The 46,251-nt window shown below is 71.1% G+C and carries 39 protein-coding genes; 14 read left to right on the top strand and 25 right to left on the bottom strand.

Annotated elements, in window-relative coordinates; translation table 11 throughout:
• From Q9R08_RS20600 to Q9R08_RS20585, 4 genes are all read right to left on the bottom strand, one after another.
• The coding region (locus tag Q9R08_RS20600) for a translation initiation factor IF-2 N-terminal domain-containing protein (protein ID WP_308870129.1) at positions 1–323 on the bottom strand (323 nt) is incomplete at its 3' end.
• Positions 324–414: 91 nt separating this feature from the next.
• Positions 415–669 (bottom strand): YlxR family protein, encoded by a 255-nt coding sequence (locus tag Q9R08_RS20595; protein ID WP_308870127.1) that lies wholly within the window; start codon positions 667–669, stop codon positions 415–417.
• 71 nt (positions 670–740) lie between these two features.
• A complete protein-coding gene (gene nusA / locus Q9R08_RS20590; protein WP_308870125.1) occupies positions 741–1,730 on the bottom strand; it encodes a transcription termination factor NusA in 990 nt (329 codons plus the stop codon).
• Positions 1,731–1,900: 170 nt separating this feature from the next.
• Positions 1,901–3,868 (bottom strand): lipase family protein, encoded by a 1,968-nt coding sequence (locus Q9R08_RS20585; RefSeq protein ID WP_308870123.1) that lies wholly within the window; start codon positions 3,866–3,868, stop codon positions 1,901–1,903.
• A gap of 138 nt (positions 3,869–4,006) precedes the next feature.
• Here Q9R08_RS20585 and Q9R08_RS20580 point away from each other — a divergent pair, with 138 nt between their 5' ends.
• Both Q9R08_RS20580 and Q9R08_RS20575 read left to right on the top strand, forming a co-directional pair.
• Positions 4,007–4,825: a DUF1206 domain-containing protein gene (locus Q9R08_RS20580; RefSeq protein ID WP_308870121.1), complete on the top strand. Its 819-nt coding sequence runs from the start codon at positions 4,007–4,009 to the stop codon at positions 4,823–4,825.
• A 119-nt stretch (positions 4,826–4,944) separates the two neighbouring features.
• Positions 4,945–5,466 carry a pyridoxamine 5'-phosphate oxidase family protein gene (locus tag Q9R08_RS20575; protein ID WP_308870119.1) on the top strand — a complete coding sequence of 174 codons (522 nt, stop codon included), beginning with the start codon at positions 4,945–4,947 and terminating at the stop codon, positions 5,464–5,466.
• Between the two features lie 60 nt (positions 5,467–5,526).
• Here Q9R08_RS20575 and Q9R08_RS20570 read toward each other — a convergent pair whose 3' ends face one another.
• The 5 genes from Q9R08_RS20570 to Q9R08_RS20550 all read right to left on the bottom strand — a co-directional run bounded on the left by Q9R08_RS20570 (position 5,527) and on the right by Q9R08_RS20550 (position 12,626).
• Positions 5,527–7,611, bottom strand: a complete 2,085-nt coding sequence (locus Q9R08_RS20570; RefSeq protein WP_308870117.1) for a PhoX family protein — start codon at positions 7,609–7,611, stop codon at positions 5,527–5,529.
• Positions 7,612–7,814: 203 nt separating this feature from the next.
• On the bottom strand, positions 7,815–8,858 hold the full coding sequence (locus Q9R08_RS20565; protein ID WP_308870115.1) for an LOG family protein: 1,044 nt from the start codon (positions 8,856–8,858) through the stop codon (positions 7,815–7,817).
• A gap of 90 nt (positions 8,859–8,948) precedes the next feature.
• Positions 8,949–10,748: a proline--tRNA ligase gene (locus Q9R08_RS20560; RefSeq protein ID WP_308870113.1), complete on the bottom strand. Its 1,800-nt coding sequence runs from the start codon at positions 10,746–10,748 to the stop codon at positions 8,949–8,951.
• Positions 10,749–10,896: 148 nt separating this feature from the next.
• On the bottom strand, positions 10,897–12,093 hold the full coding sequence (locus Q9R08_RS20555) for a hypothetical protein (protein WP_308870110.1): 1,197 nt from the start codon (positions 12,091–12,093) through the stop codon (positions 10,897–10,899).
• On the bottom strand, positions 12,090–12,626 hold the full coding sequence (locus Q9R08_RS20550; protein WP_308870108.1) for an RNA polymerase sigma factor: 537 nt from the start codon (positions 12,624–12,626) through the stop codon (positions 12,090–12,092). Before Q9R08_RS20550 ends, Q9R08_RS20555 begins: the two co-directional genes overlap by 4 nt.
• Before the next feature lie 118 nt (positions 12,627–12,744).
• Between Q9R08_RS20550 and Q9R08_RS20545 the strand changes: the two genes are divergently transcribed.
• The 3 genes from Q9R08_RS20545 (at position 12,745) to Q9R08_RS20535 (ending at position 15,245) form a co-directional block, all read left to right on the top strand.
• Positions 12,745–14,187, top strand: coding sequence for an RNB domain-containing ribonuclease (locus Q9R08_RS20545; RefSeq protein WP_308870105.1), 1,443 nt, complete (start codon positions 12,745–12,747; stop codon positions 14,185–14,187).
• A gap of 9 nt (positions 14,188–14,196) precedes the next feature.
• Complete coding sequence (pcp, locus tag Q9R08_RS20540; protein ID WP_308870104.1) at positions 14,197–14,835, top strand: pyroglutamyl-peptidase I; 639 nt, start codon at positions 14,197–14,199, stop codon at positions 14,833–14,835.
• A 107-nt stretch (positions 14,836–14,942) separates the two neighbouring features.
• Positions 14,943–15,245 (top strand): putative antibiotic biosynthesis monooxygenase, encoded by a 303-nt coding sequence (locus Q9R08_RS20535; protein ID WP_308870102.1) that lies wholly within the window; start codon positions 14,943–14,945, stop codon positions 15,243–15,245.
• Positions 15,246–15,256: 11 nt separating this feature from the next.
• Here the strand turns inward: Q9R08_RS20535 and Q9R08_RS20530 are convergent, their stop codons facing one another.
• The 4 genes from Q9R08_RS20530 to ispG are packed head-to-tail and all read right to left on the bottom strand — an operon-like array spanning position 15,257 to position 19,277.
• On the bottom strand, positions 15,257–16,462 hold the full coding sequence (locus tag Q9R08_RS20530) for a benzoate/H(+) symporter BenE family transporter (RefSeq protein ID WP_308870100.1): 1,206 nt from the start codon (positions 16,460–16,462) through the stop codon (positions 15,257–15,259).
• Complete coding sequence (locus tag Q9R08_RS20525) at positions 16,459–17,205, bottom strand: metallophosphoesterase family protein (RefSeq protein ID WP_308870098.1); 747 nt, start codon at positions 17,203–17,205, stop codon at positions 16,459–16,461. The genes Q9R08_RS20530 and Q9R08_RS20525 overlap by 4 nt, the downstream gene beginning before the upstream one ends.
• A 39-nt stretch (positions 17,206–17,244) precedes the next feature.
• Entirely contained in the window at positions 17,245–18,126 is an 882-nt protein-coding gene (locus Q9R08_RS20520; protein ID WP_308870096.1) for an aminoglycoside phosphotransferase family protein, read from the bottom strand.
• Complete coding sequence (ispG, locus tag Q9R08_RS20515) at positions 18,126–19,277, bottom strand: flavodoxin-dependent (E)-4-hydroxy-3-methylbut-2-enyl-diphosphate synthase (RefSeq protein WP_308870094.1); 1,152 nt, start codon at positions 19,275–19,277, stop codon at positions 18,126–18,128. The genes Q9R08_RS20520 and ispG overlap by 1 nt, the downstream gene beginning before the upstream one ends.
• A gap of 73 nt (positions 19,278–19,350) precedes the next feature.
• Between ispG and Q9R08_RS20510 the strand changes: the two genes are divergently transcribed.
• On the top strand, positions 19,351–20,652 hold the full coding sequence (locus Q9R08_RS20510) for a low temperature requirement protein A (protein WP_308870093.1): 1,302 nt from the start codon (positions 19,351–19,353) through the stop codon (positions 20,650–20,652).
• 175 nt (positions 20,653–20,827) lie between these two features.
• Positions 20,828–22,771: an anthranilate synthase family protein gene (locus tag Q9R08_RS20505; protein WP_308870091.1), complete on the top strand. Its 1,944-nt coding sequence runs from the start codon at positions 20,828–20,830 to the stop codon at positions 22,769–22,771.
• 149 nt (positions 22,772–22,920) lie between these two features.
• On the opposite strand, the gene Q9R08_RS20500 is transcribed toward Q9R08_RS20505, so the two are convergent.
• The 3 genes from Q9R08_RS20500 to Q9R08_RS20490 form a co-directional block, all read right to left on the bottom strand.
• Positions 22,921–24,240 (bottom strand): RNA polymerase sigma factor, encoded by a 1,320-nt coding sequence (locus Q9R08_RS20500; RefSeq protein ID WP_308870089.1) that lies wholly within the window; start codon positions 24,238–24,240, stop codon positions 22,921–22,923.
• On the bottom strand, positions 24,240–24,605 hold the full coding sequence (locus tag Q9R08_RS20495) for a YciI family protein (protein ID WP_308870087.1): 366 nt from the start codon (positions 24,603–24,605) through the stop codon (positions 24,240–24,242). The genes Q9R08_RS20500 and Q9R08_RS20495 overlap by 1 nt, the downstream gene beginning before the upstream one ends.
• Positions 24,606–24,717: 112 nt before the next feature.
• A complete protein-coding gene (locus tag Q9R08_RS20490; RefSeq protein ID WP_308870085.1) occupies positions 24,718–26,061 on the bottom strand; it encodes a M50 family metallopeptidase in 1,344 nt (447 codons plus the stop codon).
• A gap of 94 nt (positions 26,062–26,155) precedes the next feature.
• Here Q9R08_RS20490 and Q9R08_RS20485 point away from each other — a divergent pair, with 94 nt between their 5' ends.
• The 3 genes from Q9R08_RS20485 (at position 26,156) to Q9R08_RS20475 (ending at position 29,393) form a co-directional block, all read left to right on the top strand.
• Entirely contained in the window at positions 26,156–26,719 is a 564-nt protein-coding gene (locus tag Q9R08_RS20485; protein WP_308870084.1) for a hypothetical protein, read from the top strand.
• Between the two features lie 135 nt (positions 26,720–26,854).
• A complete protein-coding gene (locus Q9R08_RS20480; RefSeq protein WP_308870082.1) occupies positions 26,855–27,568 on the top strand; it encodes a YcnI family protein in 714 nt (237 codons plus the stop codon).
• 160 nt (positions 27,569–27,728) lie between these two features.
• Entirely contained in the window at positions 27,729–29,393 is a 1,665-nt protein-coding gene (locus tag Q9R08_RS20475; RefSeq protein WP_308870080.1) for a Mur ligase family protein, read from the top strand.
• Between the two features lie 25 nt (positions 29,394–29,418).
• On the opposite strand, the gene dxr is transcribed toward Q9R08_RS20475, so the two are convergent.
• Both dxr and Q9R08_RS20465 read right to left on the bottom strand, forming a co-directional pair.
• Positions 29,419–30,510, bottom strand: a complete 1,092-nt coding sequence (dxr, locus tag Q9R08_RS20470; RefSeq protein WP_308870078.1) for a 1-deoxy-D-xylulose-5-phosphate reductoisomerase — start codon at positions 30,508–30,510, stop codon at positions 29,419–29,421.
• Positions 30,511–30,547: 37 nt separating this feature from the next.
• Positions 30,548–31,516, bottom strand: a complete 969-nt coding sequence (locus Q9R08_RS20465; protein ID WP_308870076.1) for an FKBP-type peptidyl-prolyl cis-trans isomerase — start codon at positions 31,514–31,516, stop codon at positions 30,548–30,550.
• A 201-nt stretch (positions 31,517–31,717) separates the two neighbouring features.
• On the opposite strand from Q9R08_RS20465, the gene Q9R08_RS20460 reads away from it, so the two are divergent.
• Positions 31,718–32,419: a lysophospholipid acyltransferase family protein gene (locus Q9R08_RS20460; RefSeq protein ID WP_308870131.1), complete on the top strand. Its 702-nt coding sequence runs from the start codon at positions 31,718–31,720 to the stop codon at positions 32,417–32,419.
• 92 nt (positions 32,420–32,511) lie between these two features.
• Here Q9R08_RS20460 and Q9R08_RS20455 read toward each other — a convergent pair whose 3' ends face one another.
• Positions 32,512–32,988 carry an OsmC family protein gene (locus Q9R08_RS20455; RefSeq protein WP_308870075.1) on the bottom strand — a complete coding sequence of 159 codons (477 nt, stop codon included), beginning with the start codon at positions 32,986–32,988 and terminating at the stop codon, positions 32,512–32,514.
• A gap of 52 nt (positions 32,989–33,040) precedes the next feature.
• On the opposite strand from Q9R08_RS20455, the gene Q9R08_RS20450 reads away from it, so the two are divergent.
• The 3 genes from Q9R08_RS20450 to Q9R08_RS20440 all read left to right on the top strand — a co-directional run bounded on the left by Q9R08_RS20450 (position 33,041) and on the right by Q9R08_RS20440 (position 35,674).
• Positions 33,041–34,030 carry an asparaginase gene (locus Q9R08_RS20450; protein WP_308870074.1) on the top strand — a complete coding sequence of 330 codons (990 nt, stop codon included), beginning with the start codon at positions 33,041–33,043 and terminating at the stop codon, positions 34,028–34,030.
• A gap of 56 nt (positions 34,031–34,086) precedes the next feature.
• Positions 34,087–35,202: an alanine dehydrogenase gene (ald, locus tag Q9R08_RS20445; RefSeq protein ID WP_308870073.1), complete on the top strand. Its 1,116-nt coding sequence runs from the start codon at positions 34,087–34,089 to the stop codon at positions 35,200–35,202.
• A 91-nt stretch (positions 35,203–35,293) separates the two neighbouring features.
• Positions 35,294–35,674, top strand: coding sequence for a DUF5655 domain-containing protein (locus Q9R08_RS20440; protein WP_308870072.1), 381 nt, complete (start codon positions 35,294–35,296; stop codon positions 35,672–35,674).
• A gap of 52 nt (positions 35,675–35,726) precedes the next feature.
• Here the strand turns inward: Q9R08_RS20440 and Q9R08_RS20435 are convergent, their stop codons facing one another.
• From Q9R08_RS20435 to Q9R08_RS20410, 6 genes are all read right to left on the bottom strand, one after another.
• The gene (locus Q9R08_RS20435; protein ID WP_308870071.1) at positions 35,727–37,292 is read right to left on the bottom strand and encodes an APC family permease; all 1,566 of its coding nucleotides are present in this window, start codon (positions 37,290–37,292) and stop codon (positions 35,727–35,729) included.
• A 9-nt stretch (positions 37,293–37,301) separates the two neighbouring features.
• Positions 37,302–40,169, bottom strand: coding sequence for an FtsK/SpoIIIE domain-containing protein (locus Q9R08_RS20430; RefSeq protein WP_308870069.1), 2,868 nt, complete (start codon positions 40,167–40,169; stop codon positions 37,302–37,304).
• Positions 40,170–40,235: 66 nt separating this feature from the next.
• Positions 40,236–41,060 carry a PP2C family protein-serine/threonine phosphatase gene (locus Q9R08_RS20425; protein ID WP_308870068.1) on the bottom strand — a complete coding sequence of 275 codons (825 nt, stop codon included), beginning with the start codon at positions 41,058–41,060 and terminating at the stop codon, positions 40,236–40,238.
• Between the two features lie 62 nt (positions 41,061–41,122).
• Complete coding sequence (locus Q9R08_RS20420; RefSeq protein WP_308870067.1) at positions 41,123–43,174, bottom strand: ABC transporter ATP-binding protein; 2,052 nt, start codon at positions 43,172–43,174, stop codon at positions 41,123–41,125.
• Complete coding sequence (locus Q9R08_RS20415) at positions 43,171–44,904, bottom strand: ABC transporter ATP-binding protein (protein ID WP_308870065.1); 1,734 nt, start codon at positions 44,902–44,904, stop codon at positions 43,171–43,173. Before Q9R08_RS20415 ends, Q9R08_RS20420 begins: the two co-directional genes overlap by 4 nt.
• Before the next feature lie 138 nt (positions 44,905–45,042).
• On the bottom strand, positions 45,043–46,026 hold the full coding sequence (locus Q9R08_RS20410) for an aldo/keto reductase (protein ID WP_308870064.1): 984 nt from the start codon (positions 46,024–46,026) through the stop codon (positions 45,043–45,045).
• Between the last annotated feature and the right edge of the window lie 225 nt (positions 46,027–46,251).

The raw sequence follows: 46,251 nt of genomic DNA, 5'->3' as shown, positions 1-46,251 counted from the left end.
GGGGCGGCGGGAGCCGCCGGTGCCGCAGCGGGACGCGCCGGACCAGGCTTCACGGCCGGACCGGGCTTGACCGCGGACGCGCCGGGCTTCGCCGCTGCGGGGGCGGGCGACGCGGCAGCGGGCTTTGCCGCGGGCGCGCCGTCAGTCGACTTGCCGACGCCGTCGGCCTCGAGCGCAGCGCGCAGCTTGCGCGCCACGGGGGGTTCGATGGTGGACGAGGGGCTCTTGACGTATTCGCCGAGCGCCTTCAGCTTCTCGAGCGCGACCTTGCTGTCGACGCCGAGCTCGGAAGCGATCTCGTGCACGCGTGGTTTGGCAGCCACAAATTCTCCTGTCTGGGTCCACCCAGGCAGGGCAGACCGTTAATCGCGGACGGGTCTCATTTCGAGCCGTTCACTTTGTTTCCATAGCCGTTCAGCCTTTTGTTCGCTGTAGGTACTGGTCGATGGTCTGCGTGTCAAGCGGGCCTGACACACGCAATGCGCGTACGAAGGCACGGCGCCGCAGGGCGGCATCCATGCACTCAGGTGTCTTGTGCACCCACGCGCCCCGTCCGGGCATCGATGCGCGCTCGTCGGGGACGAGGACGGAATCGATGGAGACCACCCTGAGGAGAGTGGACCGGGGAGCACGCGTGCGGCATCCGACACACGTTCGTACAGGTTCCATTCTACACCCCGGGGCGATATGCCCCGGACCCTTCCTCGCTCTGCGCGGCGCGGCGGAGCCGCCGGAGCGGCTCAGCCCTCCTCGAGAATGCTGTCGGGCTGGATGTCGATCTTGGCTCCGGTGAGCTTGGCGGCAAGGCGGGCGTTCTGCCCCTCCTTGCCGATGGCGAGCGACAGCTGATAGTCGGGCACGAGGGCCCGGACGGCCTTGTTCGAGGCATCCAGGACGAAGCTCGAGGTCACCTTCGCGGGCGAGAGCGCGTTGGCGACGAACTTCGCCAGCTCCGGGTCGTAGTCGACGATGTCGATCTTCTCGCCGCCGAGCTCCTCGGTCACCGCGCGCACGCGGCGGCCGAGCTCGCCGATGCAGGCACCCTTGGCGTTGATGGACGGGTCGTTCGCCTTGACGGCGATCTTGGTGCGGTGGCCGGCCTCGCGAGCGAGCGAGACGATCTCGACGAGTCCGGCGGGGATCTCGGGAACCTCGAGCGCGAACAGCTTGCGCACGAGACCCGGGTGGGTGCGCGAGACGGTGATCTGCGGCCCCTTGGTGCCCTTGGCCACCGACGTCACGTAGACGCGCAGGCGGGCGCCGTGCGCGTAGTCCTCGGTGGGCACCTGCTCCTCGGGCGGCAGGATGGCCTCGACCGAGCCCAGATCCACGTGCACCATGCGCGGGTTGGGGCCCTGCTGCACGATGCCGGCAACGATGTCGCCCTCCTTGCCGCGGAACTCGCCGAGCACGGCGTCGTCGGCGATGTCGCGCAGACGCTGGCTGATGACCTGCTTCGCAGCGAATGCGGCGATGCGTCCGAAGTCCTCGGGAGTCGACTCCTCCTCGCCGATGACGGCGCCTTCGTCGTCGAGGACGGGGATGAACACGGCTACGTGACCGGTCTTGCGGTCCAGTTCCGAGCGTGCGCCCTCGGGCAGTTCGCCGGTGGGCGACGTGTGCTTGGCGTAGGCGGTCAGGATCGCCTGTTCGATGATGCGCACGAGCTCGTCGAAGGGGATCTCCTTCTCGCGCTCGACAGTCCGCAGCAGTCCGAGATCGATGTCCACAGTGGCCTCCGTATTCAGCTCTCACCGGCGCGTCGACGCGCGCCGGAACCCTACAACGTTACCCGATGCCGCGGCGCGTGGATCTGGGAGTCCGATACACGGCTGCGCGGGGCCGTGGAGTCTCGAAGGAAGGCGCAACGAGCCGGCCCCGGGGCCAGGTTCTGAGGCGCCTACTCGGTGGGACAGTCGTCGACGTGCGTGTCGGCGTGACGGAACCGGGCGTCGGTCCACGCGATGAGAACGGGTACGAAATGCGAGCCCGGGAGCAGGGTGCGCAGGTGGTCGTAGCCGCGGTACTCGAGGCTGCGGACCTGGTCGCCCTGCGCGCACAGGCGCCCGACGAACTCGCGCTGCAGGTGGGGTGGGATGACCTCGTCCTCGTCGCCCCAGGCGATGAGGATCGGCTGCTCCCACGGCCCGGTGGGCGTGTTGTCCGCGAGGCGACGGCCGAGGGCACCGGTGGTGAGGTCGCCCACGAACAACGGGCGGTCCTCGGAGACGCCGAGCGCGGTCGCGACCGACACGATGACGCCGGGCTCGGAGGGACACCGCTGCGTCATCTCGCGGACGATGGCCTCCGAGCCCGGGGCGATGTAGTCGGTGAGGTCCACGTCGTCGTAGGTGTCGGCGTACGGCACGAGCACCCACGAGATGAGGATGGACAGCAGCGCGTTGGCGTCGCCGCTGGTCAGCTCCTCGGCCAGCTCGACGGGCTCGGCGGCCGGTGCGAGGAGCGCCGTGCCCCGGATGTCGAGGTCGGGGGCGTAGTCGCCGGCGATCTGCGACGTCCACAGCGCCGCGTGCCCGCCCTGCGAGTGTCCCCAGACGGCGGTGCGGCTCGACAGCGTGACACCGTCCAGCTCGCCTGCGGCGACCACCGCGTCGAGTGAGGATCGCGCCTCGCCGCGGCCGATGAGATAGGGGAAGACGCCGGGAGCGCCCTGCCCGGCGTAGTCGGACGCCACGACGACCCATCCGCGTGCAAGCGCCTCGTCGAGGCCGGGTATCGCCCACTTCGTGGCGGACGCGTCGCGCAGACTCGGCGCGCAGCCACGGGCGACGCCGGTCGTCCCGTGGTTCCAGACGACGACCGGTCGCGGACCCGGTGGCGCCTGCTGGGGCACGATCACGAGCGCGCTCGCCACCGCGGGCTGTCCGTTCGCGTCGCGGGTCGTGTAGAGGATGCGCCGGACGTCGGCGCCGGAGGGCTTCTGCCCCGAGAAGTCGTCCGTGCGGATCAGCCGCCCGTGCTCGTAGGGCACGACGGTCGGCGGGTCGTAGAAGGCGTCCACAACCTGCGCGCCGTCCTCGAACCACGCGTTCGCCCACCAGCCGCCGGCGGCGAGCGCCACCAGCAGTGCGGAGAGGGCGTACCGGCCGGCGGCCAGCCAGGCGGCGCGTGCACGAGCAGGTCTCGGCGGACCCGCAGATGCGGCGGAGTCGGATGCCGAGGCCTGAGGCGCCGCCTCCGCCGAAGCGGCGGCCGCATCCACGGCGTCGGGCACGTCTCGCGCAGACGTTCGCGTCTTCTCCGGGACCGGCCCGGCGGGCTCGCCGGTGGCGGGCACCGAGCGTCTGCCCTCGACGAACGCGCGCACGGCGCGGACCAGCATCGACGCGCCGAAGATCACCGTCCGCACCCCGAAGATCAGCGCGACGACGAGCACCGTCACGTCGGGCCAGGCATACGACAGGATGCCGAACGCGATCTGTGCCCCGCCCCAGACGCCGGCGAGCACGCGCTGGCTGACACTCCCCCGCCGCACCGCGTCGTAGATCGACGCCAGACCGCCGAGCACCAGGAGCACCGCGATGATCTCCGGGAGAAGCTCCAGAGTGCGGCCGAGGCCGAGGAGGATCGCCAGTCCCAGCGCGATCCACACGACGCCGAAGCCGACGCGGGACCACAGCGCTGTCTCGGGCGCCGCGACCAGCCGTGCCACCCCGGAGAAGATGGCACTCAATCCCACGTAGACGGTCAGGAGGACGAGAGAGGTGAGGGGCCGGGTCACGATGAGAAGTCCGACCAGCAGCGAGAGCGCGCCCACCACGACCAGCACCGCCGGAGGAGCTCCGCGCACAAGTCGCGGCACGACGCTCCATCCGGACGGGAGCGGTCGACGGTCCTCGCGGATCATCCGCCCCATGATAGGTCCGCCCGCCGATGGACCACTGAGGCCGCACCGCGGACGGCGAACCATCGCCGTTCCCCGGACATCCCGCATGATCCGCGTCAAGCCCCTCGTCCGGCGGAATCCCGGGTCTAGCGTGAGCACGTGAAAGCGAACGCGAAGCAGCTGGCCCGCGAAGCGGAGTCCAGCACCGCCTTCGAGGCCATGGCGCGGGCCGGATACGTCGCCAACGGCGTGATCCACGTCCTGATCGGCGTCATCGTGATCGTGCTCGCCGCGGGCGGGCGCGGCGAGGGCGATCAGGCCGGTGCGATGAAAGCGGTGGCGGGCGCTCCCGCCGGCTTCGTCATCCTGTGGCTCATCGCCCTCGGACTGTGGGCGCTGGGCGTGTGGCACGCGGCCGAAGGGCTCCTCGCGCGCGATCCGTCGGGCGACGCGAAGGGCGCCGCGCGCAAGTGGGGCCGACGGCTGGCCGAATGGGGGCAGGCCGCGGTCTTCATCGCGCTGGGCATCATCTCGGCGGCGGTGGCCATCGGTGCGCGACCCGACGGCGAGGAGGCCGCCGAGGACGCGAGCCGGGGACTGCTGGAGGTGCCCGGCGGAGCGATCCTGCTCGGGCTCATCGGGCTCGGGATAGGGATCGGCGGCATCGCGTTCATCGTGATGGGGGTCATGCGGAGCTTCCGCACACGCATGCGGATCCCGGACGGCAAGCGGGGGCGCACGCTCACGACGCTCGGAGTCGTCGGCTTCGTCGCGAAGGGCGTGGCCCTGACGATCGTCGGGGTTCTGCTCCTCATCGCCGCGGTGGCGACGGACGCCGAGACCGCCGGCGGGCTGGACGGTGCGGTCGACGCGCTCCTCGCCCTGCCGTTGGGTCCGGCTCTCGCCTGGACGGTCGGCGTGGGCTTCATCGCCTACGGGATCTTCACGGTGGTCCGCGCCCGCGTCGCGCGGATGTGAGTGCGGGCACAGGGGCCCTCGACCGCGGAGAGATGCGGGTGCCGCGGCCGACGTCGAGGCGCGGCATCCGTGCTGTCAATGCCCTGGAGGAGATCCGCGGCATCGCCGATCCTGAGGGCATGACACACACAGAGGAAGATCTCGTCACCGGCCCGGAGGCGATCGCCCGGGTCAAGGAGCTGGTCGAGGACATCGACTTCACGATGCTCACCACGCGGGATGCCGCGGGCAATCTCGTGAGCCGTCCGATGAGCACGCGGCAGATGGACGACGCGGGCGACATCTGGTTCTTCACCCTCGCGGGGACCGGCAAAGTGGCCGAGGCGCAGGCCGACCCGCAGCACGACGTCGGGCTGTCGTACCTCGACCCGAAGGGGCATCGCTACGTCTCGGTCGCCGGGCGCGCCGAGGTGGTGCGCGACGACGCGAAGATGAAGGAGCTCTACTCCCCCGACCTCGACATCTGGTTCGAGGACGGACTCGACACCCCCGGCCTGGTGCTGTTGCGCGTGACGCCCGTGGAGTGCGAGTTCTGGGAGCCACGGCACGGCAAGCTCGTCACGGCTGCGGGCATGCTCAAGTCGCTGGTCACGAAGGACACGCCCGACGACACGATGTCGCACGGCAAGGTCAGCTGCTGACCGGAGCCCGATGCCGCGCCGCCTGAGTCCAGGCGGCGCGGCATCTCTCGTCGGTGTCGCTCAGGCGCGGTAGACCTGTACAACCGACGGGCGCGGCGCGGTCGGCACGGCGCCTTGCAGGGTCGACCCGTAGTCGGGGAACAGTGACGTCGGCGCCGCGAACGTGCCGCCCTCACCGGGATGCTGCACCGCGACGAAGACGAGCCCCTCCTTGTCGTGGATCACCGGGCCGCAGGTCTCCGCCTCGCGCGGTACGGACAAGAACTGCTGCACGTGGCCGCGCTCGGCGCCCTCGAGCGGCACGAGGAAGAGGCCGTCGTTGTAGCCGATCGTGCTGGGCGCGCCGTCCGTGGAGATCCAGAGATTGCCCGCCGAGTCGAATGCGACGTTGTCGGGGCAGGAGATCGGTGACACGAGCTCCCTGGGGAAGCCGGCGAAATACGAGTTGGCGAAGGTGGCGGGGTCGCCGCAGAGCAGCAGGATGCTCCAGCCGAACGTGGTGCCGGACTGCCCCGCGGTCTCGGTGAGCTCCACCACATGCCCGTAGCGGTTGCCGGTGACCGGGTTGGTCTCGTCGATCGTCGCGGCGGAGCGGGCGGAGTTGTTGGTGAGCGCCAGGTACACCTTGCCCGTCTTCGGGCTGGGCTCGACGTCCTCAGGGCGGTCCATCTTCGTCGCGCCGACAGCGTCCGCGGCGAGACGCGTGTAGACGAGGACCTGCTCGGTGGTGAAGCCGGGCACGACGCTCTGACCGTTCTGCGTGAGCGCGATCCAGCTGCCGGAGCCGTCGAACAGCCCATCGCTCGGAAGCGCTCCGGTGCCGACGATCTCGCCTGCCGGGGAGTTGCCCCGGAACTGGGCGACATACAGGTCGCCCTCGCTCAGCAGCTGCATGTTCTTCTTGCGCGAGCCTGAGATCTTGTTCTTCGACACGAACTTGTACAGGTAGTCGTTGCGCTCGTCGTCGCCCATGTACGCGACCACGTGGCCGTCTTCGGCGACGATGACGTTGGCGCCCTCGTGCTTGAAGCGGCCCATCGCGGTGTGCTTGCGGGGCGTCGACGTCGGGTCCTGAGGGTCGATCTCGACGATGTAGCCGAACCGGTTGGGCTCGTTGACGTACTCGGCGTTGTGCGCGTCGAAGCGGCGGTCGTACTTCTCCCACCCGGTGGAGGTGGAAGTCGACGGCGTGGCCTGATAGCGCTTCTGGGCCGGGGTGTCGGCCGCCCACGCGAAGTAGCCGTTGAAGTTCTCCTCGCCCGACAGGATCGTGCCCCACGGGGTCGTGCCTCCTGCGCAGTTGCCCAGCGTGCCGTGCACCCACCGACCCTCGGGGTCGGCGGCGGTCTTCACCAGGTCGCTGCCGGCCGCGGGGCCGGTCAGCTCGAAGACGGTCTCGACCGTGATCCGGCGGTTGCGGGCACCGTCGACGACGTACGACCAGGGCTCACCCGTGCGCTTGCGGCGGATCTCGACGACCGACATGCCCTGCGCCGCCTTGAACACGTCGCCGCGGCGCTGCAGCTCTGCCGGGTCGGTCGACGGCGGGAACATGATCTCGGGGTTGACGTACTCGTGGTTGTTCACCAGGACGCCCGTCTTACCGCTGGGGTCGGCGACGATGTCGAGGTAGTCGCAGTTGTAGCCGAACTGCAGGGCCTGAGCCGCGGGCGACTGGCCGTTGATGTCGAAGGCGGGAGCGTTCGAGAACAGGGGGTCGCCCCACCGGATGATGGGCCGCCAGGTGTAGCCCGACGGAACCGTGAACTCGTCGACGAGCCGGTTCACCGGGGCGATCGGATCGAACGGCAGACTCCCACCCGCGGGACGCGCGAACGCCGCACCCGCGCCTCCGGCGCCCGCGGAACCGGGCGCCGACAGCGGCGTCTGGGACCGAAGACCCCCGACGGCGATCGCAAGGGCCCCTGCGGCGCCGAGACCGAGGAGCGCACGGCGCGACAGTGCAGCCGAGGCCACCTCCTGGAAGGTCTCGTTGTGCGAGGAATTGCACTCCGGCCCGAGGCACGCGTTCGCGCACTTGTACTGGCACGTCGCCGCGAGGCGCTTGCCGCGCGCGTGGTCGGCGAGGGGAAGGGAACGGCGGAATCCTTCGATGATGCTCACGAGGGCCCTCTCTGCAGGCATGGCGGCGTCGGCCGGGAATGCCGTCAGCCTCGTCCCGTGCGGCGACGCTCACCGGAACCGCAGGTGAACGGCGAACGACGGAAGCATGAGAACGGCCTCATCCAGACGACCCGTGCGGCGACCTCATACAGGAGACGGATGCCGCGGCTCGCGCGCCGGCTCAGACCCTGTCATTCGCGCTCGCCGCGTCCGCCCGCGTCGCATCAGGCCGGCGGCGCGGAGTCCAGCGCGTTGACCGCAGCGATCAGGCGGTACAGCTCGCCCACCCGGAACTGGTTGAGCCGCAGCACCAGGCGCGGCAGCTCCACGCGGTCGTCGTCCTCACGCTCGATCGGGAGCGGCCCGCGGCGCTCGATGCGCCCCTCGGTGAGCAGGGCGCCGAACTCGGCGTTCAACGCCGAGACCTCGGCATCCGTCGGCTCGCTCTTCAGACGCAGCACGAGGCGCTTGCCGACCCACCTCAGCGAGTCGTAGTTGCGATAGAAGCCGGTCAGCGCGGCCACCGCGGACTCGACCGAGTCCGTCACCACGACGCGATCGAAATCGCCCTCGGAGATGACTCCCGACGGCAGCAGGTGGTCGTCGACGAAGCGCCGGAGTCCCGACCAGAACGTTCCGCCCGGGGCGTCCAGGAGCACGATCGGCGTCGGGTCGGCCTTTCCGGTCTGCTGCAGCGTGAGCAGTTCGAACATCTCATCAAGCGTGCCGAACCCGCCGGGCACGCACACGAAGCCCTTCGACTCCTTCACGAGCATCAGCTTGCGCGTGAAGAAGTACTTCATGGTGACGTTCCGCGCGTTCTCGCCGACGATCGCGTTCGGCTTCTCCTCGAAGGGAAGCCGGATCGAGACGCCGAGGGAGTTGTGGGCACCGGCTCCCTCCGCCGCCGCCTGCATGATCCCGGGACCCGCGCCTGTCACGACCAGCCATCCGCTCTCGGCCAGTGCCGCGGCGACCTCCGAGGCCTGCCGGTACAGCGCGTCGTCGGGGAGGGTGCGAGCCGAGCCGAAGATCGTGGCCTTGGGCAGGTCCTCATACGGCGCGAACAGCTGGAACGCGGCGCGCATCTCGGTGAGGGCCGCGCTCGCGATCTTCAGGTCGAGCCGGTCTGCTCGGTCCATGCCCAGGCCGATCCCGGTCGCGACGATGCGGGCGACGAGATCGGCGTTGTCGGTGATCCCGGCATCCGCGAGCATCCCGCGCAGGTCCTCGGTCACCTCAGGGGGCACCGCAGCGCTGTGGTTCATGCCTCCACGTTGCCACGTCCCGCGCGTGCGCGGGCCGACGCGGGCGGAGCGTCCGGAGGACCAGCTCCGACCCCAGGGGTCAGACGAGGCTCAGCGTGCCGTGAGGCGCGCCACCGCGTCCGCGATGGACACGACCTCTCGTTCGCCGGTGCGGCGGTCCCAGAGCTCGACCTGCCCCTCGGCGGCGCCACGGCCGACGATGACGATCTTGGGGACGCCGACGAGCTCGGCGTCGCCGAACTTCACGCCCGGAGAGACCTTGGGACGGTCGTCGTAGAGCACGTCGAGGCCGGATGCCTCCAGATCGGCCGACAGCTTCTCGGCCACGTCGAACATGCCGGCCTCACGCCCCGCCGCGACGACGTGGACGTCGAACGGCGCCACCGAGGGCGGCCAGATCAGGCCCTTGTCGTCGTTGTTGAGCTCGGCGATGATCGCCAGGATGCGGGTGACGCCGATGCCGTACGAGCCCATCGTGACGGTGACGAGCTTGCCGTTCTCGTCGAGCACCTTGAGGCCCAGCGTCTCGGCGAAGAAGCGCCCGAGCTGGAAGACGTGTCCGATCTCCATACCGCGAGCGAGCTCGACCGGCCCGGAGCCGTCGGGCGCCGGGTCTCCGGCGCGCACGTTCGCGACCTCGACGAAACCGTCACCGGCGAAGTCGCGACCGGCGACGAGGGTGTGGACGTGCTTCTGGTCGATGTTGGCGCCGGTGATCCACGCCGTGCCGTCGGCGATACGCGGGTCGAGGAGGTAGCGGATGCCCGTCGCCGACTCCTCGCCGAGCACGGCCCCGGTCTCGGACCACGGACCGATGTACCCCTTCACGAGCAGCGGATGCTTCTCGAAGTCCTGCTCGGTCGCGGGCTCGACGGCCGCGGGCGCGAAGGCCACCTCGACGCGCTTGTCGTCGATGTCGCGGTCGCCGGGGACGCCGACGACGACCAGCTCGCGGGTGCCGTCGAGATGGGTGAGCGCGAGCACGACGTTCTTGAGCGTGTGCGCCGCCGTCCACTCCGCGGCACCGTCGGTCGCGGGGCCGGCGATCCCCGACGCGGGAGCGTCGAGGTGCGCGTTCGCGTGGTCGACCAGCGTCTGGATCGTCGGAGTGTTCGGAGAGTCGAAGATGACCGGCGCGCCGGTGCCGTCGAAGGGGATCGGCGCCGGTGCGGTGGTCGTGTACGCCTCGACGTTCGCGGCGTAGCCGCCCGCAGACCGGACGAACGTGTCCTCGCCGACGGGCGTCGGGTGCAGGAACTCCTCCGAGCGGGCGCCGCCCATCAGCCCGTTGTCGGCGGCGACGATGACGTATTCGAGTCCGAGCGCCTGGAAGATCCGCTCGTACGCGTCGCGCTGCGACTGGTACGACGTGTCCTGCCCCTCGTCGGTGTAGTCGAACGAGTACGCGTCCTTCATCGTGAACTCGCGCCCGCGCAGGAGGCCGGCACGCGGCCGGGCCTCGTCGCGGTACTTGTCCTGGATCTGATAAATCGTCAGCGGCAGGTCCTTGTACGACGAATACAGGTCCTTGACGAGCAGCGTGAACATCTCCTCGTGCGTCGGCGCGAGCAGATAGTCGGCGCCCTTGCGGTCCTGCAGGCGGAAGATGCCGTCGCCGTACGAGGTCCAGCGGCCGGACGCCTCATACGGGTCGCGCGGCAGCAGGGCGGGGAAGTGCACCTCGTACGCGCCCGCCCTGGTCATCTCGTCGCGGATGACCTTCTCGATCTTCGCCTTGACCTTGAGCCCGAGCGGCAGCCAGGTGAACACACCCGGCGCGGCACGCCGGATGTAACCGGCGCGCACGAGCAGCCGGTGGCTCGTCACCTCCGCGTCGGCGGGGTCTTCACGAAGCGTGCGGAGGAAGAAGTGCGACAGACGGGTGACCACGAGGGTCAAGTCTAGGACGCACGGATGCCGCGCTCTCTCCCGGCATCTTCCCAACCTCCCCCGCTCGGCGCCGGCGCGTCGGGCCGAGCGTCCATGCGCGTGGGCGCAGCCGCGCCGCCGGGTGGGTGAACCTGGCCGGGTGGCGGAGTCAGGGGTGCATGAGCGCGAGCACAGCCGCGGTGAGCGGAAGCGCGTCCGTCGTGCTGCGGATGAAGTCGGGCGTCACCATGAGGACGTTGACGCCATCGGTCGCGACGACCACGGAGCCGGATCCCTCGTAACGGTCGAGTCCGGGTGCGATCACTGCGGCCTCTGCCCCGTCGACCGTCACCGGCTGCGCGTCCGTCGCGTCGAGCGCCGTCTGGAACGCGATGGCGCCGCCAGGGACGACGTCGATGCGGACCACCTCGCCCGAGGTCGTATCTCCACTTCCCGATGTGAAATGCAGTTCGCACCAACTCGCGGCGCGCGCGTACAGCGCGACGCCCTCCAGCCGCTCGGTCGGCTCGCCGCGGCTGCTCTGGGCAAGCAGTGCCACGCGCTCGAAGCCGTACACGGCGGGGTCGATGGATGCGGCGATCGCAGCGCAGTCGGGCAGCGCCCACCACTCGGCCGTACGTGCCGCAGGGCTGGGAGCGGGGTGATCGGTCAGGCCGCGAGACGCCTCCGCGAAGAGGCCGGCGACACCGACCGCCGTCACGGAGTCCGTTTGGCCTGTGGCCCGGACCACCATCCATGTGCCGCTGACCACGCCCGCCTCCGTGCATTCGACCTGGGTCCCGTCCTCGGTGACGGGCGCGCACCCGGTCGCGGTGCCGGCCTGAAGAGCGTCGTCGACCACGGCCTCGGGATAGGCCATCAGATGTGCGGTGGCCGCGAGGTAGACGCCGTCCGACACCCAGACGCAGTCGATTCCCCCGAGCACCTCATTCGCGCCCGTCTTCCAGCGGTAGTCGGACAGCATCATGTCGATCTTCGCGACCGCCTCTACGCTCGCCTCGTCGAGCGCGTTCGCGCATTCGCCGCCGAAGGGTGTGACGCCCCCCGCTGATACGGCCGGAGTGGTAGGTGTCGGGGTCGGAGTCGGGGTCGTCTCGCGGGTCGGCGACGGAGACGGCGTGGGCAGGGTCTCGCTCGTCGTCGGCGCCGGCGCCGGCCGGGCGTCGGACCCGAGCAGCGCGGCGGTCGTGATCGCGCCGCCGCTCACCACGCCGATGAGCACGAGCGCGATCGCGCCGGCGGCGATGCGCACCTGGCGCTTGCCCGCGGGGCGGATGCGCTGCGCGCCGGCGAGGACGAGATCCCGCATCTCTGCCTGCTCGTGCGGGGTGAGGTCGTCGTTCATGCCCATGCTCCCTCGATCGAAGCCATCTCTTCGCGCAGCCTGGCCTTGGCGCGGGCGAGCCGCGACTTCACCGTGCCGACAGGGATACCGAGCGTCTCGGCCGCCGCCCGGTCGGGATAACCCTCCAGGACCGTCAGCACCACGACGCTCTGCTCGCGAGCAGGCAGCCTCTTGAGAGCGGCGAGCACACCGGTCTCGTCCGGGCCTTCTGGTGCTCCCGGGTTCGCGGCGGCCGGCGTTCGTGCGAGGAGCGTCCGGTAGCGGCGGCCGGAGCGCTCGAGATTGCGGGCGCAGTTCGAGACGGTGTTGAGCAGCCACGGGAGTGGCGAGCCGTCCACGAGGCGCACCGACTCCCGCTTGCGCCAGAGCTCGAAGAATCCGATCGTCACCGCATCCTTCGCATCCTCTCGCGCGGTCAGCAGACGGCGTGCGTGCCGGAAGAGACGAGCCTCGTGACGGTCGAACAGCAATGCCAGCGCGGCCTCGTCGCCGGCCAGGACCCGCTCCCAGAGGGAGGCGTCATCATCTTCCATACCCTGTAGTGTCCGGGTTCGCGCGGATGGTTCATATCCCACTGGGCGGCGGCCGGGAGCGGCGCGACGTCATTCCGCGCTCCGCGCGCTCGGCGGGCCGTCTGCCTACACTGAGCGGGTGCCCGCACGTCGCCCCCGAGTGGTCCCCGCGCGGGCCCACGACGACCTGATCGAGTCGCTTGCGCAGCTGCGGACGGACCTCGACCTTCCGGACGGCTTCCCGGCAGCGGTGGACGCCGAAGCACGGCAGGCGGCGCGCGACGTCCCGGCCGATCCGGCGGCGGCGCAGCTCGACGACCTGCGGGACATCGAGTTCCTCACGATCGACCCCGCAGGTTCGACGGATCTCGACCAGGCGCTGCACCTCGAGCGGATGCCGACGGGGGCGGTGCTCCACTACGCGATCGCCGATCTGCCGGCCTTCGTGATGCGGGGCGGCGCCATCGACGGCGAGGCGCGCGTGCGCGGGCAGACGCTGTACGCGGCCGACGGCCGGATCCCGCTGCATCCGCCCGCCCTCAGCGAGGACGCCGCCTCGCTCCTGCCCGGGGGCGAGCGGCGCGCCTTCGTGTGGCGATTCGTCCTCGACGACGGCGCACGGCCGCTCGAGACCTCCCTGCGCCGCGCGGTGATCCGCTCGCGCGCCCAGTGGACGTACGTGGATGCCCAGGCTGCGATCGACGCGGGCACCGCGCCGGATGCCCTGCAGGCGCTCGCCTGGTTCGGGAAACTGCGGCTGGAACGCGAGGCAGAGCGCGGCGGCGTGAGCCTCAACGTGCCAGAGACCCGCATGGTCCCCGACGATTCGGGGTACCGGCTGGAACGGGACGCGCCGCTCGCCGTCGAGGACTGGAACGCACAGGTGTCCCTGCTGACGGGCATGGCAGCGGCCGACCTCATGCTGCGCGGAGGGGTCGGCATCCTCCGCACCATGCCGGCCGCCGACATCGATGACGTCGCGGCGTTCCGGGCACAGACGGAGGCACTCGGGATCCCGTGGACGCCAGGCGTCTCCTACGGCGACTATCTGCGCACGCTCGATCGCGATCAGCCGGCGGCGCTGGCGATCCTGGATGCCGCCGCGGGCCTGTTCCGCGGCGCCGGCTACGCGGCCTTCGACGGCAGCGCGCCCGCCGATCCGCTGCAGGCGGCGATCGGCGCGCCGTACGCCCACGCCACCGCTCCCCTGCGCCGGCTGGTCGATCGGTGGTCGCTCGTCACCTGTGAAGCGCTGGCGAATCGGCGCGAGGTGCCGGCATGGGTGCGGGAGAGCCTGCCGACGCTGCCCAAGATCATGGCGCGCAGCGACGGCGTGGCGAACCGGCTGGATGCCGCCACCCTCGACCGGGTCGAGGCGGCGCTGCTCTCGCGGCATGAAGGGCAGGTCTTCGAGGCCGTGGTGCTCGGCCGGCGCAACGACGGATCACGGGTGCAGCTGACGGATCCACCGGTGACCGCCAAGGTGGCCGGGCTCGACGCCGTCCCTGGATCGACGGTGCGGCTGCGTCTGAGGAGCGCCTCCATCGCGACGGGATCCATCGTGCTCGAGCCGACCGCCTAGCCTGGTGTCGTGACGACGACCGTGCTGCTGACCGGGTTCGAGCCGTTCGGCGGCGACGCCGCCAACCCGTCGGGCGAGGCGGTCCACCGCGTCGCCGCCCACTGGGAGGGGCCCGAGGTGCTCGTCACGGCCGTGCTGCCGGTCACGTTCACCGGGGCGGCCGGGAGCCTGCGGAAGCTGCTCGCCGAGCACCGGCCGGACATCGTCATCGCCGCCGGGCTGGCGGGCGGCCGCGCCGCGATCGGGGTCGAGCGCGTCGCCGTGAACCTGGTGGACGCCCGCATCCCCGACAACGTCGGCGAGCAGCCGATCGACGTGCCGAGCGTGCCGGGTGCAGCGGCGGCGCACTTCGCCACACTGCCGGTGAAGGAGATCGCACGGCGGATCGCCGCGGCCGGCATCCCCGCGGAGGTGTCGCACTCGGCAGGCACGTTCGTCTGCAACCACGTCTTCTTCACGGCGCTCGAGTCGGCGGAATCGGCAACCCGCGCCGGATTCATCCACGTTCCCTGGTCGGCTGAACACGCGCCGTCGTCCGATTCCGCAGCTCTGCCCCTCGCCGACATCGCGCAGGCGCTCGAGATCGCCGTGCGCACCAGCCTCGAGATCACCGCCGACGTTTCCGCCCCCGGCGGCACCCTGCACTGACATCCCAGCCGTCGCGTCATACGCCCGCGGAATACTCGCCGGTGCCGTGGGCTTGAAAGACTCCACTGCCCCACCCACCGATCCGGATGCCGCACCCGAGGAGTCCCATGAGCGACACTGCCACCGACATCGCCGCCGCCGAAGGAGACCGGGAGAACGTCGTCGCACCGGTCGCACCGGTTGCGCCCCCTTCGGTCCACGTGCGCGCGGTCGTGACGTGGCTGGCGATCTTCCCGCTCGTGTCCATCGGCATGCTGCTGCTCGGTCCGGTGTCGGAGTCGTGGCACCCGGTCCTGCGCGCGCTCGTGCTGACGGCGGTCGTCGTGCCGCTCGCGGTCTACATCGTCGTGCCGCGCCTCCTCGGCGCCTACACGGCCTTCAGTCGCCGGCGAGCCTCCGGGCGCCGCTGACGCCCTGATCCTCAGCGTGAGCGGCGTCCCGCGTGGAGCACCTCGCGAACCACGAGTCCCGCGACCAGCGCCCAGAAAGCCGCGCTCACGCCGGCGATCGCCACACCCGACGCCGCGACCAGGAACGTCACCACGGCAGGCAGCCGCTCCCCCGGGTCGTCGATCGCCTGCTGTACAGCCGAACCGAAGGCGCCGAACAGCGCGATGCCGGCGACCGCCGGGATGACGGCATCCGGAGACACCACCACGAGGGCGACGAGCGCCGCCGACAGACCGCCGAGCACGATGCCTCCGGCCCCCGTGGACACCCCGGCGACCCAGCGGCGCTTCGCGTCGGGGTCGGCGTCGGGCCCCGCGGCGAGCGCCGCGCTGATCGCGGCCAGATTGATCGCGTGCCCGCCCGCGGTCGCTCCGAGGGCGGTGCCCAGGCCGGTCACGAGCATCGCCGGGCGCCAGGGCACCTCGTAGCCGAAGCTGCGCATGATGGCGACGCCCGGGACGTTCTGCGAGGCCATCGTCACGAGGAAGAGCGGCAGCGCCAGACCGACGATGGCTCCGACGGTGAAGACGGGCGCCGTGAACTCGAGCCGCGGCACCAGCAGGGCCGGGTCGATCGTCGCGCCGGTGACCGCGACATGCACGCCGATGACGACGGATGCCGCGACGAACGCCAGCGGTACGGCCCAGCGCGGTGCCGCACGCACGAACACCAGCCAGGTGAGCAGGACGGGGACGACGCCCCACGGGTTCGCCACGACTCCGGTGACGGGCGCGAGACAGAGCGGCAGCAGCACACCCGCGAGCATCGCCTGGGCGATCGACGGGGGAATCCGGGCGATCAGGCGGCCGAGCTGCGGCCAGAGGGCCGTCAGCAGGATCAGGGCGGCCGTGACGAGGAACGCTCCGACGGCCGCGGACCAGCCGCCCTCGACGGAGCCCGTGGCGGCGAGGACCGCGGCGCCGGGCGTCGACCACGCCACCGTGATCGGCATCCGATACCGCCAGGCGAGGAGGATCGCCGAAGCGCCCATCGTCAGGCACAGCACCAGCAGCCCGCTCGCCGCCTGCGCGCGCGTGGCGCCGACGGCGTCGAGGCCTGTCAGCACGACGGCGAAGGAGCTCGTGACCCCGACCAGCGCGGTCACGATCCCGGCGACGATCGGCCGCGACAGCGGCGCGGCGGCCCCCGTCGGCGCCGAGCCGGCGGCGGCGCTCATGCGCCCTGCCGTCCGCGGTACACGGCGGTGCGGAGCTCGACCTCCCAGACATCGCGCTGGGGCATGCCGACGGCCTGCGCCGCCGCGACCTCGGCGTCGATGTCGTACGGCACGCGCAGGAAACGCACCTCGAACGGCGCGCGCTCCGCGGCGTCGAGCACGCCCTCGAGGATCACGTAGCTCGGCGTCGGCTCGTCGAGCGGATTGCCGACGCTGCCGGCATTGAAGAGGGTGCGGCCGTCGCGGGACTCGAGATACGTGTCGTGGATGTCGCCGTACCCGACGACGGTCGGCTCGGGGCCGTCGCCGGTCATCGCCGTGGCGCGGAACATGCCGTCGAACTCCTCGTCGGTGTGGCGGAGCCGCACCCGCACGTGCGGGCTCTCGGCCGAGGCATGGAACAGCCGGATCTGCCGGCCGCTCATCACGAGGTCGTGGCTGAGCGCGAGGCCGCCGAGCCAGCGCCGCTGTTCCGACGAGAGCTCGTCCCGCCACCACCGCATCTCCTCCGGCTGGTCGTCGCCGACGCTGCCGATGAAATCGTCCCAGTTGCCTCGGATGTTCACCTCGCATACGTCGCGCACGCGCTCGGTGGCGGCGCCACCGCGCGGGCCCTTGCCGATGTTGTCGCCCAGGTTGATGATCCGGCCGATGCCGCGGCCGGCGATGTCGTCGAGCACCGCTTCGAGAGCAGTCAGATTCCCGTGGACGTCGGAGATGAGGGCGATCCGGTCGAGAGGCATCCTCGGATCATGCCACGCCTCTCGGCGGGACCGCGGGCGTCAGCCCTCGAACTCGGCGAGCGCGTCGGCGATCATGCGGTGGCCCTGCGCCTCGAACGCCTCGTCCCCCACCTGATGCGCCCAGCAGGCGGTTCCGATGGCTTCACGCAGCCTCAGCAGCAGCCACTGAGACGAACCGACCCCTCGGCCGGACGCGCGGGATCCGCGCCGGGGATCGCGGCCGTATCCCTCGAAGAACGCAGCCTCGCACGCCGGATTCTCACGCCACTCCTGCGCCGCGAGCCGCACGAAGTCGGTCGCGGCCGGCCGTAATGCGAATCTGCCGAAGTCGATCACGCGGACCACGCCGGCGTCCACCAGCCAGTTCCGCGGCTGCCAGTCGCCGTGCGTGGGAACGAGGTCCGCGTCGATGGGAGGCAGCGCGGCGAGTGCGTGTCGCAACCGCGCCTGCACGTCCGGCGCGATGGCGTCGGACGTGTCGAGCCAGAGCAGGGCGCGACGCGTGGCGGCGGCATCCGCGCCATCGGACGGGCGGGAAGACTGGTCGTGGAACCGCCGCAGCAGCTCTCCCGCGCGGCGGTGGACCTCAGGGTCCACACCCGCGGGCGTCCGGTACGCCAGCTCACCCGGCAGCCACTCGAGCGCCAGCACCCGCGCCGCGCGGTCGGAGTGCAGCAGGCGCGCCGCATGGCCGCCCTGCTGCCACACCGAGACGAAGCCGCCTTCGTGCGCGTCGAGCTCTCGACCGAGATGGTGGTCGCCGTCGCCGGAGGCCTTGACGATCAGCTCGCGGCCGGCCTGACGCACCCGGAGCACGACCGTCTCCACCTGGTTCCAGCTGAGGTCGGCGACGACCTCGGCCCCCGGCAGCCACGCATCGACGCGTGCGCGCTGCAGGGCCGACAGGCGGCCCAGACCCATCAGGACGTGACGACCTGCGCGGTGCCGACGGGCGCGCCCGGGCCCATCTCGTCGGCGATGCGGTTGGCCTCTTCGATGAGCGTGGCGACGATGTCGGCCTCGGGGACGGTCTTGATGACCTGGCCCTTCACGAAGATCTGCCCCTTGCCGTTTCCCGAAGCGACGCCGAGGTCGGCCTCACGGGCCTCACCCGGGCCGTTGACGACGCAGCCCATGACCGCGACGCGCAACGGCACGGTCATATCCTTCAGACCCTCGGTGACGTTGTCGGCGAGCGTGTAGACGTCGACCTGGGCACGGCCGCAGGACGGGCACGACACGATCTCGAGCTTGCGCTCGCGCAGATTCAGCGACTGCAGGATCTGGTGGCCGACCTTGACCTCTTCAGCGGGCGGCGCGGACAGCGACACGCGGATCGTGTCGCCGATGCCCTCGGCGAGCAGGATGCCGAAGGCGGTCGCGGACTTGATCGTGCCCTGGAACGCGGGGCCCGCCTCGGTCACGCCGAGGTGCAGGGGCCAGTCGCCGCGCTCGGCGAGCAGCCGGTAGGCCTTGACCATCACGATCGGGTCGTTGTGCTTGACCGAGATCTTGAAGTCGTGGAAATCGTGCTCCTCGAAGAGCGATGCCTCCCAGACGGCACTCTCGACGAGGGCCTCGGGAGTCGCCTTGCCGTACTTCTCGAGTAGACGCCGGTCGAGCGAGCCGGCGTTGACGCCGATGCGCAGCGACACTCCCGCCGCCTTCGCGGCGGCGGCGATGGCGCCGACCTGGTCGTCGAACTTGCGGATGTTGCCCGGGTTCACGCGCACCGCGCCGCAGCCGGCATCGATCGCCTGGAACACGTACTTGGGCTGGAAGTGGATGTCGGCGATCACCGGGATCTGGCTCTTCTTCGCGATGATGTGCAGCACGTCGGCGTCGTCCTGCGACGGCACGGCGACGCGCACGATCTCGCAGCCCGACGCGGTCAGCTCGGCGATCTGCTGGAGCGTGGCGTTGATGTTGGTCGTCGGCGTGGTCGTCATCGACTGCACGCTCACCGGCGCATCGCCGCCGACCAGCACCTTGCCCACCTTGATCTGGCGGGTCTTGCGACGGGGGGCGAGCGTTTCGGGGACCTTGGGCATCCCGAGATTGACGGCTGGCACGTGACCAGCCTACGCGGCGGGGCGCCCGCCGGCCTCGGCGTCGCCGGGAGAGCCCTGCCGAAGTGCTGAGCGGATGCCGGAACCCCGCGAGCAGCCGCTCGCTTTCGGCAGCGTCTCGCTGACGGTGTATCTTCCCGCCATGAGCCTGAGCCACCACCTCGGACGCATGACCGGCAGGGACCCGAACGAGGCGCACCGGACAGCGACACCCCTGGAGCTGCTGTTCGACCTGACGTTCGTCGTCGCGTTCAGCCAGATCTCGTCCCAGATGGCGCATCTCCTCGAGCTCGGGCACGTCAGCTCGGCCATCATCGGGTTCGCGTTCTCGACCTTCGCAGTCACCTGGGCGTGGATCAACTACAGCTGGCTCGCGTCGGCGTACGACACCGACGACATCTACTTCCGCGTCTCGACGCTGGTCGTGATGGTGGGCGTGCTCATCGTCGCCCTCGGCGTGCCGGACGTGTTCCACTCCATCGACGACGGCGACTATCTGGACAACACCGTCATGGTCCTCGGGTACGTCGTCATGCGCGTCGCGACGATCGCGCTCTGGATCCGCGCCGCCGTGCAGGACGAGGCGCGCCGCAGGACCTGCGTCGCCTACATCGTCAACGTCTCGATCGCGCAGCTCGGATGGATCGCGCTGATCTTCCTCAACCTGCCCGTCGGCACCACCCTGGTGTTCACGACGCTGCTGATGCTGTTCGAGCTGGCGGGACCGCTGTTCGCCGAGAAGCGCTTCGGACCCACACCGTGGCATCCGCACCACATCGCCGAGCGCTACGGCCTCCTCGTCATCATCACGCTGGGCGAGGTCATCCTCGGCACGATCCTGGCGATCTCAGCGGTCATCCAGGGCGACGTGTGGTCCCTGGAGGCAGCTCTCATCGCTTTCGGCGGCACGGCCCTGGCGTTCGGCATGTGGTGGAACTACTTCGCCATCCCGTTCGGCCAGGTGCTCGAGCGGCATCGCTGGCGCGGGTTCCCTTGGGGTTACCTGCACCTCTTCGTCTTCGGCTCGCTGATCGCGGTCGGCGCGGGACTCCACGTCGCCGCCAACGTCATCTCGCATCACGCGCACGTCGACGAGACCTTCGCGGTGCTCAGCATCGCGATTCCGGTACTCGTCTACGAGACGTTCCTGTTCGGCATCTACGCGCTCACCGTGATGCAGTTCGATCCGTTCCACGTCTGGCTCTACCTGGGCTCGGTCGCCGCACTCGCCGCGAGCGTCATCGCCGTCACGCTCGGTGCGTCGCTCGGGGTGGCGCTGCTGTTCATCGCGTGCGCGCCCGCCGTGGTGGTGGTCGGCTACGAGACCGTCGGCTGGCGCCACGGAGCCGAGATGCTGGAGCACGCGCGGCAGACGTAACGACGGCATCGAGGGTCGACGGAGGCCACGAGCGGTGTGGTAGGTTCGGCGCATGTCCGCACGCCTCACCTGGTGGCTCACCGCATAGGCGGTGGGTTTCGCGCGACCCAGACCGCCCTCGGGGCGGTCTTCTTTTTCGTAAGGGATGCCTCCCCACGACGAAAGAACCACAGCCATGACCGGGCCCGCCCACCCCTCGCTCCGCGAGATCGCCGACCGCGGCATCGCCTTCGCCCTCATCGCCCGCGACGACACGACGGTCGAGCTGCTGACCGGCGACGTGGTCGATGTCGACCTGCTCGCCGACATCCCGCTGACCGACGCCTCGGGAACACCGCGCGAGGTGCTCGCGCTGGTGCCGTTCCGACAGGTGCGCGAGCGCGGCTTCGAGTGCCACGACGACGGCGCGCCACTGCGCTGCCTCATCGTCCGCGAGCGGACGGCGCTCCCCCGGGACGAGGCCCTGGCCCAGCTGCCGACCGAGCCTGTCGCCCTGCAGGATGCTGGCTTCGACATCGCCGACGAGGAGTACGCCGGCATCGTGCGGCGGGTGATCGCCGACGAGATCGGGCGCGGCGAAGGCGCCAACTTCGTCATCCGCCGCGACTTCACCGCGGGTGTGTCGACGGATGCCGCCACCGCCGCCCTCACCTGGTTCCGGGCTCTCCTCGAGCATGAGCGCGGCGCCTACTGGACGTTCGCGGTGGTCACACCGGGCCACGTCGCCGTCGGCGCGAGCCCGGAGGCGCATGTGAGCGCCCGCGACGGCGTCGTGACGATGAACCCGATCTCTGGCACGTTCCGTCACCCCGCCGGCGGGGCGACCGCCGAGACGCTCACCGAGTTCCTCCGCTCGACGAAGGAGACCGAGGAGCTGTTCATGGTCGTCGACGAGGAGCTCAAGATGATGAGCGCCGTCTGCTCCGACGGCGGCCGCATCACAGGTCCGCACCTCAAGGAGATGTCGCGACTCACCCACACCGAATACGTGCTGCGCGGGCGCAGCCGGCTGGATCCGCGTGACATCCTCCGCGAGACGATGTTCGCGCCGACCGTCACCGGCTCGCCGATGCAGAACGCCTGCACCGTCATCACCCGGCACGAGACCACCCCGCGGGGCTACTACTCGGGCGTGGCCGCGCTGTTCACCCCGCGTCTGACGCTCGCGGCCGGCGAGGCGACCCACGACCTGGACGCGCCGATCCTCATCCGAACCGCGTACCTGCAGGACGGCCGGCTGCGTGTCCCCGTCGGGGCCACGCTCGTGCGCCACTCGGACCCGTACGGCGAGGTGGGCGAGACCCACGGAAAGGCCGCGGGCGTGCTCGGCGCCATCGGCGCGGTGCCCCGTGACGCCGCCGCCGAGGCCGCCGCCGTCGCCGCGCCCGACGCGGACGTCATCGACGAGGACGCTCCCGCTCCCGCGCCCCGCCGCCTCGCGGACGATCCGTCGATCGCCGAGCTGCTGGCCTCCCGCAACGGACGCCTGGCGGAGTTCTGGCTCAACCCTCAGGGGTCGGACGGGCCTGCGCCGTTCGCCGGCCGGTCGGCGCTCGTCGTCGACGCCGAGGATCGCTTCACCACGATGCTCGCCCATCAGCTGCGCCATCTCGGGCTCGACGTGCGGATCGCGCCGTGGGACGAGGTGACCGACGCGCAGATCGATGACGCCGAACTCCTGGTATCCGGACCCGGGCCCGGCGACCCGCGCGACGAGTCGAGCCCCCGCATCCGCCGCATGCGCGAAGTGGTCGCGCGACGGCGTGAGAGCGGGCGGCCGATCCTCGCGGTCTGCCTGAGCCACCAGATCCTCGCCGACACCTTCGGCATCGACCTCGCGCCGCTGGATGCGCCGCACCAGGGACTGCAGAAGTCGGTCGACGTGTTCGGGATGCCGGCATCCATCGGCTTCTACAACACCTTCACGGCCCGCGTCCCGGCCGGCACCACGAGCGCCGGCGCAGCGGAGATCGCGGCGGACGCCGCGGGCGACGTCTACGCGCTGCGCGGGCCCGGCTTCGCGTCGGTGCAGGGGCACCTGGAGTCGATCCTGTCGCGGGACGGCATGACCACGCTGCAGCGCCTGGTCGAGCAGGCTCTGACGCCGATCGAGGGCTGAGCGCGGCGTTTCTTCCCCTCTTCCCGGGTTCGCGGCGTGTCGCGACCTCTTTCGGGTTCGGGGCGCGTCGCGAGCGTTCGGGGCGCGCGGCGCCCGCCCCGAGTGCACGGCGCACGCCCCAAACCCGAGAACGAGAACGGATGCCGCCCTCAGCGCCCCGCGCGGGCGGCCAGAAGACGTCGCTCGGCCTCGTTCGCCGTGAGCTCGAGCGCGCGGAGGTCGGCGGCGAGCGCCTCGTCGTCGCGACCGAGGTCCCGCAGCAGTGACGCCCGGACGGCGTGCCAGAGGTGCGAACGTGCCAGGGGCTCCGCGAGCGCGTCGACCTCGGCGAGCGCGACCGCGGCGCCCTCCACACGCGCCAGTGCGACGGCGCGGTTGAGCCGCACCACCGGCGACCGGTCGTACGCGAGCAGCATGTCGTAGAGCGTCAGCACCTGCAGCCAGTCGGTCGACGCCGCGTCCGCGGCATCCGCGTGGCAGGCCGCGATCGCCGCGTGCAGCTGCCAGCGTCCCGGACGGCGCAGTCGGGCAGCGCGCTCCAGCGACGTCCGAGCCTCGCCGAGAAGCTCGGCGTCCCACCGGGACCTGTCCTGGTCGGCGAGCAGCACCAGCTCGCCGTCCACCGACCGCGCGGATTCTCGTGCCCGATGGAACCGCAGGAGGGCGAGGAGCCCGTGCGCCTCCGCGGCACGCGGCAGCGCCTCGGCGACCACCCGGGCCAGCCAGAGCGCGTCATCGGCGAGGTCGCGGTCGGCCGCGGCATCCGCCCCCGCCGCGAAGTGGGCCTCGCTGTACATCACCGAGACGACCGTCAGCACGAGGTCGAGCCGGGCCGCGGCATCGGCCCCCTGCGGAACCCTCAGCGGGATGCCGCTCTCGGCGATCTTGCGCTTGGCGCGCGAGATGCGCTGCCCGGTGGTGGGTTCGGCCGAGAACGTGGCGCGGGCGATCTGCGCCGTCGTCAGTCCGCACACCGCACGGAGCGTGAGCGCGAGCTGCGCGTCGGGCGCGAGCGCCGGGTGGCAGCAGCCGAACAGCAGCGGCAGCCGCTCGTCGGCCGGCGTGCTTCCGGCCGTCGGAACCGGGGCGAGCAGCGCGACCTTGTCGCGCAGCACGCGCTCCCGGCGCACGCGGTCGAGCGCGTTGTGTCGCGCCGCCTGCATCAGCCACGCGCCGGGCTTCGGCGGGATCCCGCGCGCCCGCCAATCACGCAGCGCCTCCTCGACCGCCTCCGCGACGGCCTCTTCGGCGACGTCGAAGCTGGCGAACGCCACAGTGAGCGCCGCCGTGATGCGCGCGGATTCCTCGCGCACCACGGCGGCGAGAAGTCGATCGGATGCCGCGGCGCGGGCTTCCGACGGGTGCGCGGCGTCTGCACCCGACCCGGCCGCCGCTGGGTCCACACGGCCAGAAACCGGGAGCGACGCGCCGACGTCGCCGGGAGGAGGCGCGGGGACCGGCTCGGGCATCACTCGAACTGGCTGTAGTCGACCACCATCGGCCGGATCTCCACGGCGACTCCGGGAAGTTCGAGCGAGGGCCAGGTCTTCACGAGCGCGATCGCCGCATCGAGGTCGGCGACGTCGATGACGCTGAATCCCCCGACGACCTCCTTCGCCTCCGAGAAGGGGCCGTCGACGACGACGGGCCCGTCGTCGCCCGCCCGCACCGTCGTCGCAGTGCTGACCGGGTGCAGCTCCGCCCCCGAGTCGTCGATCTTGTCGGCGTTCGTGCCGAACCACTCGTAGATCCGCCCGTAGACCTCCTGGCGGCGCTCCTCGGGCACCGCAGCGTCGAGCTCGGGGGTCGAGGTGAACATGATGACGTACTTCACGGTCGTCGTCCTTTCGTCAGTGGAACCGTTGCATCCCTACAGCGAACGGACAAGGCCGTTTTCGACACGACCGACGAAGAAACCTGACGCAGTGCGCAGAGCCGCCCGGGGGTCAGAACAGCGTGACCGGGTTGAAGATGTCGGCAAGGATCAGCACGGCCCCCATCGCGATCAGCGCGATCACGACGACGAAGGTGATCGGCACGAGCTTGGTCGCATCCACGGGCTTCGGCGGTGGGCGGCGGAACAGCTTCGCCCATGCGCGCTTGAGCCCGTCCCACAGGGCGACCGCGACGTGTCCGCCGTCCAACGGCAGCAGTGGGATCAAGTTGAAGACGAACAGCGCGATGTTGAGCGACGCGAGCAGTGAGAGGTAGCCGGCGACACGGTTCAGGACCGGCGAGTCCGCGGCCGCCACCTCGCCCGACAGGCGCCCTGCTCCGACGATGCTGAGCGGACCGTTGGGATCGCGCTCGGCGCCGGTGACGAGGTCGACACCCGTCTGCCAGACCTTCGCCGGCAGCTGCCAGATGATGCCGGCGACGGCGCCGACGTTCTGCACGGCCATCTGGGGTCCCGCCCAGATCGGCTGCGTGACGTACTCGACCGACGGGCCGATGCCGACGAAGCCGACCTCCTCGGTCGTCGTCGTGCCGTCGGCGGCGGTCACCTCGCCCTCGATCGTCGCAGGCGTGACCTCGATGCTCTGCTCGGTTCCGTCGCGCTCGACCACGAACGTCAGCTGCTCGCCGGGCGAGGAGCGGATGATGGCGGACGCCTCGTCGAAGTCGGCGACCGGCTGCCCGTCGATCGAGACGATCGTGTCGCCGGGCTGGATGCCCGCCGCTTCGGCGGGGGCCGCCGGCGCGGACTCCGCGCATTCGGTCGAGCTCGTCGTCGGCACGCACTCCGACAGTCGGGCGACCGTCGTGGTCGCGGTCTGCAGGCCGATGCCGCTGAGGAGGATCGCGAACAGCACCATCGCGAACAGGAGGTTCATGACCGGGCCGCCCAGCATCACGACGATGCGCTTCCAGACCGGCAGCCGGTAGAAGACGTGGGCGTCGTCGTCGCCCTGCAGCGTCTCGTCATTGGCGTCGCGCGCGTCCTGCACCATCGTGGCGAAGAAGCCGCCTCCGGCACGCCCGGTTCGTGATGCGGAACCCGCAGTCTGGGCGGATGCGGATGCCTCCGCAGCGCGCGCCCGCTCGCGGGGTGACGGCGGATACATGCCGGCCATCGAGATGTAGCCGCCGATGGGGAAGGCCTTGACGCCGTACTCGGTCCCGCGCATGCGCCGCGACCAGAGCGTCGGCCCGAATCCGATCATGTACTGGCCGACGCGCACGCCGAATCTCTTCGCAGGCCACAGGTGGCCGAGCTCGTGCAGCGCGATCGAGACGGCGAGGCCCACGACCATGAGCACGACACCGATGACGAACGCGAGGATCTCCACACGCTCACGGTACCCGCGTGATGCTTTGAGTTGGGTGTGACGGTGCGTCCGGACGACGCTTACCCCTCCCTTAGGCTCGACACGAGGAGGAGCCGTGACCCCACGCCACACGCGCGCGCTGCGCGGCACCGCCGCAGCATGGGTCGCGACCGTCGTCGCAGCCACGGCTCACACGCTCGCGGGCGGCGGGGCTCCGTCCCCCGCACTGGTGATCGCCGTCGGCATCCTCGCGGCGCCCTTCGCGGTGGGCCTCATCGGGCGCCGCCTCTCCGCATGGCGGATGGGCGCCGCCGTCCTTGCGAGTCAGGCCCTGTTCCACGTGGCATTCGCTCTGACCGCCGGCGCCGACCCTGCGGCGTTGCACGGGCACCACGTCACGCACCTGGGCGGCCATCTCAGCGCCGTCGTGCTCCCCGACGCCCCCATGCTCGCCGCCCACGTGCTCGCCGCGTTCGCCACGGTGGTCGCGCTGCACAGCGGAGAACGGATGCTGCGAGCCCTGGGCCGCGGCATCCGTTCGATGTTCACGCGCGTCCGCGGCATCGCCCCGCGGGCGCCGATGCCGCGGCTCGTCACGCTGCAGACTCGTCCGTCCGGCGGCGCGCCGCGCGTCGTCCTCTCCGACGCCTCCCGGCGGGGACCGCCCGCCTTCGTCTGAGCGGCGCTCGAGCGCCGCGCCCGTCACCGGCCACCCGAGGGGTGCGCCGGATCCTCTCGCGTACGCGCACCCGCCGCGTACCGCCGGTCGGCCGTTCGCGCCGATCACCCCGACGACAGACGAAAGCACACACCCATGAACACGTTCACCCACCTGTCCCCCACCCGCCGCCTCGCGATCGGCGCGGGCGTCGGTCTCGCCCTCGCCCTCGCCGCGCCGCTCGCCGCGTCCGCCCACGTGCACGTGACGCCCGAGACCGCCTCAGCCGGCGGGACGGAGACCCTCACCTTCTCGTTCTCGCACGGCTGCGACGGCTCGCCCACGACCGCGCTCGCCGTCGACATCCCCGAGGGCGTCGGCAATGCGACACCCGTGGTGCAGGGCGGCTGGAGCATCACGCGCGAGCTCGGCGCCGACGGCGTGCCGACGCGCGTCGTCTACACACCCGACACCGCCGTCGAGGACGGGCTCAAAGCGACCGTCTCGATGGATGTGCTCTTCACCGAGGCCGCCGCGGACACCACGCTCGCGTTCCCCGTCACCCAGACGTGCGCCGAGGGCGAGACGGGGTGGACGCAGATCGCCGAGGACGGCCAGGATCCCCATGACCTCGACGCGCCGGCGCCGCTCGTCGAGGTGGGCGCCGCTGCAGACGACGCCGATGCCGGGCATGCAACGGGTGCCGAGGGTGCGGACCACACCGCCCACGAGAGCGCCGACGCCGACGCCGCGGAGGCCGCATCCGGCACGTCCGCCGACCCGGTCGCACGCTGGCTTGCCGCGGGCGGACTCGTCGCGGGAATCGCCGCACTCGCGGTCGTGCTCGTGCGCGGACGCCGCAAGGCCTGAGCCGCTCCCCCTGCACCGGTCGCTGAGCGAGGAGACCCGGCTCGGCGACCGGCGCGCCGGGCATGTCCGACGGCGGCGGCGAGCCCGCTGCAGGACCCGCGGGCGGCTGTGCCCAGCCTCGCGGGCGGGGGCCCGGGCGCCGTGCGAAGATGGATGCGCCATGCCGACCGACGCGCCTTCGAACCTGCCCCCGGTACTCCGCCCCGACGCGCCGCCGACCCACTCCCTCGCGGACCTCGCGGCGCGCTTCGCCGTCGACGTCCGCGGTGACGTCGCCGGTGCCACGCTCACCGGGATCACCCTCGCGACCGCCGATCTTCGGCCCGGCGACGTTTTCGTCGCCGTGCAGGGCGTCAACCGCCACGGCGCCGAGTTCGCCGCGACGGCGGCCGAGAAGGGCGCCGTCGCCGTGGTGACGGATGCCGCCGGAGCCGACGTCGCCGCCGCGAGCGGGCTGCCCGTCGTGCTGGTCGACAACCCGCGCGCGGTCCTCGGCGAGCTGTCGGCGTGGGTCTACAGCACCGGTCGCGACGACGATCTGCCGACGCTCTTCGGGACGACGGGCACCAACGGCAAGACCAGCGTGTCGCACCTGCTCGAGGGGATCCTCGGCCAGCTCGGGGTGACGACCGGGCTGTCGTCCACCGCCGAGCGGCACATCGCCGGACAGGTCGTCGTCTCGCGGCTGACGACGCCCGAGGCGTACGAGATGCACGCGCTCCTCGCCCTGATGCGCGAACGGGGCGTCGAAGCCGTCGCCGTCGAGGTCAGCGCGCAGGCGCTCAGCCGCCGCCGCGTCGACGGCATCGTGTTCGACGTCGCCGGCTTCACCAACCTCACCCACGACCACCTCGACGACTACGCCGACATGCGGGAGTACTTCGAGGCGAAGCTGCCGCTGTTCCGTCCCGACCGCGCGCGCCGAGCCGTCGTCTGCCTCGACTCCGAGCCCGGCGCCGAGGTCGTGGCCCGCAGCGAGGTGCCGACCGTCACGGTGGGCACACCGGCGCTCGCCTCGGATCCGGATGCCGCAGCCGCCGCCGACTGGGTCGTCGACATCCTCGACGAGCGCCAGGTCGGCACCGAGTTCCGTCTCACCGCCCGGGACGGGCGCACGCTGACGACCCTCGTCCCCGTGATCGGGCGGCACATGGCCGCCAACGCCGGCCTCGCGATCGTCATGATCCTCGAGGGCGGCTACACATGGGAGCGCCTGGTCGACGCGCTCGACGGCAGCCGCATCGACGCGTACCTGCCCGGGCGCACCGAACTCGTCTCGGGCGAGACGGGCCCCGCGGTCTACGTGGACTTCGGTCACTCGCCCGACGCGTTCGAGAAGACGCTGGCCGCGGTCCGCCGGGTGACGCCGGGCAAGGTCGTCATGCTGTTCGGTGCCGACGGCGACCGCGACGCCACCAAGCGGCACGACATGGGCCGCACCGGCGTCGAGGGCAGCGACATCCTCGTCATCACTGACCACCACCCGCGCCACGAAGACCCCGACTCCATCCGGGCGACCCTCGTCGAGGGCGCGCGCCGGGCGCAGCCTGATGCCGAGATCCATGAGTTCTCCCCGCCCGAGCGCGCGATCATCGAGGCGGTCGCGCTCGTCGGCGACGGCGACGCGATCCTCTGGGCCGGCCCCGGGCACCAGGACTACCGCGACATCCGGGGCGTCCGCACGCCCTACTCGGCGCGCGAGCTCGCCCGTCGCGCCCTGCGCGAGGCCGGCTGGCCCGTGCCCGAGCCGCACTGGCCCGTGCCGTACCCGGCGCACGAGACTCCGGCATCCGACCCGCTGCGGCCGGTGTATCCCGAGGCCTGAGAGCCCCGGCGCGCGCGCCGTCGGGTCAGGATGCGGAGGCTGCGGCGATCGCCTTGTCGGCGGCGCGGCGCGCCCACTGCTCGGCGTCGGCCAGCGCCGCGCGCGTCAGCGCGTCGGGCGCGTCGTGCGCATCGACCACGCGGTCGATGACGTCGATGATGCCGAGGAAGCTCAGGCGACCCTCGTGGAAGGCGTCCACGGCCTGCTCGTTGGCGGCGTTGAACACCGCCGGGTACGTGCCACCGGCGCGGCCGACCTGCTTGGCGAGCCGCACCGCGGGGAAGGCGGCATCGTCGAGCGGCTCGAAGCTCCACGACGTCGCCGCCGTCCAGTCCAATGGGCGGCCGACGCCGGCGATGCGGTTCGGCCAGTCGAGCCCGAGCGAGATCGGCAGGCGCATGTCGGGCGGCGATGCCTGCGCGATGGTGGACCCGTCGACGAACTCGACCATCGAGTGGACGATCGACTGGGGATGCACGACGACGTCGATCTCGGCGTAGGGCACGCCGAAGAGCAGGTGCGCCTCGATCACCTCGAGGCCCTTGTTGACGAGCGTCGCCGAGTTCGTGGTGACCACTCGCCCCATGTCCCACGTGGGATGCGCGAGCGCCTCGGCCGGTGTGACGCTTTCGAGGGAATCCCTGCTGCGCCCGCGGAACGGACCGCCGGATGCCGTCAGCACGAGCCGGCGTACTTCTCCGCGCTCTCCCGAGCGGAGCGCCTGCGCGATCGCCGAATGCTCCGAATCCACCGGTACGATCTGTCCGGGACGCGCGATCGCGGTGACCAGATCGCCGCCGACGATGAGGGATTCCTTGTTCGCGAGCGCCAGTGTGCGGCCGGTCTCGAGGGCCGCGAGCGTGGGGCCGAGCCCGACGGAGCCGGTGATGCCGTTGAGCACGACGTCTGCCTCGACGTCGCGGACGAGCTGCTCGGCCTCGACGGCGCCGAGCGCGGTGCTGTCGACGCCGAACTCGGCCGCCTGCGCGTCGAGGGCGGCGCGATCCGAGCCCGCTGCGAGCCCGACCACCTCGAACCGCCGCGGGTTGGCCCGCACGACGTCGAGCGCCTGCGTGCCGATGGAGCCGGTCGAGCCGAGGATCAGGACGCGCCGCATCCGGCCAGCCTAGCGGCGGGCCGGATGCGACCGCGTGCTACTCGGCGGCAGCGGCGCGCTGCACACCGAGGATGTCGACGACGAAGACGAGGGTCTCGCCCTTGAGGTCCTGGTCGTTGATCTCACCCTCGCCGTAGCCGAACGCGGGCGGGATCACGACGAGCACCTGCGAGCCCACCGTCTGGCCCTCCAGCGCCTGCTGGAAGCCCTGGACGACGCCGGTCGTCTCGAACTGGGAGGGGGCCCCGCGGCTCCAGCTGGAGTCGAATTCCGAGCCGTCCGACCACTTGACTCCGCTGTACTGCACGAACACGGTGTCGCCCGACTCGACGGTGGCTCCGTCACCGAGCTTGAGATCCGCGATCTGCACCTCGGTGGGCGGGTCCTGGTCCGGGATGGTGATGGCGGGCGTCCCGTCGTCATCGAGCTCGACCTCGGGCATGCCTGCCACCGGTTCCTGGTCGGCGCCGGTCGCGACCGTCGGAAGCTCACCGACCGACTGTGCGACGACGACGGCGTTTGCGGCGCCCTCGCCCAGCATCGAGCCCGGGATGGTGAAGGCCGTGGCCGAGCCGAGCGGCGTGCAGAGCACGCTGCTGCCGAAGATGCTGTTGCCGTCGACGATGATCGGGATGAGGCCCGAGTCGTCCGGCGTGGTCGTCGCCGAATCGAGCAGCACCTCGCCCGTGCTGGGGTCGATGACCAGGTACTGCCCCGAGACCAGCTGTCCGATCGCCAGGTCGTCACCGTCGCCGTCCACGGCGACCGTGCGCTGCAGATCGGCGAACTCGAGATCGGCGGGCACCTGCGCGGTGAGCTCGGGAGCAGCCCCCGAAATAGTGATCGCGTCGGAATCGGCACCCGGCTGGGGATCGAGACCGCAATCCGACGCAGAGCTGGAGGACGGCGTGGGGCTGGCGTCGGGCTCGGCCGAGCCGGAGCAGCCGGCCAGCAGGAGTGCCGACATCGCGGCGACGGACAGGGCAGCGAGCGGGCGAATGCGCACGGAACAACCTCGAGACATGGGAAGGGGAGCCTCCATCTTTTCGCATCTTTGCTCTGTCCGCGCTGGGAAAGGGCTATGCCGATACCGGAATGCAATCGGGAGTACCCTCGACGGGTGACTTCCGACCTCGTGCCCGGCGCCGACGACACCGCCGACGAGACGGCGGAAACGCCCGAGGCTCCTGCCGCGCCGGCTCGGCGCATGGGCTTCACCTACGCCATCGGACGCCAGATCATCCGGCCCCTCGCGCGCGTGATCTACCGCCCGCACGTGGAGGGCAAGGCGAACGTCCCGAAGTCCGGACCGGTGATCTTCGCGAGCAACCATCTGTCGTTCATCGACTCGATCGCGATCCCCGTGGCCGCTCCCCGGCCCGTCCACTTCCTGGCGAAGGCCAGCTACTTCGACAGCCCCGCGTCCCGCTGGTTCTTCACCGCGATCGGCGCCATCCCCGTCCAGCGCGGCGCCGGCCAGGCAGCGCTCGACGCCCTCGACCAGCAGCGCACTCTGCTCGAGGAGGGAAGCGCCGTCGCGCTGTACCCCGAAGGCACCCGCTCGCTCGACGGCCGCCTGTACAAGGGCCGCACGGGCGTCGCATTCCTCGCGCTGCAGACCGGTGCGCCCGTCGTCCCGGTGGGTCTCATCGGCACCGACGACGTGATGCCCGTCGGTGCCAAGATGCCCTCGCTGACGCACCGGGTCACCGTCAAGTTCGGCGAGCCCCTGGATCTCGCGCACCACGGCCCGGCGTCATCGGGCAAGGCGCGCCGGCTCGCGACCGACGAGATCATGGCGGCGATCCACGCTCTGTCGGGTCAGGAGCTCGCGAACGCCTACAACGAGGTGCCCGCGCAGAACCCGATCGAGCGCATCAAGCAGGTCCTCCCCCACGAGCGCCGCTGACGCCGCAGCAAGTCCTCCCCCGCGAGCGCCGCTGACGCCGCCACGCTCCACGTCCTCCTCCATCGTCATGAGGTGGGCGTCCCGGGGCGGAGTCAGGAAGCGGCGACGACGACCGTCGGCTCGTGGCGCACCGGGAAGTTGACCGAGTTCGCGATGAAGCACCACTCCCGCGCCTGTGCGTGCGCGGCGGTCGCGGCATCCGTCATCGAGGCGTCCGCGACGGTCACGCGCGGACGTAGCACGACCTCGCGGAAGGCACCGCCGCCGCGCCCGTCCTCGACCATCAGTCCAGATGCGTCGTCCTCATAGCCGACGACCACGACGCCCGCCTGCACGCAGGCGTGGAGGTACGACAGCAGGTGGCACTCGCTGAGGGCCGAGAGCAGCATGTCCTCGGGATTCCACCGCGACGGATCCCCGCGGAACGGCTTGTCGGACGACGCCAGCAGCGCGGGCTTGCCGTCGATCTCGAGCGTCACGGAGCGGTCGTAGTCCCGGTAGCCGGAGGTCCCGGTGCCGCGGTCACCCGTCCAGGTCGTCCGGACGGAGTATCGATGCTCGCCCCACATGAGCACAGTCTGTCATGCGAGGCGACGGCCGCCGCGGCGGTAGGCTGTCGGGGTGCCGCAGACCTTCGCCGCAGCCGACGCCGTCGAACTCGCCGTTGTCGAACGCAGCGGATTCGTCGAGTCGCGGCACGCCGGCATCGCCCTCGTGCTCGCCGCTGACGGCACGATCGCCGAGAAGCTCGGCGATCCGTCATCGCTGATCCTCCCCCGTTCCAGTCTCAAGCCCCTGCAGGCGCTCGCCTGCCTCTCCGCGGGTGCGCCCCTCGAGGGCGAGCGGCTCGGGCTGGCGACCGCGAGCCATGCCGGCACCGACCGCCACGTCGCCGTCGTCCGCGACATCCTCTCGCTCGCGCAGCTCGGCGAGGAGGACCTCGGGTGTCCGGCCGCGTGGCCGAGCGACACCGCGACCCGCGACGAGATGGTGCGCGAACTCGGCCGGCCCGCGCGCATCCGCATGAACTGCTCGGGCAAGCACGCGGCGATGCTGCTGACCAGCGTCGTCAACGGGTGGGACACGGAGAGCTACCTCGCGCCCGAGCATCCGGTGCAGATCCTCATCCGCGAGACGGTCGAGCGGCTGATCGGCGAGAAGATCGCCGCGACCGCCGTCGACGGGTGCGGCGCTCCTGTGTACGCGATGACGCTCTTCGGGCTGGCCCGCGCGATCCATCGCATCGGCAACTCGTCGACGACGTCGCCGTTCGCGCTGCACCGCAGCGCCGGCGCACTGGTCGGCGCAGTCCGGGCGGACCCGTGGACCATCGACGGTCCCGGCCGGGCCGACACGATCGTCATCGAACGGCTCGGCGTGTTCGCCAAGGGCGGCGCCGAGGGAGTCATGGTGATGGTCGCCCGCGACGGCACCACGGTGGCGCTCAAGATGCTCGACGGCAGCGGCCGTGCCGCCACCGCAGTGGCACTCCGGCTGCTGGAGCGCCACGGTGCGCTCGCGTCGGCCGACGTCGCCGACACGTTGTCGAAGCTTCCGCTCGCCGTCACCGGCGGCGGGCAGGATGTCGGGGCCATCCGCCCCGCCTTCTAGAGGCGCTCCCACGAGGAGCCCGAGCGCTCCAACGGCGGAGCGGAAAGGATCACACGATGCGGATCAGCGTCCCCACCGAGGTGAAGAACAACGAGTACCGGGTCGCCCTCACTCCTGCGGGCGTGCACGATCTCGTGGCGTCGGGCCATGAGGTCTTCGTGCAGCGCGGCGCGGGCGAGGGTTCATCGATGCCGGATGCCGAATACGAGGCCGCCGGGGCGGTGCTGCTCGACGACGCCGCGGAGGTGTGGGCACGGGCCGAGCTGCTCCTGAAGGTCAAGGAGCCGATCGCCGGCGAGTACGACTACTTCCGCGACGACCTCGTGCTCTTCACGTACCTGCATCTCGCCGCCGACCGCCCCCTGACGGAGCGTCTGGTGGCGGACGGCGTGACGGCGATCGCCTACGAGACCGTGCAGCTCCCGGGCGGTGGCCTTCCGCTCCTTGCGCCCATGAGCGAGGTCGCCGGCCGGCTCGCGCCGACCGTCGGCGCCGCCACCCTCATGCGGTCCGCGGGCGGATTGGGCCTGCTGATGTCGGGCGTGCCCGGCACGCGGCCGGCGACGGTGACCGTGATCGGCGGCGGTGTCGCCGGCGCGAACGCCGCGGTGATCGCCGTCGGCATGGGTGCCGACGTCACCGTCTTCGACACCAACGTGCAGCGGCTCCGCTACCTCGACGACCACTTCCAGGGACGCGTGAAGACGGCGGCCTCCAACCCGCTCGATCTCGACCGCGCGGTCGTCTCGTCGGACCTCGTCATCGGATCGGTGCTGATTCCGGGGGCGAAGGCCCCGAAGCTCGTCACCAACGACATGGTGGCGCGCATGCGTCCGGGCTCGGTGCTCGTCGACATCGCGGTCGACCAGGGCGGGTGCTTCGAGGACACGCATCCGACGACGCACGCCGACCCGACGTTCCCGGTGCACGGGAGCATCTTCTACTGCGTCGCCAACATGCCCGGCGCCGTGCCGAACACGTCGACTTCGGCGCTCACGAACGCCACGCTCCCCTACATCCGCCAGATCGTCCGGCACGGCTGGCGGGAGGCGCTCCGATCGGATCCCGCCCTCGCGGCCGGACTCAACACGGTCGGCGGGAGCGTCGTGAACGCGGGCGTCGCGACCGCACACGATCTGGAGCTCGCACCGCTGGACGCGGCGCTGGTCTGAGACGCTTCACCGAAGCCCCGGGTGCCCCGCACCCGGGGCTTCCGCCGTGCGCGCGAGGGCGGATGTCGGCGCGGTGCGCGACACTGGTGCCGTGACGGACGACCGCGAGTGGACGGTGGCGGACCACCTTCGGGACGCCGATCCCGACGCCGTGGCGCTGTGGCACCGCATCGACGAGCTCATCAGGTCGTTCGGCCCCGTGACGCACTCCGTGGCGAAGACGACGATCACCTTCCGCGGACCGCGGCGAGGCTTCGCCGGCGCCCGGCCGGTCCGCACAGGCGTGCGCGGCTACTTCGACCTCATGCGCGAGCTGCCGTCGGACCCGCGCATCCTCAGCGTCTCGCCGTACGGCCGCCGTCTTTTCGTGCACCAGTTCCGCCTGGCCGACGAGAGCGAGTTCGACGAGACCGTCGCGTCATGGTTGCGGGAGGCGTACGAGGTGGGCTGCGGAGCGCACCTCGGGCGGTGACGACGGCGCGACCGTGTGGACGGTCAGCGGCGTGGGCCTGCCGTGCCGCAGCTCAGGCGAGCCCGCCGTCGATCGATCGCGAGAAGTCGGCGGGGTCCTCGGGCACGAGCACCTCGGTTTCGCGGTTGAGGCTCTCGCCGCGGAAGAACGCCTTCGAGCGCGGGAACGCGAACCACAGGAACATGAGCAGCACACCGAACGCGAGCGCGCCGATGCCCAGGACGAACGTGCCGCCGATGCCCAGCAGGACGGTGTAGCCGTAGTCGACGTCGTACATGTCGATCGCCGACTGCACGAACGCGTAGGTCAGCATGAGCGCGCCGAGCAGCGGGAACAGGAACCGGTAGAAGAAGTTCCTGGCCGACGTGAACAGCTCGCGGCGGAAGTACCAGACGCAGGCGTAGCCGGTGATCGCGTAGTAGAACGCGATGGCGAGCCCGAGCGAGAGGATCGAGTCCTGCAGGATGTTGTCGCTGATCAGCGTCATCCCGACGTAGTAGACGGACGCGACGATGCCCATGACAAGCGTCGAGAACGACGGCGTCTTGTAGCGCGGGTGCACCGAGGCGAACCGCCGGGGCAGCGCCTTGTACGCCGCCATCGCCAGCGTGCCCCGCGCGGTCGGCAGGATCGTGGTCTGCGTCGACGAGATCGCCGAGATCATCACCGCGACCACCAGCACCCAGCCGAGGGGGCCGAGCAGCCCGTCCTTGATCGCGAGGAAGAAGTCGTCGGCGTTGGCTTCGTTGCCCAGGCCCGTGCCTTCGCTGCCGAGGCCCGCGTACATCATCGCCGCGACGGTGACTCCGACGTAGGTGATCAGCAGGATGACGGTGGTCAGCAGCGCCGCCCGGCCGGGGATGCGCTTGGGGTCCTTGGTCTCCTCGTTCAGCGCGAGGCACGTGTCCCAGCCCCAGTAGATGAACAGGGCGAGCAGGATCGACTCGACGAATCCGCCCCACTCGGTGAACGCGAACGGGTTGAACCACGACCAGTCGAACGGCGTCGGGTCGGGCGCGGTGCCGGCGAAGAAGTGCCATAGCGCGGCGACGACGAAGATCGCCAGGGCGAGGTACTGGATGCCGAGCAGGATGTTCTGGATCCGCTCGCCGATCTCGACCCCGCGCCAGCTCACCCAGGTCATGGCCGCGATGAAGACGACGCCGGTCGCCGTGACGAGCGGAACGTTGTCGGAGAGCAGCGCGTCCTCAGGACTGCGTACGATCCCATCGATCAGCGCCCAGAAGTAGATGCCGGCGATCTGCGCGAGGTTCGCGAGCACGACCATGCCGGCGACGGCGACGCCCCACCCGCCCATCCAGCCCACCCACGGGCCGAAGGCCTTGGTGCCCCAGGTGAACGTCGTGCCGCAGTCGGGCACGTCGTTGTTGAGCTCGCGGTACGCGAAGGCGATGAACAGCATCGGGATGAACGCGATGACGAACGCGATGGGCGCCTGCGCCCCGACCGCGAGGACGACGAACCCGAGGGTCGCCACCAGTGAATAGACCGGCGCGGTGGACGCGAGGCCGATGACGGTGGAGCCCCACAGCCCCAGCGTGCCGGCGGCGAGCCCTTTGCCCTCGGGCCGTTGCAGATCGATCGGGGTTGTAGCCACAGAGCGACGCTATGGCGTGCGGGAAGGGTCGGTCAACACACCACTCCGACGGTTCGGCCGGACATCGCCGACGGGAAGGACAATGCGGACGGGGTCGGCTCCGGAAGAGATCAGCCACGCACGTCCGGCTCCCGGCTCGCAGTACGGGGGCATGCCGCGGAACCCGGCCATCACGCGCAGCTCGGCTGCGCACGACGTGTCGACGACCAGGTCGTGGTCGCCGCGGACATCCGCCAGCAGACGCCAGTGCCGCTGCCAGTCGTCAGGCTCCCCCACGAGCACCACGGGCCCGTCCGCCGTGGCCGCGGGGTCGTCCACGTAGTCGTCGACCTCGCGCACCCGCACACCGTGGTCCTCCCACACGGCGAAGGCCCGCCGACCAGCCGGCGACCTGCGGGCGACGACGCCGGTGAGCCGGGCCGTGGGCATCCAGCATGCATCCGCCGGAGCGGGCTCCGCAGGCGTGGCGGGCGCCAGCGCGACCTGTACGGCGCGCCCGTCGAGACGCCCCCGACCGGCAGGCGCCGTGGGGTCGAACGCCGACGGATCGCCGCCGGCGGCAGCGTGGTCGACGCGGGTGGAGTAGGGCAGCACGAGTCGACGTGCGAAGAGCTCGGCGAGCCTCGACACCGGACCGGTCACGCGGTGGGCGCCCGCCACGACGAGCACTCCGGCGCCCGCGGCACGGCGGGCGAGGCTCTCGACGCGCTCGAGGACGGCGTGCGCGTATTCCGGCGGCAGGCGCAGCGCCACCGCGTCGAGGTCGTCGATGAGGACGGCCGCGCCCGCGGGCGGCAGTGCGTCGTGGAGGGCGGCGATGGCGTCCCACATGAGCTCCGGGTGCGCCGGCACGCGCACGGTCGACCTGCTCGCCTGCGCGGCGATGACCTCGAGCACGTTCGAGACGCCGCTTCCCGGTCCGCCGAGCACGAGGATCCCCCGATCGGAGGGGCCGACGCAGACCACCGGCTGCCGCTGACGCTCCGGCTCATCAGCCAGCCCGAGGATCGCGACTCCCCCGGCCGGGGCACTGTGCTCGGCGGTCGCCCGGGCGGCGAGCTCCTCGATCGACAGGCGCCCGGGCAGTTCGGGCAGCCAGGGGCGGCTGGGCGGACGGTGCCCGGTCCGCAGCGCGGCGGTCGCGACGTCGTCGGCGTCCGAGAGCGCGATCCGCACCTGCTGGGGCGCCATGTCCCCCGCGCGACGGAGGAACGCGACTCCCCGGCCCGCCCCATCGCCGGGCAGCCGAGCGGCGTCGTCAGTGCCGAGCAGGGTCCGGCTATCGGCCGGATCGGTCACACGCAAGCTCACCCGCAGCGGGCAGTTCGCGAGCAGGTTGTCGCGGATCACGCCCGCTGCGCGCTGCGTGCCGAGGATGAGGTGGATGCCGAGGGCGCGGCCACGGGCCGCGATGTCCGCGAAGAGGCCGTGCAGTTCGGGATGATCCGCGAGCAGTGCGGCGAACTCGTCGACGACCACGACGAGACGCGGGAGTCGCACGCGCGGATCCCCGATGTCGCGGGCCCCGGCCGCGGCGATGGCGGCCTCACGGCGGCGGAGCTCCGCCCGCAGGCTTTCGATGGCGCGTCGCGCACCCGAGCCGTCGAGATCGGTGATCACGCCGGTGACGTGAGGCACGCCGGCGAGGCCTTCGAAGGCGGTACCGCCCTTGAAGTCGGCGAGCAGGAACGTCACCTCGTCGGTGCTCCGCGTCGCGCACAGGGCGAGGATCCACGTGATGAGCAGCTCGCTCTTGCCCGCCCCTGTCACACCCGCCACCACCGCGTGGGGTCCGTCGGCGACGAGGTCGACGACGGCGGTCTGACCGCCGGACACGCCGATCGCCGCCGGCAGCCCTCGCGTCGTCGCCGGCACCGCGGCCAGGAGCGGTGCCAGCGCGAGCGGCTCGCCGCCGTCCCGCAGCAGGCCGAGGCTGCGCTCAGCGCGGGCGTCGAGGTCGCGGGCGATCTCCTCCGCCTGGGCAAGCGCGACCGCCTCCACCCCGACCAGCACCGCCTCGCCGGCGTACTCGAGGCGAGCGACGCCGGGCGACGCGACGGTCAGCACCGCCTGGCACCGCGGCGGCAGCGGCTCACCGGGCCGGCATCTGGCGATCACCACGTCCGCATCCGCCGGCACGAGCTCGCCTGGACAGATCGCAGCGAGCGCCCGTCCGCTCCGCGCGCCGCGGTGCGGCAGCGCCTCGATCCAGTCGAGACCCTCGCCGAGCGCGCCCACGATGCGCAGATCGCCGGGTGCCAGTATCAGGCACAGCTGCAGCACCAGCGCCCGTTGAACTGCGGCGGCGAGCGTGTCGCCTCCGACGACCGCGATCCCGGCCTCGAGCGGAAGGGTGACGGGTGCCCCGGTGAGCCGAGCGGCTCGGCGACGCAGCTCGGCGGCATCCGGGTCCCCGTCGCCTCCGGTCACGCGCGCGACGCTTGCGCGCTCCCCGGCGCCGACCACGATCGACTCGGCACCAGCACTGCGCCAGATGTCGTCGCGCGCGGCGAGGCGGGCGACGTCGGGATGCCGACCCCACAGCTGCCCGCGCTCCTGCGTGTGGCGTGCGGCGACCGCCGATGTGGCGTGATCACGGGCGCGGGCGGCGTCGGCGGCTGCACGCCGGCCGTCCTTCCGCGTCGCCCGGCGCGCATCGAGCACGGTCGCAGCCGCTATGACCGGCCCGAGCAGCGCGAACCAGAGCGTGAACACCGAGCCGGTGACCAGCCAGAGCGCCACCGCGCCGACGACCGGCACCACCGCCGCCACGAGGGGCAGCGGCGCACGCGCCGGTGGGCGCCAGGCGGCGGGCAGCGTCAGCGGCTCGTCCTGGAGGATGCCCGCATCGAGCGGCGAGGAAGCGGTCGAGCGCATGGACTCAGTCCATCGCGCACCCGGCTGCCGTGGACGGCGACGACGAGGATCTGTGGATCCCCTTGCTCACTCCCCCGCTGGGGAGGAGTCGTCCGCCGGCGATTCCTCGTCCGAAGATGCCTCCGCAGGATGACCCACGTCGAGCACGATGACCGTGATGTTGTCGCGCCCGCCGTTCTCGAGTGCGGCCTCGAGCATCGCGGATGCCGCGTCGGCAGGGTCGGCGTTCTCGTCCAGGAAGTGACGGATGCCGTAGTCGGTCAGCTCTTTGGTCAACCCATCCGAGCAGATGACGAAGCGATCGCCCTCCGCCACGTCCAGCCGGACGTAGTCGGGCGTGACACCCTCGCTCGGGCCGACGGCGCGCGTGATGACGTTGCCGTAGGGGTGGTTCTCGGCCTCTTCGGGGCTGAGGCGGCCGGCGGCGACCAACTCCTGCACCACGGAGTGGTCGGTCGTGATCTGCACGATCGCGCCGTCGCGCAGCAGGTACACCCGCGAATCACCGATGTTGAGCGTCACCCAGTGCGCCGCGTCGCCCGTCGTGTCGAGGAACACGCCGGTCACCGTGGTGCCGGTGCCGTCGTCGGTGGCCTCCGGGTGCGACGCGATGTCCTTGACCGCGCGGGCCAGAGCCTTCTCGATCGTCTTCGTCGACACATGGCCGCTGTCGGCGACCGCGCGGAGGCGTTCGATGGTGCTCGCACTCGCGATCTCACCGCCGACATGTCCGCCCATGCCGTCCGCGACGACGAAGAGCGGATACGAGGCGAACATGGCGTCCTGGTTCACCTCGCGTCGGCGACCGGTGTCGGTCACCGCCGCCCACGAGAGCTCCAGCACGCCGCCGGGCACGGGGACGGCGAGAGACTCGGTGGAAACCTCCGGCACGCCGTGTCCTCCCCGTCCGATGCACGGAGACCCTTCGCCCCGCGTCCTCACATACTAGTGGGTTACTCCACGGCGTCCTCGGACTCGGCGAGCGCCTCCACCACGATCTGCGCCGTGGTCGGCGGGGCTGCCAGCGGCACGGTCGGCACCGACACCAGATCCTCGTCCTCGGCCGCGCCCTCGAACTGGGCGTTGTACAGCCGCCAGTAGGCCCCCTTCGCCGCCAGCAGCTCATTGTGCGAGCCCTGCTCGACGATCGCGCCGTTCTCCATCACGAGGATGAGGTCGGCATCCCGAATCGTCGAAAGCCGGTGGGCTATGACGAAAGCCGTGCGGTCCTCGCGGAGTCGTGACATCGCCCGCTGGATGAGCAGCTCGGTGCGAGTGTCGACGGACGAGGTCGCCTCATCGAGGATGAGGATGCGCGGATCGGCCAGGAACGCCCGCGCGATGGTGATGAGCTGCCGCTCCCCCACGCTCAGGCTCGTCGCCTCGTCGTCGAGCAGCGTGTCGTAGCCGTCCGGCAGCGCATGCACGAAGCGGTCGACGTAGGCGGCCGTCGCCGCAGCGACGATCTCCTCCTCCGAGGCCTCGGGGCGTCCGTAGGCGATGTTCTCGCGAATGGTCCCCGAGAAGAGCCACGTGTCCTGCAGCACCATGCCCGTGCGCGCACGCAGGTCCTCGCGCGTCATGTGCCGGGTGTCGACGCCGTCGAGCGTGATGGAGCCCGAATCGACGTCGTAGAAGCGCATGATGAGGTTCACGAGGGTCGTCTTGCCGGCGCCGGTCGGGCCGACGATCGCGACGGTGCTTCCCGGCCGCGCGGCGAGGGTCAGTCCGTCGATGAGCGGCTTGTCGGCGACGTAGCGGAACGAGACGTCCTCGAACTCGAGGCGACTCGCCTCGTCGGGAGCCGTCTCGGCGGGGTCGTCATCGCGCGTCTGCTCTTCCTCGTCGAGCAGTTCGAACACACGCTCGGCGCTCGCGACGCCGGACTGCAGCAGGTTCGCCATGGAACCGAGCTGGCTGAGCGGCTGCGTGAACTGGCGCGAGTACTGGATGAACGCCTGGACGTCGCCGATGGACAGGAGGCCTGCGGCCACCTGCAGGCCGCCGACCACGGCGATCGCCACGTACACGAGGTTGCCGATGAACATCATGGCGGGCATGATCACGCCCGACAGGAACTGCGCGCCGAAGCTGTTGCGGTACAGCTCCTCGTTCTCGGTCCGGAAGTCGGACTCGACCTCCTTCTGGTGGCCGAACACCTTCACGATCGAGTGGCCCGAGAACGTCTCCTCCACGCGGGCGTTGAGCACGCCGGTCGTCTTCCACTGCTGCACGAAGAGCTTCTGGGAGCGTCGGGCGACGAGGACCGTGATGAGGATCGTCAGCGGGATCGTGACCAGGGCGATGACGGCCAGCAGCGGCGAGATGATGAACATCATCGTCAGCACGCCGATCACGGTCAGCAGCGAGATGACGACCTGCGACAGCGTCTGCTGCATGGTCTGCCCGATGTTGTCGACGTCGTTCGTCACCCGGCTGAGCAGCTCCCCGCGCTGCACGCGGTCGAAGTACGACAGCGGCAGCCGGTGCACCTTGTCTTCGACCTGCAGGCGCAGGCGATGCATCGAGCGCTGCACCACCCCATTGAGGATGCGCGCCTGGAGCCATCCGAAGATGCTCGAGAAGACGTAGACGGCGAGCACGAGCGCGAGGATGCGCGCCAGTTGGTCGAAGTCGACGCCCGCCCCTGGGACGAAGTCCATCGCGGCGACCATGTTCGCCTGGTCCTGGTTGCCCGACGCGGCGAGCTGATCGACCACCTGCTGCTTGGTCGCGCCCTCCGGCATCTGCAGGGAGAGGAAGCCGGCGAAGACGACGTTCGTGCCCTCGCCGAGTAGCTTGGGGCCGATCACCGACAGGGTGACCGACAGGATGCTGAACACGAGCACGACGATGAGCCGCGGCGTCTCCGAGCGGAGGGTGCCGAGGAGCCGCTTGGCGCTCGGGCCGAAGTTGTTCGCCTTCGTTGCGGGGGCTCCGGCGCCGCCGAAGGGACCGCCGCGCGGGCCGACGGGAGCCGGCCGGGAGCTCTGCGTGCCGCTCATGCTGCCGCCTCCGCCGCGAGCTGGGATTCCACGATCTCGCGGTACGTCTCGCAGGTCTCGACGAGATCGTCGTGCACGCCGATGCCGACGATGCGCCCGTGGTCGAGCACGATGATCTGGTCGGCGTGCTGGATCGTCGACACGCGCTGCGCGACGACGAGCCTGGTCGCGTCGGGCAGGTGCGTATCGAGCGCGCGCCGGAGCTCGGCATCCGTCCGCAGATCCAGCGCCGAGAACGAGTCGTCGAAGATGTACGCCTCCGGTCGTTTCACAAGGGCCCGCGCGATCGCGAGCCGCTGTCGCTGTCCCCCCGAGACGTTCGTGCCGCCCTGCGCGATCTGCGCCTCGAGGCCGTCGGGCATCGCCCGCACGAAATCGGCCGCCTGGGCGAGCTCGAGCGCGTTCCACAGCTGCGCGTCGGTCGCGTCATGGTCGCCGTAGCGCAGGTTCGACGCGATGGTGCCGGAGAACAGGAAGGCGCGCTGCGGCACGAGTCCGACGCGCGTCCACAGCTCGTCGGGGTCGTAGTCGCGCACGTCGACGCCGTCGATGCGGACGCTGCCCGCTGTGACGTCGAACAGGCGCGGCACGAGGCTGATCAGGGTCGTCTTGCCCGAGCCGGTCGAGCCGATGACCGCCGTCGTCGTTCCCGGCTCGATCGTGAACGTCAGATCGTGCAGCACCGCCTCTTCGGCGCCTGGGTAGGCGAAGTCGACGTGGTCGAACTCGATCCGTCCTTCAGGGGCGGGAGCGGATGCCGCCGCCGCCGGCGCCGACACCGAGGGCTCCGTCTCGAGCACCTCGCCGATGCGGTTCGCGCAGACGGCGGCGCGCGGGATCATGACGAACATGAAGGTCGCCATCATGACGCCCATGAGGATCTGCATCAGATAGGTGAGGAAGGCGAACAGCGTGCCGATCTGCACGCCGTTGTTCTGCACCTGGAAGGCGCCGAACCAGATCACCGCGACGCTCGAGACATTCATCACCAGCATGACCGCGGGGAACATCAGGGCCATCAGGTTGCCGGCGCGAAGCGCCGTGTCCTTGACGTCGTCGCTGGCGCGCTCGAAGCGCTCGCGCTCCTGACGCTCGCGCACGAACGCGCGCACCACGCGGATGCCGCTCAGCTGCTCGCGCATGATCTGGTTCACGCGGTCGATCCGCTTCTGCATCTGGGTGAACGCGGGCACCATGCGCCACACGATCAGGCCGACGATGATGAGCAGCACGGGAATGGCGACGGCCATGAGCCAGGACAGCCCGGCATCCTGCTGCACCGCGAAGATGACGCCGCCGATGGCGAGGATCGGCGCCGACACCATGAGTGTCGCCGACACCTGCACCAGCATCTGCACCTGCTGCACGTCATTGGTGTTGCGGGTGATGAGCGACGGCGCGCCGAACTGCCCCACCTCGCGCTGCGAGAACGCGACGACGCGATGGAAGAGGTCGCCGCGCAGGTCGCGGCCCATGCCCATCGCCAGCCGCGAGCCGAAGTACACCGCGATGATCGCGCATACGACCTGCACCAGGCTGACGATCAGCATGAAGCCGCCGGTCGACCAGATGTAGGGGATGTCGCCTGTCACGACGCCGTTGTCGATGATGTCGGCGTTGAGCGTCGGCAGCCACAGGGATGCGATCGACTGCGCCAGCTGGAACACGACGACGGCCACGATGAGCGGCCATGCCGGGCTGAGATACCGAACCAGGAGCTTCCCGAGCACGACGGTCCTTTCGGCGCGCGGGACCCGTCCGCTCCCGCGGACCGCGCACGAGAAGTGACGCTACGCCTGGGCCCGCTGCGGCGACAAGCCGCGACGTACGCCGTGGGCGAACTCGCTCTCAGGCGTGTGCGACAGCCGTCAGGCCCCGGTTTCCGGCGGCGGGAACAGACCGTCGATCGTCGCGAGATCGGCGTCCGACGGCGTCCACGCCGACGCCGCTGCCGCGTTGGCCCGGACCTGCTCGGGCGTCGTCGCACCCGCGATGACGCTCGAGAGCGCAGGATGCGACAGCAGCCATCCGAAGGTGGCCTCGAGCATGGTGATGCCGCGCTCGTCGCAGAAGGCCTGGAACGCCTCGAGGGCGTCCCACGGCGCGTCGTCGTAGATGTGCCGACGCTGCCGGATGATGCGCGTGTCGGCGGGTGCGGCATCCCGGGTGAACTTGCCGGTGAGCAGTCCGTTGTGCAGCGGGAAGTACGGGAAGAAGCCGAGGCGGTAGCGCTCGACGGCCCGCAGCAGGTTCCGCTCGGCATCACGCGAGAGCAGGCTGTACTGGTTCTGCGACGAGACGAACGGCACGCCGTGGCGCATGAGAGCGGTGAAGTGCGCCTCGGCGATCTGCCAGCCCGAGAAGTTCGAGTGCCCGATGTAGCGCACCTTCCCCTCGCGCACGAGGTCCGCGAGCGCGTCGAGCGTCTCTTCGACGGGTGTGTCGTCGTCGGGCACGTGCAGCTGGTACAGGTCGATCCAGTCCGTCTGCAGGCGGGTGAGGGATGCCTCGACCGCGCGTCGCACGTACGACCGCGAGCCCTTGGCACCCAACGGCGGGTACCCCATGTCGCGGCCGGGGTGACCGAACTTGGTGGCCAGCGTCACGTGATCCCGACGGCCGCGGAGGGCCTCGCCCATGAGCGCCTCGGACTGACCCGGCTGGCCCCCGTACATGTCGGCCGTGTCGAGGAACGTCACGCCCGCGTCGATCGCGGCATCCAGCACCGCGCGCGTGCCCTCGAGTGACTCGGTGCGCGTGCCTTCGCGGCCGAAGTTGTTGCAGCCGAGTCCGACCGCGGAGACGAGGAGGCCGGACGCGCCGACGCGCCGGAGGGGAACAGTGGAGGTCATGCGTCCACGTTATCCCCGCACGCGGATGCTGCTCCGACGCTGGGGTAGGTCGCGAGTGCCGGAGGTCGGTGCGGCCGACGCGTGCGCGGCAGCGCCCCACGCGCACGACAGCCCCTCGCCGTGCGGCGAGGGGCTGTCGTGGATGCTTACTGCTTCGGAGCCTCCGGGGCAGGCGGCTCGGGCGCCGGCGACGGCGTCACCGGCGGCTCGGCTGCGGTCGGCGGC

Origin of the sequence: Microbacterium psychrotolerans, assembly GCF_031085295.1 — a bacterium.
Lineage (GTDB): Bacteria > Actinomycetota > Actinomycetes > Actinomycetales > Microbacteriaceae > Microbacterium > Microbacterium psychrotolerans.
This window is presented reverse-complemented; position numbering and strand designations above follow the sequence as displayed.

Excerpts from the sequence above, each read along its gene's own strand:
- Q9R08_RS20595 (WP_308870127.1), bottom strand. The coding sequence starts at position 669 with ATGGAACCTGTACGAACGTGTGTCGGATGCCGCACGCGTGCTCCCCGG.
- Q9R08_RS20585 (WP_308870123.1), bottom strand. The coding sequence starts at position 3,868 with ATGATCCGCGAGGACCGTCGACCGCTCCCGTCCGGATGGAGCGTCGTG.
- Q9R08_RS20575 (WP_308870119.1), top strand. The coding sequence starts at position 4,945 with ATGACACACACAGAGGAAGATCTCGTCACCGGCCCGGAGGCGATCGCC.
- Q9R08_RS20570 (WP_308870117.1), bottom strand. The coding sequence starts at position 7,611 with ATGCCTGCAGAGAGGGCCCTCGTGAGCATCATCGAAGGATTCCGCCGT.
- Q9R08_RS20565 (WP_308870115.1), bottom strand. The coding sequence starts at position 8,858 with ATGAACCACAGCGCTGCGGTGCCCCCTGAGGTGACCGAGGACCTGCGC.
- Q9R08_RS20555 (WP_308870110.1), bottom strand. The coding sequence starts at position 12,093 with ATGAACGACGACCTCACCCCGCACGAGCAGGCAGAGATGCGGGATCTC.
- Q9R08_RS20550 (WP_308870108.1), bottom strand. The coding sequence starts at position 12,626 with ATGGAAGATGATGACGCCTCCCTCTGGGAGCGGGTCCTGGCCGGCGAC.
- Q9R08_RS20535 (WP_308870102.1), top strand. The coding sequence starts at position 14,943 with ATGAGCGACACTGCCACCGACATCGCCGCCGCCGAAGGAGACCGGGAG.
- Q9R08_RS20530 (WP_308870100.1), bottom strand. The coding sequence starts at position 16,462 with ATGAGCGCCGCCGCCGGCTCGGCGCCGACGGGGGCCGCCGCGCCGCTG.
- Q9R08_RS20525 (WP_308870098.1), bottom strand. The coding sequence starts at position 17,205 with ATGCCTCTCGACCGGATCGCCCTCATCTCCGACGTCCACGGGAATCTG.
- Q9R08_RS20520 (WP_308870096.1), bottom strand. The coding sequence starts at position 18,126 with ATGGGTCTGGGCCGCCTGTCGGCCCTGCAGCGCGCACGCGTCGATGCG.
- Q9R08_RS20510 (WP_308870093.1), top strand. The coding sequence starts at position 19,351 with ATGCCGGAACCCCGCGAGCAGCCGCTCGCTTTCGGCAGCGTCTCGCTG.
- Q9R08_RS20505 (WP_308870091.1), top strand. The coding sequence starts at position 20,828 with ATGACCGGGCCCGCCCACCCCTCGCTCCGCGAGATCGCCGACCGCGGC.
- Q9R08_RS20500 (WP_308870089.1), bottom strand. The coding sequence starts at position 24,240 with ATGCCCGAGCCGGTCCCCGCGCCTCCTCCCGGCGACGTCGGCGCGTCG.
- Q9R08_RS20480 (WP_308870082.1), top strand. The coding sequence starts at position 26,855 with ATGAACACGTTCACCCACCTGTCCCCCACCCGCCGCCTCGCGATCGGC.
- Q9R08_RS20475 (WP_308870080.1), top strand. The coding sequence starts at position 27,729 with ATGCCGACCGACGCGCCTTCGAACCTGCCCCCGGTACTCCGCCCCGAC.
- dxr (WP_308870078.1), bottom strand. The coding sequence starts at position 30,510 with ATGCGGCGCGTCCTGATCCTCGGCTCGACCGGCTCCATCGGCACGCAG.
- Q9R08_RS20460 (WP_308870131.1), top strand. The coding sequence starts at position 31,718 with ATGGGCTTCACCTACGCCATCGGACGCCAGATCATCCGGCCCCTCGCG.
- Q9R08_RS20455 (WP_308870075.1), bottom strand. The coding sequence starts at position 32,988 with ATGTGGGGCGAGCATCGATACTCCGTCCGGACGACCTGGACGGGTGAC.
- ald (WP_308870073.1), top strand. The coding sequence starts at position 34,087 with ATGCGGATCAGCGTCCCCACCGAGGTGAAGAACAACGAGTACCGGGTC.
- Q9R08_RS20430 (WP_308870069.1), bottom strand. The coding sequence starts at position 40,169 with ATGCGCTCGACCGCTTCCTCGCCGCTCGATGCGGGCATCCTCCAGGAC.
- Q9R08_RS20420 (WP_308870067.1), bottom strand. The coding sequence starts at position 43,174 with ATGAGCGGCACGCAGAGCTCCCGGCCGGCTCCCGTCGGCCCGCGCGGC.
- Q9R08_RS20410 (WP_308870064.1), bottom strand. The coding sequence starts at position 46,026 with ATGACCTCCACTGTTCCCCTCCGGCGCGTCGGCGCGTCCGGCCTCCTC.